Genomic DNA, 54,678 nt, shown 5'->3' with positions numbered 1-54,678 from the left:
TGGTTCGTTTTGCCAGGTCCGCGTGGCGAAAAGCAGCATCTTGCCATCGGGAAGGTTCGCCATGCGATCATGCATGATGTTCGTAATCACGGGCCAGAAATAGAAGACGCGCAACACGTTCTTCTCGCCCGCATCACCGGGATCGAAGCTGTAGGCCGACGGGAGAATCGGCCCGTCGAAGAGCGCGGCCGCCTGCGCAAAGGTTTGATAGTTCTGCAGGTCGACGCGCAGGCCCGGGCAATCGGCAGGATAAAGCATGCTCATGCGCTCACACAGGAGATCCCGAACCGTCTGCTCGTTGACGCTGCCCGCCCTCAACTGGCCGGTGCGGAACTGGCGCGCGATGTCGTCGGTCGCGTTGGTCAGCAGAGCCTGCGCGGTGAAGGCGACGCAACTTTCCAGAATGGCGAAAAGCACTAGGAAGAACGGAAAAGCAAGAAGCGCGAATTCGATCACGGTCGCACCGCTCCGCTCGTGCCAAAAACGGCGCGGCGATACCCGGCCGCCTCTCGTCCCCGCCCTAACGCAGTGCATGCCAAAACCCTCTCCTGAAGCAGCGAGCATGACACACCGGCAGTTGCCGTCGCGTTTTCCGCGCCGTTAAAATCTTCGGCAGCGCCTTAACCATCCATGAAGGATAACTATTGCGAGCGCATCTCCGCCTCGGACATGCGCTCGGCGTCGGTTTTGTAGGCGCTCTCGCAATAGGGGGTGCAGGAAAGGGTCTGAACATCGGAACGGCGATAGACACGAACCGAATCCACCGCCTGGCGCGAGACCACCACCTGCTCGTCGATGATGGGCCTCCCATCCACATCGAGCACGACGATGTTGGTGACGCCGAAGCCCCTGCCGGTAAGTACGATCGTCGTGGAATCCTGGACCACAGCATCCGCGATATCCGGATTGCCGATCACCACCGTGTCGGCCGGACGCGCAAGCTTGATGATCTTGGCCTGGTTCATCACCACGCCGATGCGCCCGTCGGCATGGGCCACAGGGGCAGGCGCGGCTGCCAGAAGGGCCATGAAAAGCAAACCCCACCCGTAAAGAAGCCTCACGCCGCCACTCCCGTCCCCGAATTTTCCTCACCGAAATATGAACGGGATTGGTGAAGCAAGGGTTAAGTCCGCAACACGTGCTCCAGGAGCGCGGAATAAGACATAAAATTTGAATTAAATTTCCATAATTATAGATTTTCTAACTCTGTTATTCTCATTCAAAAAGTAAATCATTCAGTAACATTGTTTGTTAAGAGCCCTGAAAGTGCCGCGGCGTAACTGTCTCACATCCGATCGACAGAAGAGAAAAAGTCGGCGGGGTGCTGTAAAAATCGGAGCTGAAGGAGTTCTCTCATGTCCAAGATTTTCGCTCGCTTCCGTAAGGACGAGAAGGGTGTTACCGCGATCGAATACGGCCTGATGGCCGCCCTGATCGCCGTCGGCGTGATCGCCGGCGCCACCGCGCTGAGCAATGGATTCAGTGGTGCGCTGACCGGCCTTGGCGGACAGATGACCAACCCTGGTGGCGGCACCACTCCGTAATCGCCTTCGTTCTTGGAAAGAAGAAGATAAAGCCGTCTGCACGGGCAGGCGGCTTTCTCGTAGTGCAGCGATCAAATGATATCCGATCATCTTCACCGGTGCTCGGTTTTCAGCGCCGCTAAGATTGGCCGCAGAGGATCGGAACCGCATTCCAGCGGGGCCGATACCAAGACCATCGGCGAGCGGTTGATAATTTCTCTCTTGTCGTTCGGGAGCAGAACAATGCTCGAAGCGGCGATCTTGGTTGTCTTTCCCTTCTGCATGGTCTTCGCAGCCGTGTCGGACATGGTGTCGATGACCATCGCGAATCGTGTCTCAATCCTGCTCGTGCTCGCTTTCGCGGTGCTGGCGCCGCTTACCGGCATACCGTGGTCCGAGATCGGCATGCATTTCGCGGCGGGAGCCGTGGTGCTCGCCGTCACCTTCGCGATCTTCGCCACCGGCGCCATGGGCGGCGGTGATGCCAAGCTGATGTCGGCGAGCGCCGTCTGGTTCGGCTTCAGCCTTGGGCTTGCGAATTACCTGCTGGTTGTCGCCCTGCTTGGCGGATTGCTCACAATCGCCCTTCTCATGTTCCGCAACTCCGGCTTGGCACTGTTGGTCGCCAACAACCTGCTGCTGCGCCATTTCGCAGACGAGAAGGCGGGCATACCCTATGGGGTGGCGCTGGGCCTGGGCGGGCTCGTGACATTCGGTCAGACGCCGCTGATGCAGTGGGCGATGGCGCGACTGGCCACCGGCTGAGATGCAAGCCGCGGCGGAACATCGCCACGGCTCATTTCACCCGTCTTTCTCAGCACTCGCCGCGGCGGATGATGCGATAGTCTGATGACTGCGCCTCGCAGGCATTGCCGAAGGTGCGCATGCGGTTGCCGCGTACGGCACAGACCGGCTCGTACTGTTGGGTGCAGAATTGCGGCCGGTCGGATTGCGGCGGGCGCCCGCCCGATTGGCGGCACTCGCCGGGATGGATCGGCCTGTATCCGTCGGCCTCCGCCATGCAGGCGTTCGGGAAGGTGCGCTCGCGCCCGCTCCTTACGGCACAGACGGGGCGATACTCGCGGGTGCAGGCCTGCGGCGGACGCGTGTCCCGGCATTCGCCGGGGTGGATGGGCCTGAACCCTTCCGACTGGGCGATGCACGCATTGGAGAAGGTGCGGCGGCGGTCGCCACGCGCGGCGCAAACGGGCTGATAGTGCTGTGTGCAGATGCGCGGCCCTTCAGGCGGCCTTGGGCGCGGCTCCTCGTCGACGACGACGGTACAGCTCCAAAGGATGAGGCCGGCAAAGGCCAAGGCGCCCAGCCCGGCGAGATTTTTCAGGAACTTCACGGTGGACCCTCCTCTCCAGATGCGACAGCGCCGAAACCCCGTGCCCGCCTGTCGCGTTCCCTCCTTACCTGATTTGACGAAGGAGGTCTCGGTCCGGGAAGCAGGTCGCAGCCCTGCCAGTCTTCCCCTGCCACAGGCCGATGGAGCGCCGCGTCTTGAAGCCGGCAAGGCCGTCGGCACCGCCCACATCATGGCCCTGGCGCTCCAGCGCGCGCTGCATGGCGGCTATATCGGACCGGCGCATGGAATCGACCTCGCCCCAGCGCGCGGCAAACCCGCTGCCGCCATACATGATCTGGTCCGCGGCATGGCCGACGAAAAGGGCGTAGAGATCGCTCTCGTTGTAGTCCTTGAGGCGATAGAAATTCGGCGTGACGACGAAGGCCGGCCCGAAACGCCCGGCAGGCATCATCAGATAGCCCTCCTCGCGCAATTCATGGGCCGGAAAGGGTTTCCCGTTCACACGCGTGATCCCCATGGCCGCCCAGTCGGCGATGCGGCGCCCCCGGTCCGGCCCTTCGAGCGTGCAGGAGACGCTCTCGGGAACAGCAACCTCGAAACCCCAGTCGCGCCCTTGCAGCCAGCCATGACCGGCGAGGTAGTTTGCGATGGACGCGAGCGCATCAGGCACGGAGTTCCAGATATCGGCCCGACCGTCGCCGTCGAAATCGACAGCGTATTTCAGATAGGAAGACGGCATGAACTGCGGCTGGCCCATGGCACCCGCCCACGATGACCGCATCATCTCGGGCCTGACGCGGCGTTTCTCGACCATCTCGAGTGCCGCCAGCAATTCCTTCCGGAACATCTCCTTGCGGGTTGCCAGGAACGCCTTGGTGCCGAGCACCTCGAAGGCGTTGTAAGGGATCTTCGCGCTGCCGAAACCCGATTCGCGGCCCCAGATGGCGAGCACGATGCCGGACGGCACGCCGAAGCGCCTCTCGATGGCGGAAAGCGTGGCGGCATGCGCTTTCGCCCGGCTGCGGCCGCCGGAGACCACACCGTCGACATGGGCGAAATAGGCCGCGGGCGCGCGGAACTCCGCCTGGTGCTGCTCCGTCGAACGCGGCGCGCTCTCGCCGGGCAGAACGAGGTCCGGCAGCTTCAGGTTGGGCGATATCCCTTCGAAGGCCGCATTGAAGGTAGCCTCCGATATCCCGCGCGAACGAGCCTCCGGCCAGAGGTCGCGTGCCAGCCACTGGTTGAAAAGATCGGCGGTATTCTGTGCCGCAGCATGGGCCGGAGCCACAAGCGAGAGCAGGACGATTGAGAACACGGCAATGAAGGATGACCTCCGTTCAGCGGAATTTCTCATGATCATCCCCTCAAAACGCCGTGCGCGATTTCAATGCGGCCGCGAGCGTACCCTCGTCCAGATAATCAAGCTCGCCGCCGACGGGCACGCCATGCGCCAGCCGCGTGACCTTCACCTCCAGGCCCGCAAGCTGATCGGTGATGTAATGGGCCGTCGCCTGGCCCTCGACCGTCGCATTGACGGCTAGGATGATCTCGGCGACTCCGCCTTCGGCGACGCGTCTCGCCAGCCCCTTGATGTTGAGGTCATCCGGCCCGATGCCGTCGAGCGGCGAAAGCGTACCGCCGAGTACGTGGTAGCGCGCGTTCATGGCGGCAGCCCGCTCCAGAGCCCACAAATCGGACACGTCCTCGACCACGATCAGCGTGCCCGCCTCGCGGCGCGGATCGGTGCAGATGGTGCAGGGGTCGGCGGTATCCACATTGCCGCAGACCGAGCAGACACGAACCTTGTCGAGCGCTTCCGCCATGGCGGCGGTAAGCGGCGCGAAAAGCTGCTCCTTTTTCTTGATGAGGTGGAGTGCGGCCCGCCTGGCCGAGCGGGGCCCAAGCCCAGGCAGCTTGGCCAGGAGCTGTATCAGGCGTTCGATCTCAGGGCCGGCGATGCGTTTGGACATTGGCGACACGGTGAATCATCGTTGGCGAGCAATAGCATCGCTCTTTGGTGAAATCAGGTCCCGCGCTGCTTTCCGCACGAGGAGCTTCAGCAGGCAGTATAAGCCGGCGTCCAGCGACGGCAACGTGATCAAGACAGCCGCCACAGCAGGATGAAGAGCAATAGAGCGATCATCCAAAGCGCAAGGCGGCCGAAGCGCGTGTGCCGCGCGCCCGCCCGGCCGATCGCTTCGGCCGTCTCGATATCCAGGCGAACGCCCTTCTCCACGACGGCATCCACCTCACGGACGAGGCGCTCGGCGCGGGCGGCAAGCTCCGGCGCCTGGCGCGCCAGCATCATCAGCGCATTCACGCCCTCCCGCGCATCCATAAGCAGCCCTTGTGGCCCGAGATTCTTCTTGATCCAGTCGGAGACGACGGGCTCCGATGCCCGCCACATGTTGAAATGCGGATCGAGCGTACGGGACACTCCTTCGACCACTACCATCGTCTTCTGCAGAAGCAGGAGCTCGGGCCTCGTCTGCATGTCGAAGAGTTCAGTCACTTCGAAGAGCAGCGTCAGGAGCCGCGCCATCGATATGGTCTCCGCGGGTTGACCGTGGATGGGCTCTCCGATGGCGCGTAGCGCCTGGGCGAAAGCGGCGACGTCGTGATGGCCGGGCACATAGCCTGCCTCGAAGTGAACCTCGGCCACGCGGCGGAAATCGCGTGTGATGAAGCCATAGAGGATTTCCGCGAGGAAGCGCCGCTCCTTCCGGCCAATGCGCCCCACAATGCCGAAATCGACGGCGACGATCGTGCCGTCCGCCTCAACGAACAGGTTGCCGGGATGCATGTCGGCGTGGAAGAAGCCGTCGCGCAGCGTGTGGCGCAGAAAGGACTGGATCAGCATCGTGGCAAGCTGTTCCAGGTCGTGGCCCGCGGCCCGCAACCCCTCGATGTCGGACATCTTTATGCCGTCGATCCATTCGAGCGTGAGCACGTCCCGGCCGGTGCGCTGCCAGTCCACCCAGGGCACGCGAAAGCCGGGATCATCCTTCGTGTTCTCGTGGATTTCGGAGATGGCCGCTGCCTCCAGCCTGAGGTCCATCTCGATTTTTGTGGTCTGGGCCAGCGTCTGCGTCACCTGTACCGGCCTCAGGCGGCGAGCCGACGCGATCAAGCGCTCCTGCAGGTGAGCGGCCATGAAAAAGGACTCGAGATCATTATAGAAGCGCCGGCGCACGCCCGGCCTGATCACCTTCACGGCGACCTTCTGGATCTCTCCTTCTCGCAGGATCTTGGCCGGATGCACCTGCGCGATGGAGGCTGCCGCCACCGGCGCGCCGAAATCACGGAAGAGCTTTTCCACCGGGGCGCCCAGCGAAGCCTCGACCGCCGCGTGCGCCTGCTCCTGCGGAAAGGTCTCCATCCGGTCCTGCAGGGTGGCCAGATCGCGTGCCATCTGGTTGCCCACCACATCCGGCCGGGTCGCCAGAAACTGACCGAGCTTCACATAGGAAGGACCCAGCCGGTCGACCGCAATCGCCAAGCGCTCCGGCCGGTCGCGCTCGGTGGAGCGGGGGCGCGAGAAGAGTTTCGCAATGCGCCAGCCCAGCAGCGGCATTCCCGTGAGCTGGTCCCCCGGAAGAGCGGCCACCACGCCCTCCCGCACCAGAATCCAACCCGCACGGAAAAGGCGGACATATGCGCCGAAGGTGCTCATACGCCGTCAGATTTTCCAGCCGGAGTGCAGCGCGGCGATGCCGCCCGAATAGTTCCGCCAGGTCACGCGGGAAAAGCCCGCGCGTCTGATCATGGCCGCGAAGTTCTCCTGGTTGGGGAACTTGCGGATGGATTCGACCAGGTAGCGATAAGGCTCGCCGTCGCCGGTCACCACCTGGCCGATGCGCGGGATCATATGGAAGGACCAGGCCTCGTAGGCCTTCTCGAGCACCGGCATCTCCACGTCGGAAAACTCCAGGCAGAGAAAACGCCCGCCCGGCCTCAGCACGCGGAAGGCTTCCGCCAGCGCCCTGTCGATATGCGGAACGTTGCGGATGCCGAACGCAATCGCATAGGCGTCGAAGGAGGCGTCCGGAAAGGGAAGTTCCTCGGCGTTGGCCTCCACGAAGGTGAGGTTGCCCCCAAGCCCGCGCTTCTCCGCCCGCTCGCGGCCGACGCCGAGCATCGAGCCGTTGATGTCGAGCACGGTGACCTGCGCCTGGCCACTGGAGGCATCTACGATTCGGAAGGCAACGTCGCCGGTGCCGCCTGCCACGTCGAGCGCCCTGTAGCCCGGCCGCTTCGGTGGGGAAAGCCATGCGACCATGCCTTCCTTCCATAGTCGGTGCAGCCCGCCCGACATGAGATCGTTCATCAGATCGTAGCGTCCCGCGACGCGGTGGAACACCTCGTTGACGAGACCTTGCTTCTCCCCTTCGCCGACCTTCTTGAAGCCGAAGGCCGTCTCCATCCCGCCGGAGGCCGTAGTGCGCTGTTCAGACATGTCCACTCGCTCATCAAACCGGCGCGACCATACCCGATGGGCCGGCGCAGTGCCATGCCGATTGGAGCGACCTAGAGCCGCGCGGAACCAGGGCAAGAAAAAAGGCGAGGCACGAAGCCTCGCCTTACGGATGTTGGAAGATCGAAGCGTCAGGCAGTCGGCTGCTTCGTCTTGCGAAGATAGGGCAGGATCGTGTCGAAGGCCCCGAAGCGCTTGACGGCATCCTCGTTGGAAACCGCGGCGGTGATGATCACGTCCTCGCCCTGCTTCCAGTTGGCAGGGGTCGCCACCTGGTGCTTCGCGGTGAGCTGGATCGAATCGATCGCCCGCAGGATCTCGTCGAAGTTGCGACCGGTGGTCATCGGATAGGTGAGAACCAGCTTGATCTTCTTGTCCGGCCCGATGACATAGACGGAACGCACCGTGGCGTTGTCGGCGGGGGTGCGGCCCTCGGCGGAATCACCTGCTTCGGCGGGAAGCATATCGTACAGCTTCGCCACCTTCAGGTCCTTGTCGCCGATCAGCGGATAGTCGACCTGGAACCCGGTCGCCTTCTCGATGTCCGCTTTCCAGCGATCATGATCCGCGACGGGATCGACGGAAATGCCGATGATCTTGGCATTGCGCTTCTTGAATTCACCTTCGAGACCCGCCATCGCGCCAAGCTCGGTCGTGCAGACGGGGGTGAAGTTCTTGGGGTGGCTGAAGAGCACGGCCCAGCCGTCACCGATCCACTCGTGGAAATGGATGGTGCCATGCGTGGTTTCGGCAGTGAAATCCGGTGCTGTGTCGTTGATGCGAAGGCCCATGGCGTGTCTCCCTGAAAAAAAGCCCTGCCTGTAGGATAGGTCGGCGGCGCGCGAGTATTGAGCATCACAGAGGGCGTGAAAAGCCGATAAACGGAAAATCATGCCAACAAGGGAGCGGAGACCGGAACGCCCTGCTCCCCCCGGCTGATCCAATCATCCTTCTTGCTAGGATACGCCCGTGACCTCCCTCAGTCCTCGTCCTCGCTCTGGGTCGCACGGAAGGGGTGGCTCTCGTAGACGCCGAGAATCCGCACCTCGCGCGAGAAGAAGCGCAGCTCCTCGAGCGCCAGTGCAAGGTTTCGGTCGTCCGGATGCCCCTCGACATCTGCATAGAAGAGGCTGGAGAAGAATTTGCCGCCGAGTTGATAGCTCTCCAGCTTGGTCATGTTGACGCCATTGGTGGCGAAGCCGCCCATCGCCTTGTAGAGCGCGGCCGGCACGTTGCGGACGCGGAAGATGAAAGTGGTGATCATGGGCTGGTCGGGCGAGCGGCGCTCCGCCCAGCTTTTCTCCTTGGAAAGAACGACGAAGCGGGTGACGTTGTTGTCGGTGTCCTCCACGTTCTCCGCGACGATGTCCAGCCCGTAGAGATCCGCCGCCAGCCGTGGCGCAAGCGCAGCGTTGGAGCGCACCTTCTCCTCCGCCACCGCGCGTGCCGCGCCCGCCGTATCGCCCGCCACCATGGGTTTCCAGCGGTGCTTGCGGATCACCCTGCGGCACTGACCGAGCGCATGGATGTGGCTGTAGACGGCCTTGATCTCCGACAACTCCACGCCCGGCAGCACCATGAGCTGGAAGTGGATGGGCAGGAAATACTCGCCCACGATGTGGAGGCGTGATTCGGGCAGGAGGTGGTGGATGTCGGCCACACGCCCGGCGATCGTGTTCTCGATCGGGATCATTGCCAGGTCGGCCTTGCCGGTCTCGACCGCGTTGAAGGCGTCCTCGAAGGTCGGGCAGGGCAGCGGCTCCATGTGCGGGAACATGTCGCGGCAGGCTGTATCGGAATTGGCCCCCGGCTCCCCCTGGAAGGAGATCCTGTTGGTCATGCTCGCCACCATGTCAGCTCCTGGTCCCTGCGGAAAGAATCCGGCGGGCCCGGTCGAGATCAGCAGGCGTGTCGACCCCGAGCGGCACGGAGCGGACGATCTCGGCATCGATACGCATGCCGGCTTCGAGCGCGCGGAGCTGTTCCAGCCTCTCACGCGTCTCCAGCGTCCCCGGCGGCAGCGCCACGAACCGCTCCAGCGCGCGGCGGCGATAGGCATAGATGCCGACATGGTGATGGAGCGGCCCCTCGCCCCAAGGCGCGGTGGTGCGGGTAAAATAAAGCGCTCGCAACCGCAGGGAGTTGGCAGAGGTCGCGATCGGCGTGCCCACGATCTTCACCACATTCGGGTTGGTCTTCTCCTCCTCGTCGAAAATCTCGACGCCGAGCGTGGCGATATCCACCTCCCGGTCCTCCAGCGGACGCATGACCGCCCGAATGTCCTCCGGCGGAATGGTGGGCAGGTCGCCCTGGAGGTTGATCACCACCTCCGCGCCCCCCTGCGGGTCGACGGCCTCGAGGGCCTCGAAGATGCGGTCGGAGCCCGATTGGTGATCGGCCCGCGTTATCACCGCTTCCACGCCCTCGGCCCGGACCGCGGCGGCGATCTCCTGCGTATCGGTCGCGACGACCACGCGACCGACCCCGCTTTCCCGCGCTCTTGCCGCTACCTGGACGATCATGGGCTTGCCGGCGATGTCGGCGAGCGGCTTTCCCGGCAGGCGCGTGGAGGCCATTCGGGCGGGGATGAGGATGATGGCGGTCATGGAAGGCGGCTGTCGGGTAGGGTTTCGAAAGTGGCAAAAGGTCTCAGTTGCAGACAGTCTTATATGTGTTGCTTTGGCAGAGCAAAAGACCTAGTTTCCGCGCGATTTTAAAGGCATCAGCCGAACGCGGGAACGGGAGCGCCGTGCGGGGTGGCTCCGCGTCCGCGGAGGACACGGAGAAGGGAGCCTCAGGGCGAATGGATTCTTTTGAACTCAACAAGATTATCGGCGCTTTCCTCGGCGTTGTCTTCATCGTCTTCTCCGTAAGCCTCATATCCGACGCGATCTTCTCCTCGCCCGCGCCGGAAACGCCGGGCTACGCGATCGCCGTGCCCGAAGGCGGCACGGAGGGTGGCGGAGAAGCCGAACCGACCGTCGAGTCGGTTCTGCCGCTCCTCGCCTCTGCCGATCCCGCGGCAGGCGAAAACGTCTTCAAGCGATGCCAAGCCTGCCACACCGACCAGGCAGACGGGCCCAACAAGGTCGGCCCCAACCTGTGGGGGGTCGTCGACCGGCCGATTGCGAGCCATGAGGGCTTCAGCTATTCCGGCGCGATGAAGGAGTTCTCCGAGGGCGGGCAGAAGCACTGGACCTACGAAAATCTCGATCATTTCCTGCTCAGCCCCAAAGGCCTGGTGCCCGGAACGGCGATGTCCTTCGCCGGCCTGAAGAACGTGCAGGATCGCGCCAATGTGATCGCCTATCTGAGAACGACCGCCGATCAGCCCGTTCCACTGCCGGAGGCAGCTCCAACGGAATCGGAAGGCAGCGCGGCGGCTCCGGCCGAGGGCGGAGCACAAGCCGCGCCGGCGGAGGACGGCGGTGCACCTGCTGAAGAGGCGGCGCCCGCTGAGGGTGCGGTTCCCGCAGAGGGGGCCGCTCCTGCGGAGAATACCTCTCCAGCGGAAGGTGCACCTGCACCGGCCGAAAGCGCGCCTGCCGAGGGCACCACGGCACCTGCTCAGCCCGACGGCGGTTCAGCCACCGGAGAGAGCGACGCGGCGCCTGAAGATGGCGCCGGGGAAACACAGCCCGCGCCCGCGCAATAGAAATCAATGCGCAGGAAGATCATGAAAAAGCCGGCATCGCCGGCTTTTTTGTCTTTCTAACAGCTCGCCGATTGTCATTGGGCTCGGATGAACTACCTTCGGCGGGAAAGAAAAGAATGATGGGAGACGTGCCATATGCTGGCCAGTATCATCGGGCAGGGGAAGAAGGCAGCCGTCGCCGTCACGGCGATGTTTCTCGTGATTGGCGGCGCGGGCGCGCAAGAATGGCGCACGAGCAGTTCACTGATCAATCCCGAAGCCGAGACCAAGCCGTTCGAGGGCTACAGCTACGTCAATCCCGAGGCGCCCAAGGGAGGCACCCTCAACTCGGCCGCCTTCGGCACGTTCGACAGCTTCAATCCCTTCATCGTGCGTGGTACGCCGGCTGCCGGCCTCACCTATTTCGGCGGCGTCCTCTGGGAAACGCTGATGCAGCAATCGCCGGAAGATCCGGGCACCAGCCATCCGCTGATCGCAGAAGCGTTCAAATATCCGGATGACTACTCCTTGGCCACCTACCGCCTCAATCCGCAGGCGCGCTGGCATGACGGCACGCCCATAACGGCGGAGGATGTCGTCTGGTCCTTCAATACGCTCAAGGAGATCAGCCCTCAGCACAATCGCTATTTCGCCAGCGTGGAAGAGGCCGTCGCGCTCTCCGACCACGAGGTGGAATTTCGCTTCGACCAGGCCGGCAACCGTGAACTTCCCCACATCATGGGCGACCTGCCCGTCCTGCCGAAGCACTGGTGGGAGGGAACCGACGCCCAGGGCAGGAAACGCGACATCAAAAGCCCCACGCTGGAGCCGCCGCTCGGCAGCGGGCCTTACCGCATCGCGCGGTTCCAGCCAGGCTCGGAGATCATCTGGGAGCGCGTCGAGGACTATTGGGCGGCGGACCTGCCGGTCAATATCGGGCGGAACAATTTTGACCGTCTGCGCTACACCTATTTCCAGGACGACAATGCGGAATTCCTGGCCTTCACCAAGGGGGGCTTCGAGGATGTGCGCCGCGAACTCAGCACGCGCCGGTGGGTGCAGGATTATGATTTCCCTGCACTCGAGGAAGGCGACGTCATCAAGCACGAGTTCACTGACACGTCGATCGAACCGATGCAGGCCTTCGTCTTCAACATGCGCGAGCCGCGATTCCAGGATCGCAGGGTACGCGAGGCCCTGACGCTGGCCTATAATTTCCAGGAGCAGAACCGGACCCAGTTCTTCGGCCTCAACAAGCGGTTCGGCAGCTATTTTGAGAAGTCCGACGAACTCGCCTCCAGCGGCCTGCCCCAGGGACGGGAGCTCAAAGTCCTGGAGGAGTTCCGCGATCAGCTTCCGCCGGAAGTCTTCACCGAGGAATTCAAGCTGCCGGTCTTCGATGCGCCGCAGGCCGAACGGCAGTATTTGCGCGAGGCCGTCCGCCTCTTCGACGAGGCCGGCTGGGAGATCAGGAACGGTCGCATGGTCAACAAGGAAACGGGCGAGCAATTCCGCATCGAGTTCCTCGGCGCCTCGCCGACCTCCGAGGTCATCACCGGCGCCATCATTCCCAATCTGCGGCGTATCGGCATCGACGCGACCCTGCGAATCATCGACACGTCCCAGTATATCCAGCGGGTGCAGAACTTCGATTTCGATGCGATCACCTACCGTTTCGCGCAGTCGGAATCGCCGGGCAACGAACAGCGCGACTATTGGGGCTCGGAAGCCGCCGATCTGCCCGGCTCGCAGAACGTGGCCGGCATCAAGGACCCGGTGGTCGACGCGCTGATCCAGAAAATCATCTACGCCAAGGACCGGGAAGACCTGACTGCAACCGTCAGGGCGCTCGACCGCGTGCTCCTGTGGAACTACTACACCGTTCCGCAATATTACCAGCCGACGCTCCGCTACGCGTACTGGAACAAGTTCGGTATTCCCAAAAAGCAGCCCGACTATGCGGGGGTGGACATCTTCTCCTGGTGGATCGATCCGGAGCGCGAAGCTGCGCTCGCAGCCAAGTACAGGAGCCAAAACTGACGACCGCCGACTTTTCCGCCCTGTCGCGCCGCCGGTTTCTGGAATTTTCCGGCGCGGCCCTCGCCACTCCGCTTCTCGGCCGCAGGGCCTTTGCCGCTATCCCGACGGGCAAGTCGCTGCATGGGCTATCGGCATTCGGAGATCTCAAATATCCGGCCGGCTTCGAGCACTTCGACTATGCCAGTCTCGATGCACCGAAGGGCGGAACCATCACGTTCCAACCCGGCTACTGGTTCTTCAACCAGAATGTCCAGACCTTCAACACGCTGAACAGCTATGTGCGCACGGGCGACGCACCACCACGCATGGAGCTGTGCTTCGACGCCTTGATGATGAGCGCCTGGGACGAGCCGGACAGCGTTTACGGCCTCGTGGCCGAAAGCGTCGCGATATCGGAGGACCGCAACAGCTTCACCTTCAAGCTGCGTCCGGAAGCCCGTTTCCACGACGGCTCGCCGATCACGGCGGAGGACGTGGCCTTCAGCTACACGCTCCTGAAGGAGAAGGGCCATCCGGATTTCGTTCTCACGCTTTCCGAAATGACAGCGGCGGAAGCAGTGGGTTCTCGTGAATTCCGCATCGTCTTCTCGGGCAAGCAATCCGACCGCACGATTCTGGACGTGGTGCTCTATCCGATTTTTTCGAAAGCCTCACTGGAGGGAAAGCCCTTCGACAGTTCCAGGCTCGAGCCTCTGCTGGGCTCGGGGCCTTACAAGGTGGGGCGTTTCTCTGCCGGGCGTTATATTGAATACGAGCGTGTGGAGGACGATTGGGCGCGTGACCTGCCGGCGCGCCGCGGCCTCTATCATTTCGATCGCATCCGCATCGAATTCTACAGCGACCGCAACGCGGCGTTCGAAGCCTTCAAGAAAGGCGTGACGGTCTTTCGCGAGGAGTTCACTTCGCGGGTATGGGCTACGGGATACGATTTCCCCGCGATCCAGGATGGACGCGTCGTCAAGCGTGAATTCCCGAGCGAGCTGCGCCCCTATTTCTATTGCAAGGCGCTCAACCAGCGCCGGGAGCGCTTCCGCGATCCACGCGTGCGCGAGGCGGTCAATCTCTGCTTCGATTTCGAGTGGATCAACAAGAACCTGTTCTACGGACTCTACGATCGCTCCCAGTCTCCTTTCGAAAAGTCTCCCTACAAAGCGGAAGGGCTCCCGAGTGAGAGCGAACTCGCCCTGCTCGAGCCCTTGCGTGGGAAAGTGCCCGATGCCGTTTTCGGCGAAGCCGTCATGCAGCCGGTGTCGGACGGATCCGGTCGTGATCGAAAAATGCTGCGCCGCGCCCAGGAACTGATGCAAGCCGCCGGCTGGCGGAAACAAAATGGCGTGCTCACCAACGCCGACGGCGAGCCGTTCACGCTTGAATACCTCGTCAACGACCAGGTCTTTCTCAGCGTGGAGCCGAGCTTCCTGGGCAATCTGCGCGCCATCGGGATCGATGCCCGGATGCGCCATGTCGATCCTACGCAATATCAGCTGCGGCTCGTCAGCTTCGATTTCGATATGACGGAGATTGCCTTCTCCCTAGGGGCGACGCCCACCTACGACACCCTGGTTCAGTTCTTCCATTCGAGCACGGCCTCCGTGGAGGGCGCGCACAACTATCCCGGCATGGCGGACGCAACCGTCGATTCGCTCATCGAAACCGCAGGCAAGGCCCAGACCCGCGAAGCCTTCACCACGGCCATGCGGGCGCTGGATCGGGTCTTGCGCGCAAGGCGAGACTGGATTCCAAATTGGTATTCGGCGAATCACAGGGTCGCCTATTGGGACATGTTCGGCTTCAAGGAACCGAAACCTGATTATTTCTTCCCCGTCGAAGCGCTGTGGTGGTACGACGAGGAAAAGGCAAAAGCGATTGGGAAAGCATAGAAGCGGCGTGACTGTCATTCTTCCTACCGCATCACCGAACGGGGCAATCGGCTGATGGGCGCCTATATCCTGCGCCGTCTGCTTTTGATGATCCCGACCCTGTTCGGCATCATGGCTATCTCCTTCATCGTCGTGCAGTTCGCTCCGGGCGGTCCGGTCGAGCAGGTGATCGCCCAGGTGACCGGCCAGGGAGGGGGCGCGGACGCCCGCATCGGCGGCGGAGGCGGGGACACGGGCGGCCAGAGCTTCGAGGCCGCTGGCGGGACTTCGCGCTATCGCGGCGCGCAGGGGCTCGATCCCGAATTCATCGCCGAACTCGAGAGGCAGTTCGGCTTCGACAGGCCGCCGCTCGAGCGTTTCGGACTGATGCTGTGGAACTATATCCGCTTCGATTTCGGGGAAAGCTACTTCCGCGACATCTCCGTGGTGGACCTCATTCTGGAAAAAATGCCGGTCTCCGTCTCCCTCGGCATCTGGATCACGCTCCTGTCCTACGGCATCTCGATCCCGCTCGGCATCCGGAAGGCGGTGAAGGACGGCACGCCCTTCGATGTCTGGACCAGCGGCGTGGTCATTGTCGCCTATGCCATCCCGAGCTTCCTGTTCGCGATCCTTCTGATGGTGCTTTTTGCGGGAGGCTCCTTCTTCGACTGGTTTCCGCTGCGCGGCCTCACATCGGACAACTGGGCCTCTCTTTCCTGGCCCGAGAGGATCCTCGACTATTTCTGGCACCTCGCCCTTCCGCTGACCGCGCTGGTGCTTTCCGCCTTCGCCACGACCACCCTTTTGACGAAGAACTCCTTCCTCGACGAGATCCGGAAACAATATGTGGTCACGGCCCGGGCGAAGGGCCTCTCGGAGGGACAGGTCCTCTACGGCCATGTCTTCCGCAACGCGATGTTGCTTATCATCGCCGGTTTCCCTGGTGCCTTCATCTCCTCTTTCTTCACCGGCTCGTTGCTCATCGAGAGCATCTTCTCGCTCGACGGGCTCGGGCTTCTCGGCTTCCGCTCCGTGATCGACCGCGATTATCCCGTCGTGTTCGCGACCCTCTACATCTTCTCCCTGCTGGGGCTCGTCATCAGCCTGATCTCTGATCTCACCTATACGCTCATCGATCCGCGCATCGACTTCGAGCGGAGGGACGTCTAAATGTCGGACCTTCAGTCGAAGGGGCAGGTGGAACAAGTGCGCGAGCGTGTTTCGCGGCCGTGGCTCTCGCCCATCAACCAGCGGCGGTGGCAGAGCTTCAAAGCGAACCGGCGCGGCTACTGGTCGCTCTGGATTTTCCTCGTCCTCTTCATCCTGTCGCTCTTTGCCGAATTCATCGCCAATGACCGGCCGCTGATCGCCTCCTATCAGGGCGAAATCCTGTTTCCCGTCCTGGTGGACTATCCGGAAGAGAAGTTCGGCGGGTTTCTCGCCGTCACGGACTATCGCGACCCCTTCATCCAGGACGAGATCAACGGCAACGGCTGGATGATCTGGCCGCCGATCCGCTATTCCTATCGCACCGTCAACAGCGAGATTCCGGAGGCCGCGCCCGCGAAGCCCTCCTGGCTCTACACCAATGAGGTTCGCTGCCAACGCTATCCGCAGGGTGTCGACGATCCCAACTGCACGCTCGGCAATTGGAACTGGCTCGGCACGGACGACCAGGCGCGCGACGTGCTCGCCCGTGTGATCTACGGCTTCCGCATCTCCGTTCTCTTCGGCCTCATCCTCACTGCGCTTTCCGCCCTCATCGGCGTCTCGGCGGGGGCCGTGCAGGGCTATTTCGGCGGCTGGACAGACCTTCTCTTCCAGCGCTTCATCGAGATATGGTCGTCGATCCCCGTCCTCTACCTGATCCTGATCATCGCCGCCGTGCTGCCGCCGGGCTTCTGGATCCTGCTCGGCATCATGCTGCTCTTCTCATGGGTGGCCTTTGTCGGCGTGGTGCGAGCGGAATTCCTGCGTGCGCGCAATTTCGAGTATGTGAGTGCGGCGCGGGCGCTGGGCGTGGGCAATCGTACCATCATGTTCCGTCATCTGCTTCCCAATGCGATGGTAGCGACACTTACCTTCCTGCCCTTCATCCTCAACGGCTCTATCACCACGCTCACCTCGCTCGATTTCCTGGGCTTCGGCCTGCCGCCGGGCTCTCCCTCGCTGGGCGAGCTCCTGCGCCAGGGCCAGCGCAACCTGAATGCCCCCTGGCTCGGCATCACCGGTTTCTTCAGCCTCTCGATCATGCTCTCCCTGCTGATCTTCGTGGGTGAGGCGGTGCGGGACGCCTTCGACCCGCGGAAGACGTTCAAATGAGCGACGCGCTTCTTTCCATCCGCGATCTCTCCGTCGCCTTCACGCAAGGGAGCGGGGAAACGCTCGCCGTCGATCACGTCTCCTTCGACATCCAGGAGCGCGAGACAGTCGCGCTCGTCGGCGAATCTGGTTCCGGCAAGTCCGTGACGGCGCTTTCCGTCCTGCGGCTCCTTCCTTATCCCGCCGCAAGCCATCCCTCCGGAGAAATCCTCTATGGGGGCCGCGACCTGCTTGCGGCGGACGACAAGGTCCTGAGAGAGGTGCGCGGTGACGACATCAGCATGATCTTCCAGGAGCCGATGACCTCGCTCAACCCGCTGCACACGATCGAGCGGCAGGTGGGGGAGGTGCTCAAGCTGCACAGGGGCATGAGCGACAAGGCGGCGCGCGAGCGCACGCTGGAGCTCTTGAACCAGGTGGGAATCCGCGAGCCGGAGAAGCGGCTCGACGCATTCCCGCACCAGCTCTCCGGCGGCCAACGCCAGCGCGTGATGATCGCCATGGCCCTTGCCAACGAGCCGAAGCTGCTCATCGCCGACGAGCCGACCACCGCTCTCGACGTGACCGTACAGGCGCAGATCCTCGAGCTTCTCGGCAGGCTCAAGCGCGACCAGAACCTCTCGATGCTCTTCATCACCCATGACCTCGGCATCGTGCGCAAGGTGGCGGACCGGGTGTACGTGATGACCGGCGGCAAGATCGTTGAGAGTGGGCCGACGGAGCGGATTTTCACGGATCCCCAGCACGAGTACACGCGCCACCTGCTCGCCGCCGAACCGAAGGGCGAACCGCCGAAGGCGGACCGCTCGGCCGAGAAGGTGATGGAGGGGGATCAAATCAAGGTCTGGTTCCCGATCAAGAGGGGCTTCCTCCGGCGCACCGTGGACTATGTGAAGGGCGTGGACGGAGTGGACGTTGCGGTAAGGGCCGGGCAGACGCTGGGGGTGGTGGGCGAATCCGGCTCCGGCAAGACCACGCTCGGGCTGGCCCTTTCGCGCATGATCGCTTCCCAAGGTGAAATCCGCTTCGGGGGCGAGCGGATCGACGGGCGGTCCTTCCGCGAGATGCGGCCGCTGAGGCGGGAAATGCAGATCGTCTTCCAGGACCCCTTCGGCAGCTTGAGCCCCCGGATGTCGGTGGCGGAGATCATCCAGGAGGGCCTCAGGATCCACGAGCCCCGGCTCTCCCCGGAGGAGCGCGACCGGATGGTGGTCGACGTGCTCAAAGAAGTCGGGCTCGATCCGGAGGCGCGCTTCCGATACCCGCACGAATTCTCCGGCGGGCAGAGGCAGCGCATCGCGATCGCCCGGGCGATGGTGCTCAAGCCGCGCTTCGTAATGCTGGACGAGCCCACCTCCGCGCTCGACATGAGCGTGCAGGCGCAGGTGGTGGACCTTTTGCGCGACCTGCAGAAACGGCATGACCTCGCCTATCTCTTCATCAGCCATGATCTCAAGGTGATCCGTGCGCTGGCCAACGAGGTGATCGTGATGCGCAACGGCAAGGTGGTGGAGGCGGGCACGGCAGACCAGATCTTCCACGAGCCGAAGACAGAGTACACGCGCGCGCTGATCGCTGCCGCCTTTGAGATCCAGGCAGCACCCACGGGCGTGGTGAGCGAATAATCCGGGGAGGAACCATGCGTGAAAAGCCGGCCGCCGGCCGCATCCTGCTTTCCATCACGGGCATGTACCCGCAACGCTGGTACGAGATGCTTTCCAAGGCACGCTCCGTGGTGCTGGAACCGGAAGGCGAGGAAGACCCGACCATCGAGTATGCGGTGGTGTGGAAACAGAAGCGCGGCGTCCTGAAGCGGCTGCCCAACCTGAAAGTGATCTTTTCCGCCGGCGCGGGGGTCGACCACCTGCTTGCCGACGCCGAATTGCCGGACGTGCCGATCGTGCGCGTGGTGGCGGAGAATCTCGCGCAACACATGGTCGAATATATCTCGTGGCGGGTGCTCGACCATCACCGTCAGGGGATCACATATCGTGCGCAGCAGGCGCAGAAGATCTGGCACGAGCCGCCACAGCCCCCGGCGAACGAAGTGAGTGTGGGCATCATGGGCCTCGGCGAGCTCGGCGGTGCCGCGGCGAAAGCGCTTCTTGCGCTGGGCTTCAAGGTGAACGGGTGGAGCCGGCGTGAAAAGCGCGTGGAAGGTGTCTCCACCTTTCATGGGCGGGATGGGCTGACGCCTTTCCTCAACGCGACCGACATCCTCGTGGTGCTGCTGCCGCTCACGTCCGTCACCGAGGGCGTGGTGGATTTCTCGGTGCTCGAGCGGCTGAGGCGGGACGGGCGGCTCGGAGGTCCGTGCCTCGTCAACGCCGGGCGCGGGCGCCTGCAGAAGGAGGCGGACATCCTGCGGGCGCTCGACGAGGGCGTGCTCAAGGAAGCGAGCCTCGACGTGTTCGAGCAGGAGCCGCTTGACCCGAAGAGTCCGCTCTGGACGCATCCCCGCGTCTTCGTGACACCCCACGCGGCAGCGACCTCCGATGCCACGCATCTGGTGCCGCTGATGCTTGAGCAGATCGAAGCCTTCGAGCGCGGCGAGCCGCTGAAGAACGTCGTCGACCGCGCCGCGGGCTATTGAGGAATTCATTCTCCCGTTGAGGAGAAGTGTCAGCCGTGCTCCATCGCTCTCGCGTCTGGAAGGCTCTCGCGGGGTGCTTCCTCAGTCCCCCATCTTCAGCGCCTGGATGAACGCCTCCTGCGGGATTTCCACCTTGCCGAACTGGCGCATGCGCTTCTTCCCTTCCTTCTGCTTCTCAAGAAGCTTGCGCTTGCGGGTGACGTCGCCGCCATAGCACTTGGCCGTCACGTCCTTGCGCAACGCGCGGATCGTCTCGCGGGCGATGATGCGGCCGCCGATTGCCGCCTGGATCGGGATTTGGAACATGTGCTGAGGGATGAGGTCCTTCAGCTTCTCGCACATGGCACGGCCGCGGCGCTCGGCCTGGGAGCGGTGGACGAGCATGGAGAGTGCATCGACCGGTTCGGCATTGACAAGGATCTGCATCTTCACGAGGTCGCCCTCGCGATAGTCGGTGATCTGATAATCGAAGCTCGCGTAGCCGCGGCTGATGGACTTCAGCTTGTCGTAGAAATCGAACACCACCTCGTTCAAGGGCAGATCATAGACCAGCATGGCGCGCGAGCCGGCATAGGAGAGATCGGCCTGGATGCCGCGGCGCTCCTGGCAGAGCTTGAGGATGGCACCCAGATGCTCGTCCGGCGTGAGGATGGTGGCGCGAATCCACGGTTCTTCGATCGAGGCGATCTTGACCGGGTCCGGCATGTCGGCGGGGTTGTGGAGCTCGACCGTCGTGCCGTCGGTCAGGTTCATGCGGTAGACGACCGAGGGCGCGGTGGCGATCAGGTCGAGGTCGAACTCGCGGGAGAGGCGCTCCTGGATGATCTCGAGATGCAGAAGGCCCAGGAAACCGCAGCGGAAACCGAAGCCGAGCGCGGCCGAGGTCTCCATCTCGTAGGAGAAGCTGGCGTCATTCAGACGCAGCCTGCCGACGGCGGCGCGCAGGTCCTCGAAATCGGCTGCATCCACGGGGAAAAGCCCGCAAAAGACCACCGGCTGAGCCGGCTTGAAGCCGGGAAGGGCCTTGGCCGTGGAGCGCTTGTCCTCGGTGATCGTGTCGCCCACGCGGGTATCGGCCACCTCCTTGATGGAGGCGGTGATGAAGCCGATCTCGCCGGGGCCGAGGGAATCCACCAGCACCATCTTGGGCGTCATGACGCCGACGCGCTCGACGGGGTATTTGGCGCCGGTGCCCATCATGCGGATGGTCTGGCCCTTCTTCATGACGCCGTCGATGACGCGCACGAGCACGATGACGCCGAGATAGGCGTCATACCAGGAATCGACGAGCAGCGCCTTGAGAGGCGCGTCGGCAGTGCCCTCGCGCGGCGGAGGGAGGCGCTTGACGATCGCCTCCAGCACCTCGTCCACGCCGAGGCCGGTCTTGGCGGAGATCATCAGGGCGTCCGACGCGTCGAGGCCGATCACATCCTCGATCTGCGCTTTGACGCGCTCGGGCTCGGCGGCGGGGAGGTCGACCTTGTTGAGGACGGGCACGATCTCATGGTTGTTGTCGAGCGCCTGGTAGACATTGGCGAGCGTCTGCGCTTCCACCCCCTGGGAGGCGTCGACGACGAGCAGGGAGCCCTCGCAGGCGGCGAGCGAACGCGAGACCTCGTAGGCGAAGTCGACATGGCCCGGCGTGTCGATGAGGTTCAGGACGTAGTGCTGGCCGTCCTTCGCGTCATATTCGAGGCGAACCGTGTTCGCCTTGATGGTGATGCCGCGCTCGCGCTCGATATCCATGGAATCGAGCACCTGCTCCTTCATCTCACGCTCCTCCAGGCTGCCGGTCATCTGGATGAGCCGGTCGGCGAGCGTGGACTTGCCATGGTCGATATGGGCGACGATGGAGAAGTTGCGGATTCTGGAAAGGGGCGTGTTCGTCATGGGCGGCATGTAGCAGCGGTGATGGGGATCGGCAAGCGGAGTGCGATGCCGGAAGGCGTGTGGGCGAAAGGGCGGCGGAGGCGCAATTGGCCTCTGGTTAACCGGCCCTTTACGCTGCGAGCAATCTGCCCCGTAAAGCCCTTCCAGAAAAAATCGAACATTTACGAACTCTTAGAACCGGGCCGGCCACGGTGCGTCGCGCAGGCGGAGGGACTTTGACGGTGTTGGAATTGTTCGGCTTCGAACCAAGTGGCGGGGCGGTCGGGCCGGCATCGATTCCCCTGATATTCGGCCTCGCAGCGGCGGCGCTGATCGGCGTGCTGCTTTTCCTTCGGCACGCCAGGCAGGACGCGCGGGCCAAGGCGGAGAGCACACGAGATCCCTCCCAGACCATCGCAAAGGCGGTGCGGGGCTTGAGGCTGCGCTACATCATCGTGATGGCCGCGCTGATCGTGCCGGGCACGCTCTTCATGCTGGGCTCGCACTATGCCAATGCCCGCTTCTCGAACGTGACACAGCTCGCCGTGATCGTGGCCGAGGCGGCCGACACGGCCGAGCACGCCGCCCGCACCACGATCCTGATGTCGAGCAGGGTTGGCAGCGGCATGCCGAGAGCGGACATCGCGCTCGCGGCGGGTGCCGAGCGGCTGGAGAGTGTGATCACGCGAATGGCGGCACTGTGGGAACAACTCGACCCGGGGCTGAGGGATTGGCTGATGTCGGGCCGCGCTGGCCTGCGCGAGGAGCCGGTGAAGCTTCTGCGGGAGTTTCAGGGCGCGCTCCGGCACGCGGCGACGGCCGCCCCTGAGCAGTGGGAGGCGGCGGCGCTGCATCTGGACGACATGATCACCTTCCGCGTGCAGCCCGACCTTGCCCAGCTCGCTGGCGCGCTGCGCGAGTTCAACCAGCAACTGGCGCATCAAGTGAAGTTCGCCATCAACGTGGTCGGCGTGGCGCTCGCCTCCTTCGCGGCGGCGATCCTGCTCTTCATCTTCCTGCCCATGGACCGTTCGATCCGGCATGCGCTCAAACGGCTGAAGACCGCGCTCGAGGGCGCGAAGGCTGCCGACAGAGCCAAATCGGAGTTCCTGGCCAATATGAGCCACGAGATCCGCACGCCGATGAACGGGGTGCTGGGCATGGCGGAACTGATGGCCAACACCAATCTCGACCAGCGCCAGCGCACCTATAACGACGTGATCGTGAAATCCGGCAACGCGCTGTTGTCCATCATCAACGACATTCTCGACTACTCGAAGATCGAGGCCGGCCACGCACAGCTAGATCCCGTTCCCTTCAACCTGGCGGAGGCGATAGAGGACGTGGCGACGCTGGTTTCCCCCCACGCCTCGGAGAAGGATCTGGAGCTCATCGTCAGAGTTGATCCGAAGCTGCCCGAATGGGTGGTGGGCGACGGCGGCCGGGTGCGGCAAATCCTTACCAACCTCGCGGGGAACGCGATCAAGTTTACCGAGCACGGGCATGTATTGATGGAGGTGCTGCCGGATCGAGACATGGTGCTGTTCCAAATCTCCGATACGGGCATCGGCATCCCGGAGGACAAGCTGGCGAGCGTGTTCGAGAAATTCAGCCAGGTCGACGGATCATCGACCCGGCGGCACGAGGGCACGGGCCTGGGGCTTGCCATCGCCTCGAGGCTTGTCACCCTGATGGGCGGATCGATCGGGGTCGAGAGCAAGCTCGGCAAGGGTTCCGTCTTCCGCTGCCGCATTCCGCTGCCTGCACGCGAAGACCAGCGCGCGGAGCGGACGGTGCCGGCACCTGCGAAGGGAGCGCGCATCCTCATTGTCGACGACAACGAGATCAACCGGCGCATTCTGACCGAGCAGATGCATAACTGGGGGTTCCGTTCCGCGGCGGTGGAAAGCGGCGAGCGCGCGCTCGCCTTCCTTGACCGGGCGGTACGCTTCGGCGCGCCGGTGGATCTCGTGATCCTCGACTACCAGATGCCGGAAATGAACGGGGCGAAGCTTCTGCGGCGCATGCGCGCAACGCCTCACGGGGCGGCGACGGCTGCGATCCTGCTCACCTCGGTGGACGATTCGACGGCGATGCTGGATTTCAGATCGTCCGGCGCCCAGGCAGTGCTGACGAAACCCGCCCGCTCGGCACAGTTGCGCAGGGCGATCATCGATGCGCTGGCCGATGGGAGGCGGGCGGAGGAAAGTTCTCTCCACCTCGTCGACGAGGAACAGCACGTGGTGGCGGCTCCGGAACATGGGGCCATGCCGCTCGCGGGCCTGCAGGAGCAGCGCCTGGACGTGCTGGTGGCCGAGGACAACGAGGTGAACCAGCTTCTTTTCCGGCAGATCCTGGAAAATTCCCGACGCCGCTTCGCGATCGCCGAAACCGGCCGTGAGGCCGTGGCGCTGTGGCGCGGCCGCCGGCCCGGCATCATTCTCATGGATGTATCCATGCCTGAAATGAACGGTCTCGAAGCCACCGTGGCGATCAGGCGTGCGGAAAAGGAGCAGGACCTGCCGCGCACCCCGATCATCGGCCTGACGGCTCACGCGCTGGAGGGAGACCGCGAACGCTGCTTCGCGGCCGGGATGGACGACTACCTGACCAAACCCGTGTCACCCGCCCGCCTGGGCGTGAAGATCGAGGAATGGCTGCCACGGGTAGATGCAGAGCCCTCCGAGGCATGAGGACGGATACCGCATCGCGGCGCAAATCCGGACGATGCCAAACTATGCTGCCTTGCGGATCCCCTGCTCGATCCGTCGGGCGAGCTTGCCTTCTTTCTCAAAAAGCCCCTCCGCCTGGCGCAGGCAGGCCTTGCGCAATGCCTTTTCCTCAGCGGCCAGGAGTTCCCGAAAGGCGCGGATGGCCTCGGGCGCAGCGATGCCTTCCTCTTCCCGCTGGAGGAAGGTCAGCATGACGTCAATGTCGTTGAGCTCGCCCAGCCTGTCCGCCAGGGCGTCGGCCTTGCGGCGCCTTCCGGTACCCACCGGCTGCAGCTTCTTCAGGAGATCCATATGCATGCGATGGTTCTTCATCGCCTTGCGCAATTCGTGGAAGTCATCCGCCTTGCCATGTTTGCGCGCTCGCCTGAGGGCTTTGCGCGCCTTCGTCACGACATCCTCCGCCCCGCGCGCGAGGAGCCGCGCCGCGGCGCGCGGCTCCCGCAGCAAGGCGAGGGACGCCAGAGCCTGCCTGCCTTCCGCAAGAGCGGCGAGCGCAGCCGGGAAGGCGACCTCCTGATGTTCCCGGACGATGCGGTCGCGACGTGAGACCAGATAGTCCCGAATGGCGGCGACATGGACAGCCGCCTGCGAATCGGACGCGGCGGCCAGGAAGCGGTCGGCTGTTTCGACCAGCGTATCGGCATCCCGCATCGGCGCCAACTCCCGTGCCAGATCCCGATAGCGGGTATTTTCCCGGTCATGGAACGCGGGATCCGCGCGGCGCACCAGTTTGATCAGCCCCCGCAACCTCTTCAGCCGCTTGCGAGCATCGTGAAGGGTTTCCTGACGGTCCTTCGGCGCGTTTGCAAGCCGGGTGGCTACGGCGTCGATCTCCTCAGCGGCAATGCGCCGGATTTCTGAATCGAGCGGCCGATCCTTTTCTATGCGATAGCTCATCGATCGGTTTCCGGCAGACCATGCAGTGCGAGTGAAGCATTGTAATAGGCGGGGTGACCCGTGACCTCCCGCCCCAGCCACGGTGGCAGGTCGGGTTCGGCGACCTCCGCAGCTGTCTCCAATTCGGCGAGCACGAGACCGGCGAGGGCGCCGCAGAACTCGTCCACCTCATAAATATGTCCGCCATGGGATACCAAATGGCGGACCTTTTCGACAACGGAGCCGAGCGAAAAGCGTTCCATCTCCCGGGCATCCTCCGGCTGAATAGGATATTCGAACTCGTCGCGCTCGCGGGCGGCGGAGCCGAGCTTCAGCGTGAGGATGGCCCTGCCTTCTTTCAGCCGCACTCGCAGGGAACGATCCTCCGCGGCGACGAGATAGAATTGCCGAATCGCGGCCGCCTCTTCTGCAGCCGCTCTCCAGCCATCATTGGACACGAGAAATTTGCGCTCGCTTTCCTTGGCCATGTCTCCCCTCCTGCGGGAATACAAGCCTGACCCGAGGTCGCGCGCAAGTGCGTTGACGTTGATCAATCACTTGATTAAAGGCGTTGTCGATGAATACAGTTTTCAGCAGTTACGATTTTGGAAGACCGGCGCGGCTGAGCGGCGCGGAGCGAACACGCGAGGCGTTGATCCGGGCAGGACTCAAACTTTTCGGTGAACAGGGCTTCGAGGCCACCTCGACGCGTTCCGTCGCCGCGGAGGCGAACGCGAACATCGGTTCCATCGCTTATCACTTCGGCGGCAAGGAAGGCCTGCAGACGGCCTGTGCGGAGTATATCGTCGAGACGCTAAGCGACGTTGCCGAACGCACGCTTGGAGACTTCGCCGGCCAGCAGGAGGTTTCCGCCTCGCCGGAGGAGGCACGCGCCATGCTCTGCCAGGTGGTGCGGACCATGGCAGGGTTCGTGGTCGCCGCACCGGAGGCGGGCGAGTTCGTTCAATTCCTGCTGCGTGAACTGACACATCCGACGGGGGTGCTCGACATCGTCTATGCGGGCGTGTTCGAGCCTACGCATGAAAGGCTGTGCAAGCTCTGGGAAGCGGCGACCGGCGAGTCCGCCGACAGCGAAGAGACCAAGATCGCGGTTTTCACCATCATCGGTCAGGTGATCTATTTCCGCGTCGCGCGGGAAGCGGTGCTGCGGCGCATGGGCTGGAGCGACATCGGGCGGCGCGAAGCCAATGCCGTGATCGAGCAGGCGACGCGGAATCTGAAGGCAGTCCTGGATGCCAGGAAACGGAAGAGCTGAGCACCCATCGTTCCACGGAACCGACGATCCGATCCAGCTTTCGCTTGTCATAGATTCGGACCGAGAGCCGCTCCCGCCTTTTCCCTGAAAAACCGGACATCCTCCGTTCGCCACACCCGAGAGAGCGCAGCTATCCTTGACGCCTCGCATGGCGCACCATAGTTTAGAATAATTCTAAACTAACTGGACCGTCCTCGTCATGTTCAGCCGTCTTTTCGGATTCAATCGCCGCTCCTTCTCTTCGCTCTCCGAACAGGAGGTGCTGGCGCTCGCGATTTCGTCCGAGGAGGACGATGCGCGCATCTACCGCGCCTACGCGGACGGGCTTGCAGGGGAATACCCGCATTCCGCGGCAATGTTCGAGGAGATGGCGGCAGAGGAGGACCGGCATCGTGGCGCGCTGATCGACCTGCATCGCAGGCGCTTCGGCAACCGCATCCCGCTCATCCGGCGCGAGCATGTGCGCGGCTATTACCAGCGCCGTCCCGATTGGCTGGTGCGGCCGCTGGGGCTGGGGCATGTGCGCGCCCAGGCCGCGATCATGGAAGCGGAGGCGCAGCGCTTCTATACCGAAGCCGCCAAGCGCACCCAGGACACCGACACGCGGCAGCTGTTGGGCGATCTGGCGGCGGCGGAGCAGAAGCACGAGACGCTGGCCGGGCAGCTGGAGCAGAAGCATCTCGATACCGACGCGCGCGAAGCGGAGGACCGGGCGGAACGACGGCAGTTCATCCTGACCTATGTACAGCCGGGGCTCGCGGGGCTGATGGACGGCTCGGTCTCGACGCTTGCACCGATTTTCGCGGCCGCCTTCGCCACGGGCGATACTTGGCAGACCTTCCTCGTGGGCCTCGCCGCCTCGATCGGTGCGGGCATCTCCATGGGATTCACGGAAGTCGCCTCCGACGACGGCGTGATCTCAGGCCGGGGTTCGCCGGTGAAGCGCGGCGTCACCACAGGCGTGATGACGGCGCTCGGCGGGCTGGGACACGCCCTGCCCTATCTGATCCCGCATTTCTGGACCGCGACGATCATCGCCTTCATCGTGGTGTTCATGGAACTCTGGGCGATCGCCTTCATCCAGAACCGTTATATGGACACGCCTTGGAGCCGCGCCACATTCCAAGTGGTGCTGGGCGGTGCGCTCGTCTTTGCCGCCGGCATGCTGATCGGCAACGCCTAGAGCCGTCCCTACGGCGATACTTCGGCCGCCATCAAAGCATCGAACCGATAGGTCGAGCTACAATGGCTAACGCCAGAAAGGCTGTGAACACTCGCGATGCACATCCTGCCGCGTGAGCCCGACATCGGCAAGAAGATGGTCGTCGAGCTCGGCGAGATGGCGCCGCTGGCGGTAGCGTTCGTAAAGGCGGGCTGCGCGGGCAAGCCTCGCAACGAAAAATTGCGTGATCGGCCGGCCGCGCCGCGACGGCTTCCTTCCCTCGGCGGCTGTGGTCTGCATGGCTTGCTCCCTTTCGGGCAAGCAATAGCAGTGGCCGCTCAAGAATGGTTCGTTTAGGATCGAAGTATGAAAGCAGGAACGGATCTGGCCCAGATCGGCAGCCTCGTCGGTGACCCCGCCCGCGCCAACATGTTGGCCGCGCTGATGGGCGGGACGGCGCTCACGGCCAGCGAACTGGCGCTGGAAGCGGGTGTGACTCTGCCCACCGCAAGCGCGCATCTGGCGAAGCTCACCGGCGGCGGGCTGACGAGGATGGCGCAACAGGGCCGGCACCGCTACTACGCGCTGGCCGACCAGAGTGTAGCGGCCATGCTGGAAAGCATCACGGGCGTTGCGGCGGCGTTCGGGCCGAAGCGTGTGCTGCCCGGACCGCGCGACAAGGCCATGCGCGAGGCGCGCGTTTGCTACGATCATCTGGCGGGCGAGATGGGCGTCACCATGCTCGACAGCTTCATCAGGAAGGGTCTCGTCCTGATCCGGGGAGAAGGCGTCGAACTCAGCGAGGAGGGCGCAGCCTATTTTGCCGCCGTCGGAATCGACCTCGACAAATTGAAAAGAAGTCGGAGACCGGTGTGCCGGACCTGCCTGGACTGGAGTGTGCGCCGGGCGCATCTGGCAGGCGGGTTGGGGGCGGCCGTACTTGACCGCATCCTGGCGCTTGACTGGGCGCGGCGCGAAGCGGAGAGCCGCATCGTGCGGTTCACTCCGATGGGGAAGCGCAAATTCCAACTGTTCATCAGGTAACTCCCCGCCCGCGATCGGCAACGGGCGGGGAGAATGTGCATATGGCCGACGGCGAAAGCTGAGCGCGACGCCCTCGCATTCGCTCGCGCTTCCGCTCTATCCGTCGTTCGCATGTGGCACCGGGTGATCCCACCCGCTGTAGGTCCTCAGTGGGCCGCCGCGCTGAGGTTGACGCGGCTTTCCGCGAGTTGCGTGAGCTTCTCGTCCGTCGCCTTCTCCTCGGCGAGGTTGCGCTTCAGGATGTCCGCGCAGTCGTTGTGGCCAAGCTCCTGCGCCCAGGTCACAAGCGTGCCGTAGCGCGTAATCTCGTAGTGCTCGACGGCCTGCGCGGCAGCGATGAGTGCCGCATCGAGCACCTGCGGGTCTTCCACCTCGCCGGCGATCTCGTTCGATTCCTCGATGATGCCGTCGATCGCCGGGCAATCAACGCCCTTGGGCTGCATGTCCATCTTTTGGAACACCTGCTCCAGATTCTGCACGTGGCCCTCGGTCTCCTTCAGGTGCTTTTCGAAACCCTGTTTGAGCTGCTGATTGCTGGCCTTTTCCATCATCTTCGGCAGGGCCTTGGTGATCTGCTTCTCGGCGTAGTAGATGTCCTGCAGCGTGTGGACGAACAGATCATCCATGCTCTTGATGTCTTTCGAAAACAGACCCATCGTTTCGTTCCTTTTTCTTTCTCTCGCGTTGCAACCGCACGGGGCTGTTCCCTCCCGCCGGTTTCGTTCACTAACGCCGACCGAGGCGGCTCTGTTCCATCGACAGCGGAGAGCGGGCGGCGCGCGCGATGTGACTTTTCGGACACAGAAAGAGGATCAATGACGGGCGCCACAGCGGCGCCAAGATCGCTCCCATTTTCCGCCATGGAGCAGTGGTCTCTGGGCTCACGACAAAGGGACATTCACCCGGCATTCATCCATTTTCGGTATGATGCGCTTCGGAGGGATGTCGAGAGCCAGGATACGGGGACCATGGGGTTCATCAAGTTGATCGTTGCCTGCGTGAAGGCCGTCCGCAACTTCTTAGCACCGCGCTATCATCCCGAGCGCCACTACATGCGCGGACCCGGCCCCGCCTGCAAGCGCCGCGAGGGCGGCAGCCGCTCGGCGCATGCCTGATTTCAGGGGCAGGGTTTGAGGACGACCTGGGTGCCGGACACCGCGCCGAGCGTGCGGCACGTACCGGCGGCGCAGAGCGTCCACGCACTGGGTGTCGCCCCCGAAGCCGCGAGGCGAAGCTCGGGAAGCGGTGGAAGCACCGGAACATAGATCCACCAGCCGTGTTCGAACCGTGCGTCGGGCGGCGGTTCCATGCCGGCCCCGGAGCCTTTGATGCGCGCCTCGACGATGGCAAAGCCTTCGGGTGACACCCGCCAGGTCTCGCGCCACTCCACCTTCTCCACGGAATGAGTCCAGGAGAGAGTGAAGAGGCTGGCGGCGACCATCGCGGTCTTGCCACCGGCAAGGATACAGAGGCTCATTCCACGGCGCCGTCCGGTTCGGGGCGGGATGGCTTCGGCCGGTCGCCCGCGCGCCCCGTGAGGAAGAGGATGCCGAGGAAAAGAGCGGAAAGCACGAAGCCGATCTCGTCCGTTATGGGAAGGGCGGCAACCAGCGTGAAGGCCGCAGCGGCGGCGAGCAGGCGCTCCCACCAGGCGAGCGGCCGGCGCAGGAAGCCTATGACGGCGCCGCCCCACAGCCCGATGGCGAGGCCGACCTTCAGCACGATGTAGGCGACGGCGGCTGGATAGCCGATCGCCTGGGCGAGTGGACCGCCATCCTGCAGCATGAGTGCGGGCGTGTAGACGGCCATGAAGGGGATGACGAAGCCGGCGGTGGCGACCTTTATGGCTTCCAGCGAGATCTTCAGGCCGCTTTCGCGGGCGATCGGGCTTGCGGCGAAGCAGGCGAGCGCCACGGGTGGCGTGAGGTCTGCCAGGATGCCGAAATAGAAGACGAACATGTGGCTGACGATGAGCGGCACGCCGAGCGCGAGCAGCGCCGGGCCGGCGATGGACGAGGTGATGATGTAGTTGGGAATGGTCGGGATGCCCATGCCGAGGATGATGCAGGTGATCATCGTGAGGACAAGTGACAGGAAGAGGCTCGACTGCCCCACCGAGACGATGAACTGGCCGAAGGTGTTGGCAGCGCCCGTGAGGGTCATCGTGCCGATGACGACGCCGACGATAGCGCAGGCGACACCCACCGGGAGAGCGGTCTTGGCACCTTCGGCAAGTGAAGCGCGGCAATTGGCGAGCGTTTCCCGGCCGCCCTTCACGAACAGGTTGGCAAGGACGAGGATGAGCCCGGCGATCAGGATGACATTGACGCCGAAGCGGAAGAAGCTCGCGGCCACGAGGCCGAGTCCCACCCAGAAGACGACCCGCAGCACATAGGAAGGCAGGCCCAGCGCCACCGACCCGCCGAGCACGAGCAGGACCGTGAGTCCCAGGCCGATCGTGCCGGCAAAGAGCGGCGTGTAGCCGGAGAAGAGGAGGTAGACGAGGGCGGCCAGCGGCAGGATGAGATACCAGCCGTTGCGCAAGGCTGCGGCCGCCGAAGGGAGCTCGGATTTCGGCAGGCCGTGCAGGCCGCGCTTGCCCGCTTCCAGATGCACCATCCAGAACGCGGACGCAAAATAGAGGAAGGCGGGGATGATGGCGGCCTTGACCACCTCGTAGTATTCGATGCCCAGCGTCTCGGCCATGATGAAGGCAACGGCGCCCATGACCGGCGGCATGATCTGCCCGCCCATCGAGGAGGTGGCCTCCACACCGCCGGCGAAGGCCGCGCGATAGCCGAAGCGCTTCATGAGCGGGATCGTGAACTGGCCGGTTGTCACCACATTGGCCACGCCCGAGCCGGAGATGGTGCCCATCAGCCCTGAGGAGATGACCGACACCTTGGCCGCTCCGCCCCGCGCATGGCCGACAAGACCGAGCGAGACGTCGGTGAAGAGCCTGATCATCCCCGCGCGCTCGAGGAACGAGCCGAAGAGGATGAAAAGAAAGATGTAGGTGGCCGAGACGTAGATCGGGATGCCGTAGATGCCCTCCGTCCCATAAGCCATGTGCTCGATCACCTGCTCGAAATCATAGCCGCGGTGGTTGAGTGGCGAAGGCAGGTATTGTCCCAAGAGGCAATAAAGAAGGAAAAGTCCGGAGATGATGGGCAGGGAGGGGCCCATCAGCACATAGGATGCGATGAATATGGTGGCGAGCGCCACGACGCCGAAGACAATGTCCAGCGTGGTGGGGTAGCCCGCCCGCAGGATCAGCGGTTCGTACTCCACGAATTGGTAGAGCGCCACGGCCACGCCGGCGAGCGCCAGACCCCAGGCGAAGGCCTTCACCGCCGGGCCGGCGTCTTTCGCCGAGGCCACGACGGGGAAGACGAGCAACATCAGGAAGCCGACGTGGAAGGCACGCACGATCTGGCTCGGCAGGTTGATGAGATGGGCGGCCGTGCCGATCTGGAAGAGGGAGAAGGCAACGGCGATCCACATCAGGAGACGGCCTTCGAGCGTGCCCCTGAAATCGCCGTGCGTGGGATCGTAGAGCTTGGCCGAGACGGCGGGGGGTGAGGCGTTCTCGGCGTCGCTCATGGTGTTTCCCATTTGGCGTGATCCTGGAAGGCAACCTGCAGCCGGCTATCCTCCCCGTGGCGGGGGAGTCAGCGGATTTGCAGGCTCAGCATCGCCAGCCCCCGAACCTACAAGGGAAGGGTCGGCACAACCGCTGCTCATCCCTGCGCGCCTTACAGCAAGCCCTCTTCCTTGTAGTAGCGCTCCGCGCCCGGGTGAAGCGGGACGGGCAGGCCTTCGGTCGCCTTCTCGAGCGAGATACCCTTGGCAGCCGCATGCGCGGCGGTCATCGCGTCGAGATGCTCGAAAAGCTGCTTCGTCATCTCGTAGGCCAGGTCGTCCGACACATCCGAATGGGTGACCAGGATGTTGGTGACGGCGAGCGTGGGCACATCCTCCGTCTGCCCTTCATAGGTGCCGGCGGGAATAGTCGCAGCCTGGAAGGGCGCGCCGAGCTTCTCCGCCACCTCCGCCGGCACCGCGACCATGGTGATGGGGAGGGAGACCGCCAGGTCCTTGATGGAGGCCACGCCGAGGCCCGCCGACTGCAGCGTCGCATCGAGCTGGCGGTTCTTGATGAGCTCGACAGATTCGCCGAACGGCAGGTACTCGGTCTGGGACAAATCGTCATAGCTCATCCCGACGGCTTCGAAGATCTGCCGCGCGTTGAGCTCAGTACCGGATTTCGGCGCACCGACGGACAGGCTCTTGCCCTTCAGATCCTCGAGGCTCTGGATGCCCGATTCCTCGGAGGCGACGATCTGGATATAGTTCGGATAGATGGCTGCGATGGCCCTTAACTTCTCGAGCTTCTGCGGGAAGCCCGCTTCTTCGTTGCCTTCCCAAGCCGCTTTGACGGAATCGCCCAGCGAGAAGGCGATCTCGCCCCGTCCCTGTTGCAGAAGGTTCAGATTCTCCACCGATGCCTTTGTGGACTGCACCTGCGTGCGCACGCCCTCGATGTTGTCGGCATAGATTTTCGAGAGCGCCACGCCCAGCGGGTAATAGACGCCGGATGTACCGCCGGTCAGCACATTGACGAATTCCTGCGCACCGGTAGCTGGCGCGTGGAAGCCGAGACCCAGCGCAATGGCGCCGGCAGCCAGATATTTCTTCTTCAGGCCGAGCATTGTGTTCTCCTCCGATATCCTCACCTGCACCCCTGGCGACCAGGGACGACACCACCGGCGAATTCCGCACGGTGGTTTGCACGTACCATAGCGACAAGCACGGAAAGTGGAAACCGCCACCTTGATCCGACTTCCGGCCAAGGCGGAACGCGCTCGCATTCGCCAGCGCTCCATTCTCCAGAGGATTGAGGGGCAGGAATCTCTTTGAGGCGGAATCTATTCCCGTGGAAGGCTGGCGGTGGAGCGTAGATACCCCAATGTCGCTTCTGCGTCGCCGGGTTTTCCGAACAGGAATCCCTGCCCGTCTTTGCAGCCGAAGGCCGCCAGCCGCTCGGCTTGGGCTTCCTCCTCGATGCCCTCGGCGACGACGTCCATCCCGAGCCCCTCGCACATGGCGAGGATGGCTCGGATGATATGTTCCGATGGGCGATCCTCCAGAAGCGAGGCGACGAAGGCACGATCGATCTTCAGCTTGTCGAAGCGGAAGTCGCGCAGCCGCCCCAGGCTCGATTGCCCGGTGCCGAAATCGTCGAGCGAGACGCGGATGCCCATCCGCCGCAGGTCGTCGATGATCTCCCCGGCGGAGGCCGGATCGCTCATGAGGCCCGTTTCGGTGATCTCGATCTCGAGCCGGCGCGGGTCGAAGCCGGTCTGTCTCAGGATGGACAGGATCTGCAGGCTCGTATTGTGGTCGACGAGTTGCGAGGGTGACAGATTGAAGGAGAGGAACAGATGCTGCGGCCAATCACGGGCGGCCTGCGTCGCCTTGCTCAGGAGAACCTGGGAGAGCTGGCCGATGAAGCCGCTTTTCTCTGCGATGGGAACGAAGACGACAGGTGAGACGGGACCCAGGTCACGGTCCGTCCAGCGCGCCAGCGTCTCGAAACCGACGATCCGGCGCGTGGCGAGATCGACGATGGGCTGGAAATGCGGTTCGACCTCGCCGGCCGCCACGCTGCGCCTCAAGGCCTGCTCGATGCGGGTGGTGCGCTTGGCGGCCTGCTCTATCTCGCAGGTGTAGACAATGACGAGGCCGCGGCCGGCGCGCTTTGCATGATAGAGCGCCGTTTCCGCCTTGCTGAGAAGGAGTTCGGCCGTGTCTTCCTCCGAGTAGAAGAGCGAGCAGCCGGCCGATGCGGAAAGCCGCGCGGTGCGGTCTCCGACATCATAGGGCGCGGAAAGAATCTCGATCAGCATCCGCGCCTGCTCCTCTGCCGCGCCTTCGCTGAAGACCATGGGGTGGAGAATGGCGAACTCGTCGGGGCCGATGCGCGCGACGGTCGACTGCGCGTCGATCGCCGCGCGCAGGCGCATGGCCGCCTGCTGCAGGATCTCGTTGCCCGCCGGATAGCCGAACAGATCGTTGATCGGTTTGAAGCCGTCGAGATCGAGGACGCTGACGGCGAAGGGCGCGGGATCATCCGCCCGGTCGGCAATCAGCCGGGTGATCTTGTTGAAGAATCGTCGCTCGTTCCCCAACCCGGTGAGCGGGTCGGTGAGGACAAATTCCTCCTGACCATACCCCCTGGTCATCTGCCCCGCAGCCATCGCGGATCGCATTGATTATTCCCGCTTTTTCACGCCCGCGGGGAGAATGTCGCGTAATCCTTTACGAAGAGTGTCCATTGCGGCGATTCCGTGGCAACCTTGTGACGGCCCGCGCCTGCTTGACAGGCGAGCGCCGGCGGCGTCATGTGCCGGCGCAAAATCGCCGCCGAAACCTGCCGGAGTTCACCTATGCCGCTCAGCGTCGCCATCCAGATGGATCACATCTCCACGATCTCGATTGCCGGCGACACCAGCTTCGCGCTGGCCCTGGAAGCGCAGCGGCGCGGACATCATCTCTGGCACTACACGCCCGACCGCCTTTCCCAGCGCGGCGACCGGGCGTTTGCGACCGTGGAGGCGCTCGCTGTCCGCGACGAAGTAGGCCAGCACTTCTCGCTGGGCGCGCCCGAACGCGTGGACCTTTCCGGGATGGACGTGGTGTTGTTGCGCCAGGACCCGCCGTTCGACATGAACTACATCACCACGACGCATATTCTGGAGCGCATCCATCCGCGGACCCTGGTCGTCAACGATCCCGTCTGGGTGCGCAACAGCCCGGAAAAGATATTCGTGACCGAGTTTCCGGACCTGACGCCGGACACTCTGATCACCCGCGATCCCAAGGAGGTGGACGCTTTCCGCAAGGAGCACGGCGACATCATCGTCAAGCCGCTCTACGGCAATGGCGGGGCGGGAATCTTCCATCTCCAGGAAGCGGACCGGAATCTCGCCTCGCTTCTGGAACTCTTCATGCAAATGTTCCGCGAGCCCTTCATCGTGCAGCGCTATCTCAAGGAGGTGCGCGGCGGCGACAAGCGCATCCTGCTGATCGAGGGCGAGCCGGTGGGCGCCATAAACCGCGTGCCGGCGGAGCACGATTCGCGTTCCAACATGCACGTGGGCGGCCGCGCCGAACCGACGGAGATCACCGAGCGGGAGCGCGAGATCTGCGCGCGCATCGGCCCGGCGCTGAAGGAGCGCGGCTTCGTGCTCGTCGGCATCGACGTGATCGGCGGCTATCTGACGGAAATCAACGTAACATCGCCGACCGGGCTCCGCGAGGTGAAGCGCTTCGGCGGAGCGGACATCGCTTCGCTGTTCTGGGATGCGGTCGAGGCGCGGCGCGGCTGAGGCATGCGCGGTGGACTCCCGTCGCCATCGCAACCGGACTATAACCTGCGCGTCAGCAGGTTCATTGAACGTTTTCCGTTTGATCCGGCCGTTATGCCTTCATAAACCCGTGACGTGTGATACCCGCCCGAAAGGCAGCATGCCCCGGTGCGGATTCCGCTGCGGGGCTGGGCGGGGCGGTGACATGTGCCGCACGGGCTGCACTGCGCACAACAGGGGCAAACCGGACCAGCCATGTCGATCAGCATAGATGGCGCGTCACGGGCCTATTCCACCGAAGTGGATAGCGTGCCGGACGCCGAGTGGGACGAGATCATCGGCGGTTTCGCCGACGCCCACCACGAACAGACCGCATGCTATGCCTCCAGGCATTGGAAGGGGCGCGACAGCCATCTTCTCCTGCGCGCGGGCGGCAGGCCGGTCGCCGGCGCGCGGGCGACGGTCTTCAAGCTCCCCCTCCTCGGCCGCGGACTGGCCTTCGTGCGCTTCGGGCCTTTCTGGCGTGCCGCAGGAAGCGAAGCCGACCCGCGGATCTACCGCGCGGTGGTGGAGGCGCTGGTGCAGGAATATGCCGTTACGCGCGGCCACTGCCTGACGATCCTGCCCCGACCGAGCCCGGTCCACCAGGAGCAGGAATATGCCCTCCTGCGCGAGATGGGCTTCGTGCGCCGGCGCGGGATGCCGGATGCCGAGCGCTACTTCGTCGATCTCTCGCTTTTGGAAGAAGCGCAAATGAAGAGCTTCAGCCAGAACTGGCGCTACAATCTGCGCCGGGCGCTCGGCAACGCGCTGGAAGTCCGCCTTTCCGAGACGCCGCAGGAGGCCGAGGCCTTTGCGAGCCTCTACGAGGAGATGGTCTCGCGAAAGGGCTTCGACAGCGCGACCCCCGTCCATATGACGCGCGCGCTGATGGAGGGACTTCCGCCGGGGCTGCGGCCGAGGCTGGCGCTCGCCTTTCACGAGGGGGAGCTTCTTGCGGGCGCGACGATCGGCCTGTTCGGCGATACGGCCTATTACATGTTCGGGGCCACGTCCGCCGCCGCCCTGCCGCTCAATGCCGGCTACGCGCTGCAGTGGTGGGTGATCGGCTGGCTGAGGGAGCGGGGCGTCAGGTGGTACGATCTCGGCGGCGCCGCACACGAGCCGGGGCTGCGCCACTTCAAGAAGGGCATGGCGGGAAAGAGCGGCCGGATCGTCGTGATGGACGGCGAATATGACCGCTGGGCGAGCCCGATCGGGCGGCTGGCCGCGGACGCGGTGTTCGCTGCCCGCCACGCGCGGCGCAGGATGCGCTACGGCGCAGGCTACGGCCGCCTCGCCAAAGCCTGACCGCCGGTCGCCGGTAGAAGGGTATGTTTTTGTTCGCTTGATGTTCTTGATCTGGTCCAGAGCTTGTGCTTTCATGCCGCATTATCGGCCGGTGGGGGGCCGAAGGGGGCAGGTCGAATGGTTTCGCGTGTGCGTACGATCGCGTTCGAGGGGATAGAGGCTGTTCCCGTCGACGTGCAGGTGATGGTTGCGCCCGGCAAGGTGGGCATCCAGATTGTCGGGCTGGGAGACAAGGCGGTGACGGAAAGCCGCGAGCGCGTGCAGGCCGCGCTGCACGCTTCCGGCCTGTCCATGCCGCCCAAGAAGGTGACGGTCAACCTCGCGCCGGCGGATCTTCCGAAGGAGGGCAGCCACTACGATCTGCCCATCGCGCTCGGCCTGATGGCCGCGCTCGGCGCGATCCCGGCGGATGCGCTGGCGGGCTATGTCGTGCTGGGCGAGCTTGCGCTTGACGGCACGGTGGCGCGGGTGGCGGGCGTGCTGCCCGCCGCGATCGGAGCCAATTCCATGGGCAAGGGCCTGATCTGCCCGCATGATTGCGGGCCGGAAGCCGCCTGGGCGAGCAGCGAGCTCGACATCCTGGCGCCGCGCAGCCTGGTCGCGCTCGCCAACCATTTCCGCGGTACGCAGGTGATGGACCGGCCGGAGCCGGCAATGGGTCCGCCGCCGGGTGCCTTACCGGACCTTGCCGAGATCAAGGGGCAGGAAAGCGCCAAGCGGGCGCTGGAGGTGGCGGCCGCGGGCGGGCACAATCTCCTGATGGTCGGCCCGCCCGGCGCGGGCAAGTCGATGCTGGCGCAGCGGCTGCCCTCCATCCTGCCGCCGCTCTCCCCGCGCGAGCTCCTGGAGGTCTCCATGGTCGCCTCGATCGCCGGGGAGCTCGCCGACGGCCGACTTTCGGACCGGCGGCCCTTCCGTGCGCCACACCACTCCGCTTCCATGGCCGCACTGGTCGGCGGCGGCATGCGCGCGCGTCCGGGCGAGGTCTCGCTCGCCCATCACGGCGTGCTCTTCCTGGACGAATTGCCCGAATTCACGCCGCAGGTGCTCGATTCGCTGCGCCAGCCGCTGGAGACCGGCGAATGCGTGATCGCCCGGGCCAATCACCGCGTGAGTTACCCGGCCGAAATCCAGCTCGTCGCGGCGATGAATCCGTGCCGTTGCGGCATGGCCGGCGAGCCGGGGCATCGCTGCGCGCGGGGCCAGCGCTGCCAGGCGGACTACCAGGCGCGCGTTTCCGGCCCGCTGCTCGACCGCATCGATCTGCGCATCGAGGTGCCGGCGGTCACCGCGAGCGATCTCATCCGCCCCGGCAAGGCGGAGGCGAGCGCTGCCGTGGCGGAGCGGGTGGCCCGCGCCCGCGCCGTCCAGAACGCGCGCTACGCCGCGCTGGGCCTGCCGGCCTCCGCCACCAATGCGCGCTGCCCTGCGGCTGTCATAGAAGAGGTCGCCGTTCCCGATGCTGGCGGGCTGTCGCTGCTTCGGGATGCAAGCGAGAAGCTGGGACTTTCCGCCCGCGCCTATCACCGCGTTCTCAAGGTCGCCCGCACGCTCGCGGACTTGGAGGGAGTGGAGCAGGTGGGCCGCATTCATCTGGCCGAGGCGATCTCCTACCGGATGGCCGGGGAGCGCCTTTCGCAGGCCGCCTGAGAACAGTCGGGACAGGGATCTCAGAAATTCTTACCCGGCCTTCGGCAGCACCGCGTCCACCTCGGCGCGCAGCGGGATGGCGGGTTGTGCGCCGGGCTTGAGGCAGGCGAGCGCGCCGGCGACCGCCGCCAGGCGCAGGGCGGGTTCCAGGGCGAGCCCTTCCGACAGGCCGGCGGCCAGATATCCGCAGAACGTGTCGCCCGCACCGACCGTGTCGACTGGCGTGATGGGAAACGCCGGCACGTGGAAGAATTGTTCAGGCGTGGCCGCCATCACGCCGTCACCGCCCAGGGTGACGACGATGACGCGCCCCGTCCGGCCGGCAAAGGCGCGCATCCTCTCCTCGCGGTTTTCGCCCGCCAGAGCCAATCGCGTAACATAGAGATCGAATTCGGTCTCGTTGGCGATGACATAGTCGGCCATTGCAAGGAAGCGGGCGGCATCGGCGTGGAACGGCGCGGTGTTGAGCAGCGAGACGGCGCCCGCTGCGCGGGCGGTCTTCAGCGCAGCCTCCACCGCCGTCAGGGAGATCTCGTGCTGAAGGAGCACGAAATCGCCGCGGCCAAGGCCCGCCGAAGCCACGTCTGGTGCCGAAACTTCGGCATTCGCACCGGGGATGACGGCGATGACGTTCTCGCCGTCGCCGCCGACGAGGATCATCGCCGTGCCGGTGGGGGCCGCCGTTTTCTTCACCTGTGTGAGATCGACGCCGGCCTTGTCCAGCAGATTCAGCGCCTGGCCGGCGAAAGAGTCGGCTCCGACGGCTCCGATCATGCGGACGGAAGCGCCGGCGCGGCGGGCGGCGAGCGCCTGGTTCGCACCCTTGCCGCCGGGCGCGGTGGAGAAATCGGTGCCCGGCACGGTTTCGCCGGGTGCGGGCAGCCTCTCCACGCGGGCGATCAGGTCGAGATTGATGGAACCGATAATGGTGATCACGAAAGGCCTCCCCGGCGCGATTCGGGGAGGCTAACGGGTTTGCGCGGGAGCGCAAGGAGGCATTCCCTTCCAGGATGCGTGCATTCCTCCGACGCGTCCTTCGCCTTGTGGCGACCCCATATCGGCAGGCAGGTGGCCGATGGGGACAACCACAGCCACCAGCAGAGCGGCCAAGCCGTCTCGGGAGGGCGGAGGCGCGCGAAGGACTCCGTCCTTTCCGTCTGAACAAACGGCATGGCGTCGCGGCAAAGGGGCGTCCGTATCAGCCCTGCCGCTGGAGCTGCGCCGCCTCCCAGCCGAGGATCGCGCGCTTGCGCGTCAGCCCCCAGTGATAGCCCGTCAGCGCGCCGGATTTGCCGAGCGCGCGATGGCAGGGCACCACGAAGGAGAGCGGGTTCGCCCCGACCGCCGCACCAACGGCGCGCGAGGCGGCCGGGCAACCGATCTCGGCGGCGATATCGGAATAGGCGCGTGCCCGCCCCAACGGGATCTTCAACAGCGCCTCCCAGACGCGCACCTGGAAATCGGTGCCGATGAAGACGACGCGCAACGGCTCGTCGGAGCGCCAGCGGGACGGCTCGAAGACGCGGGCTGCATAGGGCGCGGTGGCGGAGATATCCTCCACATAGCGGGCGTTCGGCCAGCGTGAGCTCATGTCTTCGAAGGCGGCCTGCTCCTCGCCCGGATCGGCGAACGCAAGGCCGGCGAGGCCCCGATCGGTCACCATCACCAGCGCGATCCCGAAAGGCGAGATGTGGTAGCCGTAGCGGATGGTGAGGCCGGCGCCGCGCGATTTGTACTCGCCCGGCGATATCGCTTCGTGGGTGACGAAGAGGTCGTGCAGGCGGCCGGGACCGGACATGCCGAGCTCCAGTGAGGTCTCCAGCAGCGGCATGCCGCCGTCGAGCAGCCGCCGCGCATGGTCGAGCGTGACGGCCTGCAGGAAGGCCTTGGGCGAGAGTCCCGCCCAGCGGGTGAAGAGCTTCTGCAGCCCCGTGGGCGTTTCGTCGAGCTCGGCGGCGAGCGCCTCAAGCGAGGGCTGGTCGCGATAGTCGAGGCTGATCTTTTCGATCACGCGCCGGACGACCTCATAGTCGTTGCCGACTGGCGTGATGTCTCGTTCGAGGATGGCGAGTTCTGCATTCATGACACTTTCTCCTTGAGCGCAATATGCGTGGAGAAAGGGCGCGTCTCCACCCGATTCTTGCTCGTCTTCAGCGGGTTTTCGCCGTGGCCAGCGCCTGACCGAAGGCCTCGGCGAAGCTCTCGCGGTCGGCCGGGTTCAGAAAACTGCCGAGAAGGACGCGCTTCTGGCGCATTTCCACCGCCATGTCCGTGATGCCGATCTCGGCATGCCGCTGCACGCGGAAGCGCGTCCAGAAGGGATTGAAGCTGTGCTCCTCGGTCTTGCCTGAGAGCGGCACCTTGCGGATGAGGAGGTTGGTGCGGGAGAGCGAAATCTCCTCGCGCACCTTGGCGGCGCGGTAATTCACGCGGAAGGCGATGTAGAGCGCCAGCACGTCGAGGCCGAAGAAACCGACGATCGGCCAGGCCCCCATGCTGAGGAAGATGGCACCCACGGTCACCCACATGAGAAGCATGGCGCCCATGAGGACAGCAAAGCCCGCCCGGCCGAGAGACCGGTGCGGCACAAGAAGCGCCTTGAAGAAAGGCACGTCTGCGGCATTCTTTTCGTCCATCACTCGGATTATAGAGGCGGAATGCAAAAGCCCAAGTCCCAAAATGCCGCCGCGAAGGCGGCGGCGCGCTCACCCGCCAAGCCGGCCCGCAAGAAAAACCCCCGAAAGGCGCTGACGGCCTACAGTCCCGAGCAGGTGGAGGAGATCTTCCGCCGCCTTCGCGTGCAGCGGCCGGAGCCCAAGGGGGAACTCGAATCCGTGAACCCCTTCACGCTGCTTGTCGCCGTCGTATTGTCCGCGCAGGCGACGGATGTCGGCGTGAACAAGGCCACGAGGCCGCTCTTCGAGGTGGCCGACACGCCGGAAAAGATGCTGGCGTTGGGGGAGGAGAAGCTCGGGCGGTATATCCGCACCATCGGGCTATGGCGCAACAAGGCGAAGAACGTGATCGCGCTCTGCGAGGCGCTCATCCGCGATCACGGCGGAAAGGTGCCTGAGGACCGGGAGGCGCTCCAGAGCCTCCCGGGCGTGGGGCGGAAGACCGCCAATGTCGTGCTCAATGTCGCCTTCGGCCATCCGACCATGGCGGTCGACACGCACATCTTCCGGATCGCCAACCGCATCCTGCTCGCGCCGGGCAAGACACCCGACGAGGTCGAGCGCGCGCTGCTCGAGGTCGTCCCGCAGGACTACCTTCTCCATGCGCATCACTGGCTGATCCTGCATGGGCGCTACGTCTGCAAGGCGCGCAAGCCCGACTGCCCCGCCTGCGTCATCGCCGATCTCTGCAAGGCGCCGGAAAAGACGACCGACGTGCCGGCTCCGCTCGTGGCCTGGGGGACGATCGAGCCGGGCCGCGAGGCAGAAGAGGCTCAGCTATAGCGCGCCATGACGGCGGCGAAGATCGGGATCAGCGCGAAAACAGCGATCTCCGCGCGCAGAAAGCGGCGCATGGCGGCGATCTCGGCATCGGGCACGACATAGCCTTCCCCGGAAGCGGCCCGGCTCCACTTAAGGATGCGCATGGTCGGTTTGGCGGAAAGGATGCCGACCAGAACAAACGCCGCCATCTTGGCCCAGAAGGCGTGGTTGCCGACATAGTATTCCCAGCCCTTGAGCCCGAAGACCACGCGGCAGACGCCGACGACGATGATCGCCGCCGCCACCACGCCATACATTCGGTCGACATGGGTGAGAATCCTGAGATCGCGCCCGGAAAGCCCTTTGCGCATCAGGACGATTTCGCTGACGAGCACGGCCGCGAGCATGAACATGAGCAGGTGGTGCAGGATGGCGAGCAGAAGGTCTGTGAGCATGTGTCCCCCAATGCTTGAGCTTCGGGATGCCTGCGGGAATCGGCATGAGCCCACCGGAGTCTGCACCCTTTCGGTTGAGCGGCAAGCCGGGATTTGGCAATCTGCCAGCATGGCACTGCAACGCGCGCTCAACCCCATGCCCGAGGACATCAAGACGGCGCTCGAGATGCGCGGCCTCATGGACACCTATCAGGCGCGTCCACCCTATCAGCGCAACGACTACCTGGGTTGGATCGCCGGTGCCAAGCGGGCTGAGACGCGCCAGAAGCGGCTCGGCCAGATGCTCGACGAACTTGCACGCGGCGGCGTCTATATGCGCATGCGCTGGAAGGGATAGGCGGACCAGTGGCTGCCGCTGGAGAAATCGGAACCGTTCAGGCATGGATCCCCGGGACAAGCCCGGGGATGACGAGGTGGAGATGTCTCCGCCAATCGCCAGCGTTGGCGATTAGAGTATCCCGAAAAGTGGATGCCGGTTTTCGGAAGAGATCATGCTCAAGCAAAGTTGGATCATGATGCCGATCCGACGAAACGGGATCATGATCTAGCCGCTCCTCCTCTGTATTCGTCATCCCCGGGCTTGACCCGGGGGATGCATGCCTGAACTTTGAAGCCTCACCGACGCTCGAGAACGACCGGCGTTGAAGCGCTTCTCTCCTCCCTCGCCGCGATCATCTTGTGCAGATGCACCATCATGGCTGCGGCGAAGAGCGGCGTGAGCAGGTTGAGGAGCGGCACGGCCAAAAAAGCGGCGATCACGAAGCCCGCGAGGAACACCGTGCCGGCATTGCGCCGGCGCAGGGTCTTGGCATCCGCCTCGCTGCGGAAGCGCATGGCGGCGAACTCGAAGAATTCCCGGCTGAGCAGATAGGCGTTGACGACGAAGAAGGCGATCAGGTTCACGCCGGGCACGAGGAGCAGCATCAGCGCGATGATGTTGCCGAGGATGACGACGCCGAGAAACTTCAGCGAGAGCAGGACCGCCGGCACGAGCGGCACCGCCTTGCCCGGCGGGTCCTGCGGATAGCTCTCCTTCTCCACCGCTTCGGCCACGTCGTCGAGGAAAATGCCGGCGACGGCCGCCGTGATCGGCGCAATCAAAAGCGCGAGCGCCAGTGCCAGCCCCACGCCAGCGACGATTGCCGCAAGCAGCCCGAGCCACCCCGCCCAGGCGGGGAGGCCGGGCAGGAGCGCGTCGAGCCACGGCATCGCGTAGATCTCAAACAGCTCGCGCAGGCCGAACCAGAGGGCGGCGAGGATAAGAAGGGTAAGCCCCAATGTCTTGAAGAAGGCGCCGCGGAAGGCGGGCGAGAAGAGCTGGCTGGCGGCGGCGCGCGCGGCGTCGAGGATCATGGAAGCCCTTTCATCGGCTGCAAAGGCCTGTCGCCGCGAGATAGGATGCTTCACGAGGCCGCGCAAGCGGTGCGCCGCACTTGCAAATCCCTGCCGAGGCGGTAAACCGCTCAACACCCGCCCGCGTCCGGCCATCCTGGAGTTTTCCCATGAGCGAATACGACGTCCTCTGCATCGGCAATGCCATCGTGGACATCATTGCCCGGTGCGACGATTCCTTCCTGGTGGAGAACGGGATCATCAAGGGCGCGATGAACCTGATCGAGGTGGAGCGCTCAGCGCTGCTCTACGAACGCATGGGGCCGGCCATCGAGACCTCCGGCGGAAGCGCCGGCAACACGGCGGCCGGCGTGGCGGGCTTCGGCGGGCGCGCCGCCTTCTTCGGCAAGGTGTCGAACGACGGGCTGGGCGATATCTACCGGCACGACATCCGCGCGCAGGGCGTGGCCTTCGACACGGCGCCGCTGCAGGGCCATCCGCCCACGGCGCGCTCCATGATCTTCGTGACGCCCGACGGCGAGCGCTCGATGAACACCTATCTCGGCGCCTGCGTGGAGCTTGGACCGGAAGACGTGGAGGAGGAGAAGGCAGCGGAGGCCAAGGTCACCTATTTCGAGGGCTATCTCTGGGACCCGCCGCGCGCCAAGGAGGCGATCCGCAAGACGGCGGAGATCGCCCATGTAGCGGGACGCGAGGTCTCCATGACGCTCTCCGACCCCTTCTGCGTCGACCGCTACCGCGGCGAGTTCCTCGACCTCATGCGCTCGGGCACGGTCGACATCGTCTTCGCCAACGAGCACGAGGTGATGTCGCTCTACCAGACGGCGTCCCTGGAGACGGCCCTTTCGGCATTCCGCGAGGATTGCAGGCTGGGCATCGTCACGCGCTCGGAGCATGGATCGATCGCGGTGACGCGCGAGGAGACGGTCGCGATCAAGCCGGTGCCGGTCGAGAACCTGGTGGATACGACCGGTGCGGGCGATCTCTATGCGGGAGGCTTCCTCTTCGGCTACACGCAGGGGCGCAGCCTCGCCGATTGTGGCCGGCTGGGCTCGCTGGCGGCCTCGCTCTGCATTCAGCAGATCGGCCCGCGCCTGCAGATCAGCCTGAAGGAAGCCGCCGAGCAGGCGGGCCTGTTGTAGAAACGTCTAGACGATTAGACGATATCTTCCGGGCGGCGGCCCGGGCGCGGCTTATAGCGCGGGAAGGTCCAGCCGAATTTGAGCGCGCCCCCGCGCACGAGGAAGGCGGCCAGGAAGGCGATGAGCGCACCTGCCATCGTCGGCGCGCCGGAAAAATCCGCTGCCGTATAGACTGCCGACCCCGTAAGGGCGGCGGTGATATAGATCTCGGGTCTGAGCAGCACCGACGGCTCGCCCGCAAGCAGATCGCGCATGATGCCGCCCACGGTGCAGGTCATCATGCCTGTCACAAGCGCAACAGCCGGGGATCCGGTCGCGGCAAGGCCCTTGGCGGCGCCTATGACGCAATAAGCCGAAAGCCCGACCGCATCGAGCCAGAGCAAGAGCTTGTAACGCGATTCCACCAGATGGGCGGAAAAATAGACGACGACCGCCACCACCGTGCAGACGACGAGATAGGCGGGGTCCGCCACCCAGAAGACCGGAAGATCCAGCAGCAGGTCGCGCACCGTGCCGCCGCCCAGGCCGGTGACGCTGGCGAAGAACAGGAAGCCGATGACGTCGAGCTGCTTGCGGGAGGCGGCAAGCGCGCCCGTGGCCGCGAATACGGCCACGCCGGCATAATCGAACAGGAGAATCGGGTTCATCGGCAGCCTCCCGCTTTCGCGTAGCGCAAGGCTGCCGGAAAGGGAAGCTAGGGGGCGCTGTCGGGGCCTGTCGCAGCTTCCGCGCCGGCTCCGTTGCCTGCCTTCGGCCCGCCCTTGGCCACGCCGACCATGGCCGGGCGCAGGACGCGGTCACCGATCACGTAGCCTGACTGCACCACCTGCACGACCGTGTTGTTCGGCACCTCGGAATTCGGCACCTCGAACATTGCCTGATGGAAATGGGGGTCGAACTTCTCACCCTCCGGCTCGATGCGCTTTACGCCATGGCGCTCCAGGGCGGCAAGCATGGCACGTTCGGTCATCTCGACGCCTTCCACCAGCGCCTTGAAACCGGGATCGGCCTCCTCCGCGCGGGCTTCCTCGGAGACCGCCTGCAGCGCACGCTGCAGGTTGTCCGACACGGTGAGCATGTCGCGAGCGAAATTGGCGATGCCGTAGACCCGCGCATCGGTCACATCGCGCTGGGTGCGCTTGCGCAGATTCTCCATTTCGGCGGCGATGCGGAGCGCACGTTCCTTCAATTCCTCGTTCTCCTTGGCCAGGCGAAGGAGAACATCCTCTTCGGAGACAGGTGCGGCACCCTCGCCCTCGGCGAATGCGGCCGCTTCGGCGCCATTCTCCACGGCCCTCTCCTCGGCCTGGTCCTGATCGGGCGCGCGGTCGTCCTTCGGGTGTGTATTCATTGCCTATCCGTCGTCGATATTATCCTTGAAACCGGGCCGGATATCGAGGTTTGTGACCCTAAAATCAAGGGGTGCGGAAAAGAGGCCGGTCAGGACGGCAAGCCAGCCCCGCCCACGGGAACCGTGCGCACATGGCTGTCGAAGCCGGCGATCAGCGGCCGGGCCCTGGCTATGGCCGCCTGGACCTCCGGCAGCGAAAGAGAGGCTTTTTGGTTCTCCTCGCTGTCCCAGACCTCGGTGATCCAGATCGCATCGGCATCGTCCTCCGCTTTCGCGATCACATAACTGAGGCAGCCCGGCATCTCGCCGGTGGAGTCCAGCAGAATCCGGATCAGCGTCTCACGCTCGCCTGGCTGGGCGCGCATCTTTCCGATCAGTCCGAACATTCTCCCTCCGCTCAAGCTACCGCAGCAAACGTCCCACGAGCTGGGCCGTGTAGTCCACCATCGGCACGATGCGCGCGTAGTTGAGCCGCGTGGGTCCGATGATCCCGAGCGCGCCGATGACGCGTGATTCCTGGTCGCGATAGGGTGCCACGACGAGCGAGGAACCGGAAAGGGAAAAAAGCTTGTTCTCCGAGCCGATGAAGATGCGCACGCCCGGTCCTTCTTCCGCGAGTCCCAGGAGCTGGATCAGCGCCTCCTTGGTTTCCAGATCCTCGAACAGGTGGCGCAGGAGCTCGATATCGGCCTGGGCGGTCACATTTTCGAGCAGGTTCGCTCGGCCGCGGACGATGATGCGCGCCGGCGCGTCGCTCTCGGTGCCGGCCCAGATGGCAAGGCCCTGCTCGACGAGCGACTGGGACAGCGAATCGAGGGCTGCGCGGGTCTCCTCCTTGAGCCGCGCCATCTCGGTTTTCGCCTCCGCGAGCGTACGGCCGCGGATATGCGCGTTGAGGAAGTTGGAGGCTTCGATGAGCTGCGAGGTCGTCACGCCCGGCGGGACCTCGATGACGCGGTTCTCCACCTCGCCGTTCTGCGAAACCAGAATCGCAAGCGCTTTCTGCGGCTCGAGCTGTATGAACTCGATATGTTTGAGCGGGGCTTCGGTCTTGGCCGCGAGCACGAGGCCGGCGCCACGCGAAAGGCCGGAAAGCATCTGGCTCGCTTCCGTCAGCATATGGTCGAGCGACTGGCCGCGGCCGGAGGCCTTGATCTGCGCCTCGATCACGCGCCTTTCCTCCTCGGAGAGGTCCCCGATCTCCATGAAGGCGTCGACGAAGAAGCGCAGGCCCTGCTGCGTCGGCAGGCGGCCGGCGGAAATGTGCGGGGCATAGATGAGACCCAACTGCTCCAGGTCGCTCATCACATTGCGCACGGTGGCCGGCGAAAGCTGCGTCGGCAGCAGCCTGGAAAGGTTGCGCGAACCCACAGGCTCGCCATGCTGCAGATAGCTCTCCACGATCAAGCGGAAGATGTCGCGCGAGCGCGCATCGAGGGACTGGAACGTCTGGTCAGCCACAGGCTTGGTCATGCTCGTGCCTCCGTGCCGGAATATAAGCGGCGCAGCGGCGAACACAACTGCCGGCGCGCCCTCGCGCACGCGGTTTTCCTTTGCGTCGAGAGGCCTGGAAAGCTACAAGCCGGCACCAACACAAAAATCACCATCGGGAAGCTGGAGGCAGGAAGACATGCGACCATCAAGGCGGCAACCGGACGAGATGCGCGCTGTCAGCTTTGAGCGGGGCATTTCCAAGCATGCCGAGGGCTCCTGCCTCGTCAAGTTCGGCGATACGCAGGTGCTCTGCACGGCAAGCCTGGAAGAGAAGGTGCCTTCCTGGCTTCGCAATTCGGGCAAGGGCTGGGTGACCGCCGAATATGGCATGCTGCCGCGCTCGACGGGCGACCGCATGCGCCGCGAGGCCTCCAGCGGGAAACAGGGCGGGCGCACGCTGGAGATCCAGCGCCTCATCGGCCGCAGCCTGCGTTCGGTGGTGGACTTGCAGGCGCTGGGCGAGATGCAGATCACGGTCGATTGCGACGTGCTGCAGGCCGACGGCGGCACGCGCACGGCCGCGATCACCGGCGGTTTCGTGGCGCTCCATGATTGCCTTACCTGGATGCAGGCCCGGCAGATGGTTTCCGTCGAGCGCGTCCTGAAGGACCATGTGGCCGCAGTCTCCTGCGGCCTCTACGAGGGGACGCCCGTGCTCGACCTCGACTACGCGGAGGACTCGGCCGCCGAGACCGACGCCAATTTCGTCATGACCGGCAAAGGCGGCATCGTCGAGATCCAGGGGACGGCGGAAGGCGCTCCCTTTTCCGAAGAGCAGTTCCACGAGCTTCTGTCGCTCGCGAAGAAAGGCATCGCCCGGCTGGTGGAATTGCAGAAGATGGCGGTTCTTTAGCCTAGGACACGATGAAGCCCGCAGCCATTCTCGAAGCCGCCCTCTATGTGGACGATCTGGCCGAAGCCGAGCGCTTCTACGGCCAAGTGCTCGGGCTCGACCTCCTGGCGAAGGCGGAAGGACGGCACGTCTTCTTCCGCTGCGGGGACACGGTGCTGCTCCTGTTCGACCCGAAGGCGACGGAGGTGCCGCCGGAAGCGGGCGCCCGCCTGCCTGTGCCGCCGCACGGTGCCCACGGACCGGGCCACCTGTGCTTCTCCGCGGGCGCAGCGGAAATCGAGCTGTGGAAAAAGCACCTCGAAGATCACAACGTCGCCATCGAAGCCGATTTCGAATGGCCTCGGGGCGGCCGGTCCATCTATTTTCGCGATCCGTCCGGCAATTCGCTGGAATTCGCGGAGCCGCGCATATGGAGTTTCACGTGAGGCCGATCGAAAACAGGAAATTCGTGCTCGCCAGCCACAACAAGGGCAAGCTCGACGAGCTTGCCGATCTGCTGGCGCCCTTCGGCTATCAGGTACAATCGGCAGCCGAACTCGGCCTGCCCGAGCCGGAGGAGACCGGCACGGAATTCGAGGAGAATGCCTATATCAAGGCGCTCGCCGCCGCCAAGGCGACGGGCATGCCTGCCCTGTCGGACGATTCGGGCATGTGTGCAGACGCCTTGGGCGGCGCGCCGGGCGTCTACACCGCCGACTGGGCGACGCAGCCCGACGGCAGCCGTGATTTCGGCGCCGCCATGGATAAGGTGGAGAAGCTGCTGCGGGAAAAAGGCGCCCTCACGCCCGAGCGGCGGCGGGCGCGTTTCGTGGCCGTGCTCTGCCTTTGCTTTCCCGACGGAGAGGCGGAATTCTACCGCGGCGAGGCGGAAGGCCATCTCGTCTGGCCGCCACGTGGCACGCTGGGCTTCGGCTATGATCCGGTCTTCCAGCCGGACGGCCATCACAGGACCTTCGGGGAGATGACGGCGGAGGAAAAGCATGGCTGGAAGCCGGGAGACGCGCATGCGCTCTCGCACCGCGCCCGTGCCTTCAAGAAGTTCGCGCAGACAAGGCTAGGGGTTTCATGACCGCAGTGCTCGATGGGGGGCCTGGCTTCGGTGTCTATGTCCACTGGCCCTTCTGCGCGGCCAAATGCCCTTACTGCGACTTCAATAGCCATGTGCGCCACCAGCCGGTGGACCAGGAGCGCTTCGTCACCGCCTTCGCGCGCGAGCTGGCCACCATGCGCGCACGCACGGGGCCGCGTAGCGTCTCCAGCATTTTCCTAGGCGGTGGAACGCCGTCGCTGATGGAGCCGAAGACCGTCGGCGCCATCCTCGATGCCATTGCCGCCAACTGGCGCATGCCGGCGGGGATCGAGATCACGCTGGAAGCCAATCCCTCCTCGGTGGAGGCGGACCGGTTCCGCGGCTACCGCTCCGCCGGCGTCAACCGTGTCTCTCTGGGCGTGCAGGCGTTGAACGACAGGGATCTGCGCCTTCTCGGCCGGCTCCACAATGTGGAGGAGGCGCTGCGCGCCATCCGGCTGGCACGCGACATCTTCCCGCGCATGTCCTTCGACCTGATCTATGCCCGCCCGGGGCAGACGGCGGATGCCTGGGCGGCTGAACTTGAGGAGGCGATCGGCCACGCGGCCGACCATCTGTCTCTCTATCAGCTCACCATCGAGGAGGGCACGCCCTTCCACGCGCTGCGCGCGGCGGGAAAGCTCGTGGAGATCGATCCCGGCCTTGCGGCGGACCTTTACCAGGCGACGCAGGATGTGACGGCTGCGCAGGGACTCCCGGCCTATGAGATCTCCAACCATGCCAGGCCCGGCGCGGAGAGCCGCCATAACCTCATCTACTGGCGCTACGGCGAATATGTGGGCGTCGGACCCGGCGCCCATGGCCGCTTTGTCGAGGATGGCCGCCGGGTCGTGACGATCACCGAGAAGCATCCGGAAACCTGGGCGGCGCTCGTGGAATCCCGGGGCTCCGGCGTCACCGGCGGGGAGATGCTCACGCGCTCGGAGGAAGCGGACGAATTCCTGCTCATGGGGCTGAGGCTCGTCGAAGGAATCGACCTCGACCGCTACGAAAAGCTCGCAGGCCATCCACTCTCGCCGCAGCGCGTGGCGGTGCTTCGCGAGGAGGGCCTGCTGGAGCCCGTCGGGAACTCGCGCCTGCGCGCCACGCCGGCCGGCATGGTGGTGCTCGACGCGCTCGTGGCTGACCTGGCGCGATAGGCTCAGCTTCCTCCGGTGAAGCTCGCTGGTGCGGGGCTGATCAGCCGCGCAGCGCCGTCCGTCACTTCATAGACCGCATAGCCGCGCTCATTGGTGCCGTCGGGAAGGAAGCGGAACGTACCCGTCGTGCCCGCGAATCCGGACACGGTCTGCAGATACGCCGGGGTGAAGGCCGCGGCACCGCCCTGTCTGGCGAGCGCGGAGGCGAGGATGACCGAATCATAGGCCAGCGAGGCGGTCACGGAGGGCTCGGCGCCGAAGCGCTGCTGGTAGCGCCCCTTGAAGATGTTGAGGCGGGCGTGGTCGACATCGGCGAACCACCCGCCCTGAAGGGCGGGGTCCGAGAGATTGGCGCTGGTCCACTGGCCGTTGCCGAGGAGCCGCTTGCCTGAAAGATCGATGCCCATGCCCTTGAGCGCGGCGGCGATGACGCTCGGCGTGTTGCCGCCGTCGGGGATGAAGATCGCGTCGGCATCGCTGATCGACAGCGCCACCTCCTGCAAGGCGGCCATCATCGAGGCGTTGTCGTACCCGTACCGGCCTACGGCGACGACCTCACCGCCCGAGGCCTGCAGCACGCGCCGGGCCTCGGCCTCCGCGAGTTGGCCCGCGGGGCCGTTCGGAACGAGGGCGACGACCCTCCGCACGCCCTGCGAGGCGGCATAGGCGATGATGCGGCGGACGAGATCTCCCGGCAGGAACGAGTTGAGATAGGTGCCGGGCCCGGCCGCCGAGCGGTCGGAGGAGAAGGCGAGGGTGGGCGGATGAGCGGGGCCGAGAGCGACGGAGGCCGCTCGCACATTTGCTGCGAAAAGCGGTCCGAGGATCATTGCCGCGCCCTCGGATACGGCACTTGCGGCGGCCGCTGAAGCGCCCGGTTCCGTGCCGCCGGTGTCCTTCACCACGATCTGAAGCGTATCGAGCCCGGCATCCTCCAGCGCAAGCCGGGCAGCGTTCCTGATCTCCCCCGCAACGGTGCCGCCATTGCCCTCGGCGCTGAGCGGCACCAGGAGGGCGACGCGCGTTTCGCCCGAGCCGATGATTTCGCCCTGGGCCGGCACCGTATTCGCCGCCGGCCGGGCGGTCGCCGCCGGCTGCCGCGACGGCAGGCCGGAGGGGACCTGCTGCGTGGAACAGGCGGAAAGGAAAGCCGCAAGCGCTGCCACCGTGATCGTTCCTGCGCGACGTGCGCATGCCAGATGCATTTGTCGGTCTTCCTTCAATCAGCGGTTCGGGTCCGCGAATTTGCAACCCGCCAGACGACATGTCAAAGAGTTGGCCGGCAAGATATTGGATCGCCGCACGGGGAAGGCAACGTTGGAGGCGAAGGAAAAAGACGGGCGCAGCTCATTCATCCTCGGCGGGGCGAAGATTGCCGCGCCGCGGCTTGCGCCCGCGCTCTATCTAGTCGCCACGCCCATCGGCAACCTCTCCGACATCACGTTGCGCGCGCTGGAAACCCTCGCCGGGGCGGATGTGCTCGCCTGCGAAGACACGCGGGTGACGCGCGTGCTGCTAGAACGCTACGGCATTCGCAGACGGATGCTGGCCTACCACGAGCACAACGAGGCCGAAGCTACCGCGCGGCTGGTGGCGATCGTGGAGGAGGGCAGGAGCGTAGCGCTTGCGAGCGACGCCGGCACGCCGCTCGTGTCCGATCCCGGCTTCCGGCTTGTCCGGGCAGCGCAGGAAAGAGGGGTGCGCGTGGTGCCGATCCCCGGCCCTTCGGCGGTGCTGGCAGCGCTCTCGGTCTCCGGCCTGCCGACCGACGCCTTTATGTTTGCCGGCTTTCTTCCTTCCAAGGCGGGCCAGCGCCGGAGCAGGCTCGAGGCACTCGCTTCGGTGCCGGCAACCCTCGTCTTCTTCGAATCGCCGCGCCGGATCGCCGACAGCATGGCCGCGATGGGCGAGGTGCTCGGCCCGCGGCAGGCGGTCGTGGCGCGCGAGCTGACCAAGGCATTCGAGGAACTGCGCCGGGGCACGCTGCCCGAGCTTGCCGCTCACTATGCGGAGGCCGGCGCGCCGAAGGGCGAAATCGTGGTCTGCATCGCGCCGCCGGGTGAGGCGGCCCCCGCCGATGCCGATGAAATCGACCGGTTGCTGCTTGCGCTGTCGGCGGAAATGCCGGCGTCCAAGGCGGCGGGGGAGGCCGCCCGCATGACGGGCGGCAGGAAATCCGAACTCTATCAGCGCCTGCTTGCCCTGAAGGAGGGCGGCGATGGACGCTGACGCCCGCGCGAACCGGCGGCGAGCCTACAGGAAGGGCCATCGCGGCGAGCGGCTTGCCTCCCTGGCGCTGATGCTCAAGGGCTACCGCATCGTCGCGCGCCGCTTCCGCACGCCTGTGGGCGAGATCGACCTGATCGCCCGGCGCGGCAGCCTGGTCGCCATCGTCGAGGTGAAGGCGCGGCGGACGCTGACCGAGGCGATGGAGGCCGTCTCCTACACCGCACAGCGGCGCATCGACGCGGCGGCGGACCTGTGGCTCGCCCGCCAGCCGGATTATGCGCGGCTCAGCATCCGCTACGATCTGGTCGCGATCCTGCCGGGCCGCTGGCCCGTGCATGTGAAGAACATCTACGCCGCGCGCTGAAATCTAACGCCGCGTCACCCGCATGGGCAGCCCGCCCTGGGGCTGGGTGGTGAGCTTCTGCACCGGCCAGGGCTTGGTCTCCGGCAGGAGGTCGAAGCGATAGCGCGACATGAGCACGGCGAGCGCGATCACCGCCTCCTGCATGGCGAAGGTCGCGCCGATGCAGACGCGCGGGCCGGCGCCGAAGGGGAGATACTGGAAACGGTTGATCTGTTCGCGGTTCTCCGAATGGAAGCGCGAGGGCCTGTAGGCCTCCGGATCGTCCCAGAGCTTGCGGTGACGGTGCACCGTCCATGGCATCACAAGCACCTGCGCGCCCTTGGGGATCTTCAGGTCCTGATAAGCATCCGCCTCGATCGCCTCGCGGTTGATGGAGGGGGCCGGCGGATAGAGCCGCATCGCCTCCTCGAAAGCAGCGCGCGTGTATGGCATCTTGTCGAGCCATTTCACGGGATCGGGCTCGCTTGCGAGCACCGTATTGATCTCGACCTCGATGCGCTCGCGCTCGCCGGGGAGGTTGGCGAGGCAGTAGATCGTCCAGCCCAGCGCCCGTGCGGTGGTCTCGTGGCCCGCGCCGATGAAGGTGATGATGTTGTCCTCGATCTCCCCGCGCGTAAGCCCCTCCGGCCCTTCGGCGCGCAGGAGAAGGGTGAGGAAATCCTCGGGCGCGGCACCCTCGCGC

The 54,678-nt window shown here is 64.7% G+C and carries 57 protein-coding genes (2 of these 57 only partly in view); 26 read left to right on the top strand and 31 right to left on the bottom strand.

The features are described from left to right. Positions 1–456, bottom strand: partial view of a TadE/TadG family type IV pilus assembly protein gene (locus PVE73_RS25840; protein WP_277364971.1) — the 5' portion only. Its footprint begins 30 nt before the window's first position; the window shows 456 of its 486 coding nt (coding positions 1–456); the start codon lies at positions 454–456; the stop codon falls past the left edge of the window. Positions 457–641: 185 nt separating this feature from the next. Continuing rightward, complete coding sequence (locus PVE73_RS25835; protein ID WP_277367586.1) at positions 642–1,028, bottom strand: pilus assembly protein N-terminal domain-containing protein; 387 nt, start codon at positions 1,026–1,028, stop codon at positions 642–644. A 327-nt stretch (positions 1,029–1,355) separates the two neighbouring features. Between PVE73_RS25835 and PVE73_RS25830 the strand changes: the two genes are divergently transcribed. Continuing rightward, positions 1,356–1,544, top strand: coding sequence for a Flp family type IVb pilin (locus tag PVE73_RS25830; RefSeq protein WP_277364970.1), 189 nt, complete (start codon positions 1,356–1,358; stop codon positions 1,542–1,544). A 92-nt stretch (positions 1,545–1,636) separates the two neighbouring features. On the opposite strand, the gene PVE73_RS25825 is transcribed toward PVE73_RS25830, so the two are convergent. Beyond that, on the bottom strand, positions 1,637–1,846 hold the full coding sequence (locus tag PVE73_RS25825) for a hypothetical protein (protein ID WP_277367596.1): 210 nt from the start codon (positions 1,844–1,846) through the stop codon (positions 1,637–1,639). Between PVE73_RS25825 and PVE73_RS25820 the strand changes: the two genes are divergently transcribed. Further along, entirely contained in the window at positions 1,767–2,288 is a 522-nt protein-coding gene (locus tag PVE73_RS25820) for a prepilin peptidase (RefSeq protein ID WP_277364969.1), read from the top strand. The genes PVE73_RS25825 and PVE73_RS25820 overlap by 80 nt on opposite strands. 49 nt (positions 2,289–2,337) lie before the next feature. Here PVE73_RS25820 and PVE73_RS25815 read toward each other — a convergent pair whose 3' ends face one another. The 8 genes from PVE73_RS25815 to PVE73_RS25780 form a co-directional block, all read right to left on the bottom strand. Further along, complete coding sequence (locus PVE73_RS25815; RefSeq protein ID WP_277364968.1) at positions 2,338–2,874, bottom strand: Kazal-type serine protease inhibitor domain-containing protein; 537 nt, start codon at positions 2,872–2,874, stop codon at positions 2,338–2,340. A 64-nt stretch (positions 2,875–2,938) separates the two neighbouring features. Then, on the bottom strand, positions 2,939–4,189 hold the full coding sequence (locus PVE73_RS25810; RefSeq protein WP_277364967.1) for a lytic murein transglycosylase: 1,251 nt from the start codon (positions 4,187–4,189) through the stop codon (positions 2,939–2,941). Positions 4,190–4,199: 10 nt separating this feature from the next. Then, a complete protein-coding gene (gene recR, locus PVE73_RS25805) occupies positions 4,200–4,805 on the bottom strand; it encodes a recombination mediator RecR (RefSeq protein WP_277364966.1) in 606 nt (201 codons plus the stop codon). 128 nt (positions 4,806–4,933) lie between these two features. Further along, the gene (ubiB, locus tag PVE73_RS25800) at positions 4,934–6,508 is read right to left on the bottom strand and encodes a 2-polyprenylphenol 6-hydroxylase (RefSeq protein ID WP_277364965.1); all 1,575 of its coding nucleotides are present in this window, start codon (positions 6,506–6,508) and stop codon (positions 4,934–4,936) included. Positions 6,509–6,514: 6 nt separating this feature from the next. Then, positions 6,515–7,291, bottom strand: coding sequence for a bifunctional demethylmenaquinone methyltransferase/2-methoxy-6-polyprenyl-1,4-benzoquinol methylase UbiE (ubiE, locus tag PVE73_RS25795; protein ID WP_277364964.1), 777 nt, complete (start codon positions 7,289–7,291; stop codon positions 6,515–6,517). A gap of 149 nt (positions 7,292–7,440) precedes the next feature. Beyond that, complete coding sequence (locus tag PVE73_RS25790) at positions 7,441–8,100, bottom strand: peroxiredoxin (protein ID WP_277364963.1); 660 nt, start codon at positions 8,098–8,100, stop codon at positions 7,441–7,443. 188 nt (positions 8,101–8,288) lie between these two features. Further along, positions 8,289–9,158: a prephenate dehydratase gene (locus tag PVE73_RS25785; RefSeq protein ID WP_277367585.1), complete on the bottom strand. Its 870-nt coding sequence runs from the start codon at positions 9,156–9,158 to the stop codon at positions 8,289–8,291. A 4-nt stretch (positions 9,159–9,162) separates the two neighbouring features. Further along, complete coding sequence (locus PVE73_RS25780) at positions 9,163–9,915, bottom strand: 3-deoxy-manno-octulosonate cytidylyltransferase (protein ID WP_277364962.1); 753 nt, start codon at positions 9,913–9,915, stop codon at positions 9,163–9,165. A gap of 197 nt (positions 9,916–10,112) precedes the next feature. Here PVE73_RS25780 and PVE73_RS25775 point away from each other — a divergent pair, with 197 nt between their 5' ends. The 7 genes from PVE73_RS25775 (at position 10,113) to PVE73_RS25745 (ending at position 19,760) form a co-directional block, all read left to right on the top strand. Continuing rightward, complete coding sequence (locus PVE73_RS25775; RefSeq protein WP_277364961.1) at positions 10,113–10,964, top strand: c-type cytochrome; 852 nt, start codon at positions 10,113–10,115, stop codon at positions 10,962–10,964. Between the two features lie 189 nt (positions 10,965–11,153). Further along, positions 11,154–12,983: an extracellular solute-binding protein gene (locus PVE73_RS25770; protein WP_277367584.1), complete on the top strand. Its 1,830-nt coding sequence runs from the start codon at positions 11,154–11,156 to the stop codon at positions 12,981–12,983. Then, positions 12,980–14,863: an extracellular solute-binding protein gene (locus tag PVE73_RS25765; RefSeq protein ID WP_277367583.1), complete on the top strand. Its 1,884-nt coding sequence runs from the start codon at positions 12,980–12,982 to the stop codon at positions 14,861–14,863. Before PVE73_RS25770 ends, PVE73_RS25765 begins: the two co-directional genes overlap by 4 nt. Before the next feature lie 54 nt (positions 14,864–14,917). Next, positions 14,918–16,015, top strand: coding sequence for a microcin C ABC transporter permease YejB (locus PVE73_RS25760; protein ID WP_277364960.1), 1,098 nt, complete (start codon positions 14,918–14,920; stop codon positions 16,013–16,015). Then, on the top strand, positions 16,016–17,167 hold the full coding sequence (locus tag PVE73_RS25755; protein ID WP_277364959.1) for an ABC transporter permease: 1,152 nt from the start codon (positions 16,016–16,018) through the stop codon (positions 17,165–17,167). Next, a complete protein-coding gene (locus PVE73_RS25750) occupies positions 17,164–18,792 on the top strand; it encodes an ABC transporter ATP-binding protein (protein WP_277364958.1) in 1,629 nt (542 codons plus the stop codon). The genes PVE73_RS25755 and PVE73_RS25750 overlap by 4 nt, the downstream gene beginning before the upstream one ends. Before the next feature lie 14 nt (positions 18,793–18,806). Continuing rightward, the gene (locus PVE73_RS25745; RefSeq protein ID WP_277364957.1) at positions 18,807–19,760 is read left to right on the top strand and encodes a glyoxylate/hydroxypyruvate reductase A; all 954 of its coding nucleotides are present in this window, start codon (positions 18,807–18,809) and stop codon (positions 19,758–19,760) included. Positions 19,761–19,841: 81 nt separating this feature from the next. On the opposite strand, the gene lepA is transcribed toward PVE73_RS25745, so the two are convergent. Further along, positions 19,842–21,650, bottom strand: coding sequence for a translation elongation factor 4 (gene lepA, locus PVE73_RS25740; protein WP_277364956.1), 1,809 nt, complete (start codon positions 21,648–21,650; stop codon positions 19,842–19,844). Between the two features lie 221 nt (positions 21,651–21,871). Here lepA and PVE73_RS25735 point away from each other — a divergent pair, with 221 nt between their 5' ends. Beyond that, positions 21,872–24,322, top strand: coding sequence for a response regulator (locus tag PVE73_RS25735; RefSeq protein ID WP_277367582.1), 2,451 nt, complete (start codon positions 21,872–21,874; stop codon positions 24,320–24,322). A gap of 42 nt (positions 24,323–24,364) precedes the next feature. Here PVE73_RS25735 and PVE73_RS25730 read toward each other — a convergent pair whose 3' ends face one another. Continuing rightward, on the bottom strand, positions 24,365–25,258 hold the full coding sequence (locus PVE73_RS25730) for a CHAD domain-containing protein (RefSeq protein ID WP_277364955.1): 894 nt from the start codon (positions 25,256–25,258) through the stop codon (positions 24,365–24,367). Next, positions 25,255–25,725, bottom strand: coding sequence for a CYTH domain-containing protein (locus PVE73_RS25725; protein WP_277364954.1), 471 nt, complete (start codon positions 25,723–25,725; stop codon positions 25,255–25,257). The genes PVE73_RS25730 and PVE73_RS25725 overlap by 4 nt, the downstream gene beginning before the upstream one ends. An 89-nt stretch (positions 25,726–25,814) precedes the next feature. On the opposite strand from PVE73_RS25725, the gene PVE73_RS25720 reads away from it, so the two are divergent. After that, positions 25,815–26,513: a CerR family C-terminal domain-containing protein gene (locus tag PVE73_RS25720; protein ID WP_277364953.1), complete on the top strand. Its 699-nt coding sequence runs from the start codon at positions 25,815–25,817 to the stop codon at positions 26,511–26,513. A 199-nt stretch (positions 26,514–26,712) separates the two neighbouring features. Beyond that, positions 26,713–27,696, top strand: a complete 984-nt coding sequence (mbfA, locus tag PVE73_RS25715; RefSeq protein ID WP_277364952.1) for an iron exporter MbfA — start codon at positions 26,713–26,715, stop codon at positions 27,694–27,696. 66 nt (positions 27,697–27,762) lie between these two features. On the opposite strand, the gene PVE73_RS25710 is transcribed toward mbfA, so the two are convergent. Then, entirely contained in the window at positions 27,763–27,975 is a 213-nt protein-coding gene (locus PVE73_RS25710; RefSeq protein ID WP_277364951.1) for a DUF1127 domain-containing protein, read from the bottom strand. Positions 27,976–28,041: 66 nt separating this feature from the next. On the opposite strand from PVE73_RS25710, the gene PVE73_RS25705 reads away from it, so the two are divergent. Beyond that, on the top strand, positions 28,042–28,719 hold the full coding sequence (locus tag PVE73_RS25705) for a helix-turn-helix transcriptional regulator (RefSeq protein ID WP_277364950.1): 678 nt from the start codon (positions 28,042–28,044) through the stop codon (positions 28,717–28,719). A gap of 146 nt (positions 28,720–28,865) precedes the next feature. Here PVE73_RS25705 and PVE73_RS25700 read toward each other — a convergent pair whose 3' ends face one another. Beyond that, positions 28,866–29,375: a ferritin-like domain-containing protein gene (locus PVE73_RS25700; protein WP_277364949.1), complete on the bottom strand. Its 510-nt coding sequence runs from the start codon at positions 29,373–29,375 to the stop codon at positions 28,866–28,868. 312 nt (positions 29,376–29,687) lie between these two features. Here PVE73_RS25700 and PVE73_RS25695 point away from each other — a divergent pair, with 312 nt between their 5' ends. Continuing rightward, a complete protein-coding gene (locus PVE73_RS25695) occupies positions 29,688–29,834 on the top strand; it encodes a hypothetical protein (RefSeq protein ID WP_277364948.1) in 147 nt (48 codons plus the stop codon). Between the two features lie 2 nt (positions 29,835–29,836). Here PVE73_RS25695 and PVE73_RS25690 read toward each other — a convergent pair whose 3' ends face one another. The 4 genes from PVE73_RS25690 to PVE73_RS25675 all read right to left on the bottom strand — a co-directional run bounded on the left by PVE73_RS25690 (position 29,837) and on the right by PVE73_RS25675 (position 34,979). Next, positions 29,837–30,196 carry a DUF1850 domain-containing protein gene (locus PVE73_RS25690; RefSeq protein ID WP_277364947.1) on the bottom strand — a complete coding sequence of 120 codons (360 nt, stop codon included), beginning with the start codon at positions 30,194–30,196 and terminating at the stop codon, positions 29,837–29,839. Then, positions 30,193–32,322 carry a TRAP transporter permease gene (locus PVE73_RS25685; RefSeq protein ID WP_277364946.1) on the bottom strand — a complete coding sequence of 710 codons (2,130 nt, stop codon included), beginning with the start codon at positions 32,320–32,322 and terminating at the stop codon, positions 30,193–30,195. The genes PVE73_RS25690 and PVE73_RS25685 overlap by 4 nt, the downstream gene beginning before the upstream one ends. A gap of 152 nt (positions 32,323–32,474) precedes the next feature. Next, a complete protein-coding gene (locus PVE73_RS25680; protein ID WP_277364945.1) occupies positions 32,475–33,431 on the bottom strand; it encodes a TAXI family TRAP transporter solute-binding subunit in 957 nt (318 codons plus the stop codon). 216 nt (positions 33,432–33,647) lie between these two features. After that, on the bottom strand, positions 33,648–34,979 hold the full coding sequence (locus PVE73_RS25675) for an EAL domain-containing protein (RefSeq protein WP_277367581.1): 1,332 nt from the start codon (positions 34,977–34,979) through the stop codon (positions 33,648–33,650). 189 nt (positions 34,980–35,168) lie between these two features. Here PVE73_RS25675 and gshB point away from each other — a divergent pair, with 189 nt between their 5' ends. From gshB to PVE73_RS25660, 3 genes are all read left to right on the top strand, one after another. Further along, a complete protein-coding gene (gene gshB / locus PVE73_RS25670; RefSeq protein ID WP_277364944.1) occupies positions 35,169–36,110 on the top strand; it encodes a glutathione synthase in 942 nt (313 codons plus the stop codon). Between the two features lie 234 nt (positions 36,111–36,344). Then, positions 36,345–37,439: a GNAT family N-acetyltransferase gene (locus PVE73_RS25665; RefSeq protein ID WP_277364943.1), complete on the top strand. Its 1,095-nt coding sequence runs from the start codon at positions 36,345–36,347 to the stop codon at positions 37,437–37,439. 117 nt (positions 37,440–37,556) lie between these two features. Continuing rightward, positions 37,557–39,089: a YifB family Mg chelatase-like AAA ATPase gene (locus PVE73_RS25660; RefSeq protein WP_277364942.1), complete on the top strand. Its 1,533-nt coding sequence runs from the start codon at positions 37,557–37,559 to the stop codon at positions 39,087–39,089. Between the two features lie 30 nt (positions 39,090–39,119). Here the strand turns inward: PVE73_RS25660 and PVE73_RS25655 are convergent, their stop codons facing one another. From PVE73_RS25655 to PVE73_RS25645, 3 genes are all read right to left on the bottom strand, one after another. Then, positions 39,120–40,025 (bottom strand): ribokinase, encoded by a 906-nt coding sequence (locus PVE73_RS25655; protein WP_277364941.1) that lies wholly within the window; start codon positions 40,023–40,025, stop codon positions 39,120–39,122. A 262-nt stretch (positions 40,026–40,287) separates the two neighbouring features. Next, positions 40,288–41,172, bottom strand: a complete 885-nt coding sequence (locus tag PVE73_RS25650; RefSeq protein WP_277364940.1) for a bifunctional helix-turn-helix domain-containing protein/methylated-DNA--[protein]-cysteine S-methyltransferase — start codon at positions 41,170–41,172, stop codon at positions 40,288–40,290. Between the two features lie 67 nt (positions 41,173–41,239). Next, positions 41,240–41,725, bottom strand: coding sequence for a DUF2244 domain-containing protein (locus PVE73_RS25645; protein ID WP_277364939.1), 486 nt, complete (start codon positions 41,723–41,725; stop codon positions 41,240–41,242). Between the two features lie 21 nt (positions 41,726–41,746). Here PVE73_RS25645 and nth point away from each other — a divergent pair, with 21 nt between their 5' ends. Beyond that, the gene (nth, locus tag PVE73_RS25640; RefSeq protein WP_277364938.1) at positions 41,747–42,547 is read left to right on the top strand and encodes an endonuclease III; all 801 of its coding nucleotides are present in this window, start codon (positions 41,747–41,749) and stop codon (positions 42,545–42,547) included. On the opposite strand, the gene PVE73_RS25635 is transcribed toward nth, so the two are convergent. Beyond that, positions 42,538–42,981: a DUF2214 family protein gene (locus PVE73_RS25635; RefSeq protein ID WP_277364937.1), complete on the bottom strand. Its 444-nt coding sequence runs from the start codon at positions 42,979–42,981 to the stop codon at positions 42,538–42,540. The two genes, nth and PVE73_RS25635, sit on opposite strands and share 10 nt — an antisense overlap. Before the next feature lie 109 nt (positions 42,982–43,090). Here PVE73_RS25635 and PVE73_RS25630 point away from each other — a divergent pair, with 109 nt between their 5' ends. Beyond that, positions 43,091–43,318 carry a YdeI/OmpD-associated family protein gene (locus tag PVE73_RS25630; protein WP_277364936.1) on the top strand — a complete coding sequence of 76 codons (228 nt, stop codon included), beginning with the start codon at positions 43,091–43,093 and terminating at the stop codon, positions 43,316–43,318. Positions 43,319–43,596: 278 nt separating this feature from the next. Here the strand turns inward: PVE73_RS25630 and PVE73_RS25625 are convergent, their stop codons facing one another. Then, positions 43,597–44,334, bottom strand: a complete 738-nt coding sequence (locus tag PVE73_RS25625) for a sulfate transporter family protein (RefSeq protein WP_277364935.1) — start codon at positions 44,332–44,334, stop codon at positions 43,597–43,599. Positions 44,335–44,483: 149 nt separating this feature from the next. Between PVE73_RS25625 and PVE73_RS25620 the strand changes: the two genes are divergently transcribed. Continuing rightward, positions 44,484–45,476 carry an adenosine kinase gene (locus PVE73_RS25620; protein WP_277364934.1) on the top strand — a complete coding sequence of 331 codons (993 nt, stop codon included), beginning with the start codon at positions 44,484–44,486 and terminating at the stop codon, positions 45,474–45,476. Between the two features lie 14 nt (positions 45,477–45,490). Here the strand turns inward: PVE73_RS25620 and PVE73_RS25615 are convergent, their stop codons facing one another. The 4 genes from PVE73_RS25615 to hrcA form a co-directional block, all read right to left on the bottom strand. After that, a complete protein-coding gene (locus PVE73_RS25615; RefSeq protein ID WP_277364933.1) occupies positions 45,491–46,123 on the bottom strand; it encodes a trimeric intracellular cation channel family protein in 633 nt (210 codons plus the stop codon). 47 nt (positions 46,124–46,170) lie between these two features. Next, entirely contained in the window at positions 46,171–46,827 is a 657-nt protein-coding gene (grpE, locus tag PVE73_RS25610; protein WP_277364932.1) for a nucleotide exchange factor GrpE, read from the bottom strand. Between the two features lie 89 nt (positions 46,828–46,916). Continuing rightward, positions 46,917–47,213: an antibiotic biosynthesis monooxygenase family protein gene (locus PVE73_RS25605; protein WP_277364931.1), complete on the bottom strand. Its 297-nt coding sequence runs from the start codon at positions 47,211–47,213 to the stop codon at positions 46,917–46,919. A gap of 16 nt (positions 47,214–47,229) precedes the next feature. Continuing rightward, on the bottom strand, positions 47,230–48,300 hold the full coding sequence (gene hrcA / locus PVE73_RS25600) for a heat-inducible transcriptional repressor HrcA (RefSeq protein WP_277364930.1): 1,071 nt from the start codon (positions 48,298–48,300) through the stop codon (positions 47,230–47,232). A 157-nt stretch (positions 48,301–48,457) separates the two neighbouring features. On the opposite strand from hrcA, the gene rph reads away from it, so the two are divergent. The 4 genes from rph to hemW are packed head-to-tail and all read left to right on the top strand — an operon-like array spanning position 48,458 to position 51,403. Beyond that, positions 48,458–49,174: a ribonuclease PH gene (gene rph / locus PVE73_RS25595; RefSeq protein ID WP_277364929.1), complete on the top strand. Its 717-nt coding sequence runs from the start codon at positions 48,458–48,460 to the stop codon at positions 49,172–49,174. A gap of 11 nt (positions 49,175–49,185) precedes the next feature. Beyond that, positions 49,186–49,599, top strand: a complete 414-nt coding sequence (locus tag PVE73_RS25590; protein ID WP_277364928.1) for a VOC family protein — start codon at positions 49,186–49,188, stop codon at positions 49,597–49,599. After that, positions 49,584–50,243: an RdgB/HAM1 family non-canonical purine NTP pyrophosphatase gene (rdgB, locus tag PVE73_RS25585; RefSeq protein ID WP_277364927.1), complete on the top strand. Its 660-nt coding sequence runs from the start codon at positions 49,584–49,586 to the stop codon at positions 50,241–50,243. The genes PVE73_RS25590 and rdgB overlap by 16 nt, the downstream gene beginning before the upstream one ends. Next, positions 50,240–51,403: a radical SAM family heme chaperone HemW gene (gene hemW, locus PVE73_RS25580; RefSeq protein ID WP_277364926.1), complete on the top strand. Its 1,164-nt coding sequence runs from the start codon at positions 50,240–50,242 to the stop codon at positions 51,401–51,403. Before rdgB ends, hemW begins: the two co-directional genes overlap by 4 nt. A gap of 2 nt (positions 51,404–51,405) precedes the next feature. Here hemW and PVE73_RS25575 read toward each other — a convergent pair whose 3' ends face one another. Next, the gene (locus PVE73_RS25575; RefSeq protein ID WP_277364925.1) at positions 51,406–52,608 is read right to left on the bottom strand and encodes a penicillin-binding protein activator; all 1,203 of its coding nucleotides are present in this window, start codon (positions 52,606–52,608) and stop codon (positions 51,406–51,408) included. A gap of 112 nt (positions 52,609–52,720) precedes the next feature. Here PVE73_RS25575 and rsmI point away from each other — a divergent pair, with 112 nt between their 5' ends. Both rsmI and PVE73_RS25565 read left to right on the top strand, forming a co-directional pair. Continuing rightward, positions 52,721–53,632 carry a 16S rRNA (cytidine(1402)-2'-O)-methyltransferase gene (rsmI, locus tag PVE73_RS25570; RefSeq protein WP_277364924.1) on the top strand — a complete coding sequence of 304 codons (912 nt, stop codon included), beginning with the start codon at positions 52,721–52,723 and terminating at the stop codon, positions 53,630–53,632. Next, complete coding sequence (locus tag PVE73_RS25565) at positions 53,622–53,996, top strand: YraN family protein (protein WP_277364923.1); 375 nt, start codon at positions 53,622–53,624, stop codon at positions 53,994–53,996. The genes rsmI and PVE73_RS25565 overlap by 11 nt, the downstream gene beginning before the upstream one ends. Positions 53,997–53,999: 3 nt before the next feature. On the opposite strand, the gene PVE73_RS25560 is transcribed toward PVE73_RS25565, so the two are convergent. After that, on the bottom strand, positions 54,000–54,678 hold the 3' end of the coding sequence (locus PVE73_RS25560; protein ID WP_277364922.1) for a cytochrome P450. It continues 695 nt past the right edge of the window; the window shows 679 of its 1,374 coding nt (coding positions 696–1,374); its start codon lies off the right edge, out of view; the stop codon is at positions 54,000–54,002.

The organism is Chelativorans sp. AA-79 (assembly GCF_029457495.1).
In the GTDB taxonomy this organism is placed as follows: domain Bacteria; phylum Pseudomonadota; class Alphaproteobacteria; order Rhizobiales; family Rhizobiaceae; genus Chelativorans.
This window is presented reverse-complemented; position numbering and strand designations above follow the sequence as displayed.

Excerpts from the sequence above, each read along its gene's own strand:
- PVE73_RS25835 (WP_277367586.1), bottom strand. The coding sequence starts at position 1,028 with ATGGCCCTTCTGGCAGCCGCGCCTGCCCCTGTGGCCCATGCCGACGGG.
- PVE73_RS25830 (WP_277364970.1), top strand. The coding sequence starts at position 1,356 with ATGTCCAAGATTTTCGCTCGCTTCCGTAAGGACGAGAAGGGTGTTACC.
- PVE73_RS25820 (WP_277364969.1), top strand. The coding sequence starts at position 1,767 with ATGCTCGAAGCGGCGATCTTGGTTGTCTTTCCCTTCTGCATGGTCTTC.
- PVE73_RS25825 (WP_277367596.1), bottom strand. The coding sequence starts at position 1,846 with ATGGTCATCGACACCATGTCCGACACGGCTGCGAAGACCATGCAGAAG.
- PVE73_RS25810 (WP_277364967.1), bottom strand. The coding sequence starts at position 4,189 with ATGAGAAATTCCGCTGAACGGAGGTCATCCTTCATTGCCGTGTTCTCA.
- recR (WP_277364966.1), bottom strand. The coding sequence starts at position 4,805 with ATGTCCAAACGCATCGCCGGCCCTGAGATCGAACGCCTGATACAGCTC.
- ubiB (WP_277364965.1), bottom strand. The coding sequence starts at position 6,508 with ATGAGCACCTTCGGCGCATATGTCCGCCTTTTCCGTGCGGGTTGGATT.
- ubiE (WP_277364964.1), bottom strand. The coding sequence starts at position 7,291 with ATGTCTGAACAGCGCACTACGGCCTCCGGCGGGATGGAGACGGCCTTC.
- PVE73_RS25790 (WP_277364963.1), bottom strand. The coding sequence starts at position 8,100 with ATGGGCCTTCGCATCAACGACACAGCACCGGATTTCACTGCCGAAACC.
- PVE73_RS25780 (WP_277364962.1), bottom strand. The coding sequence starts at position 9,915 with ATGACCGCCATCATCCTCATCCCCGCCCGAATGGCCTCCACGCGCCTG.
- PVE73_RS25775 (WP_277364961.1), top strand. The coding sequence starts at position 10,113 with ATGGATTCTTTTGAACTCAACAAGATTATCGGCGCTTTCCTCGGCGTT.
- PVE73_RS25770 (WP_277367584.1), top strand. The coding sequence starts at position 11,154 with ATGTTTCTCGTGATTGGCGGCGCGGGCGCGCAAGAATGGCGCACGAGC.
- PVE73_RS25760 (WP_277364960.1), top strand. The coding sequence starts at position 14,918 with ATGGGCGCCTATATCCTGCGCCGTCTGCTTTTGATGATCCCGACCCTG.
- PVE73_RS25755 (WP_277364959.1), top strand. The coding sequence starts at position 16,016 with ATGTCGGACCTTCAGTCGAAGGGGCAGGTGGAACAAGTGCGCGAGCGT.
- PVE73_RS25750 (WP_277364958.1), top strand. The coding sequence starts at position 17,164 with ATGAGCGACGCGCTTCTTTCCATCCGCGATCTCTCCGTCGCCTTCACG.
- PVE73_RS25745 (WP_277364957.1), top strand. The coding sequence starts at position 18,807 with ATGCGTGAAAAGCCGGCCGCCGGCCGCATCCTGCTTTCCATCACGGGC.
- lepA (WP_277364956.1), bottom strand. The coding sequence starts at position 21,650 with ATGACGAACACGCCCCTTTCCAGAATCCGCAACTTCTCCATCGTCGCC.
- PVE73_RS25730 (WP_277364955.1), bottom strand. The coding sequence starts at position 25,258 with ATGAGCTATCGCATAGAAAAGGATCGGCCGCTCGATTCAGAAATCCGG.
- PVE73_RS25725 (WP_277364954.1), bottom strand. The coding sequence starts at position 25,725 with ATGGCCAAGGAAAGCGAGCGCAAATTTCTCGTGTCCAATGATGGCTGG.
- PVE73_RS25720 (WP_277364953.1), top strand. The coding sequence starts at position 25,815 with ATGAATACAGTTTTCAGCAGTTACGATTTTGGAAGACCGGCGCGGCTG.
- mbfA (WP_277364952.1), top strand. The coding sequence starts at position 26,713 with ATGTTCAGCCGTCTTTTCGGATTCAATCGCCGCTCCTTCTCTTCGCTC.
- PVE73_RS25710 (WP_277364951.1), bottom strand. The coding sequence starts at position 27,975 with ATGCAGACCACAGCCGCCGAGGGAAGGAAGCCGTCGCGGCGCGGCCGG.
- PVE73_RS25705 (WP_277364950.1), top strand. The coding sequence starts at position 28,042 with ATGAAAGCAGGAACGGATCTGGCCCAGATCGGCAGCCTCGTCGGTGAC.
- PVE73_RS25700 (WP_277364949.1), bottom strand. The coding sequence starts at position 29,375 with ATGGGTCTGTTTTCGAAAGACATCAAGAGCATGGATGATCTGTTCGTC.
- PVE73_RS25695 (WP_277364948.1), top strand. The coding sequence starts at position 29,688 with ATGGGGTTCATCAAGTTGATCGTTGCCTGCGTGAAGGCCGTCCGCAAC.
- PVE73_RS25690 (WP_277364947.1), bottom strand. The coding sequence starts at position 30,196 with ATGAGCCTCTGTATCCTTGCCGGTGGCAAGACCGCGATGGTCGCCGCC.
- PVE73_RS25685 (WP_277364946.1), bottom strand. The coding sequence starts at position 32,322 with ATGAGCGACGCCGAGAACGCCTCACCCCCCGCCGTCTCGGCCAAGCTC.
- PVE73_RS25680 (WP_277364945.1), bottom strand. The coding sequence starts at position 33,431 with ATGCTCGGCCTGAAGAAGAAATATCTGGCTGCCGGCGCCATTGCGCTG.
- PVE73_RS25675 (WP_277367581.1), bottom strand. The coding sequence starts at position 34,979 with ATGGCTGCGGGGCAGATGACCAGGGGGTATGGTCAGGAGGAATTTGTC.
- gshB (WP_277364944.1), top strand. The coding sequence starts at position 35,169 with ATGCCGCTCAGCGTCGCCATCCAGATGGATCACATCTCCACGATCTCG.
- PVE73_RS25665 (WP_277364943.1), top strand. The coding sequence starts at position 36,345 with ATGTCGATCAGCATAGATGGCGCGTCACGGGCCTATTCCACCGAAGTG.
- PVE73_RS25660 (WP_277364942.1), top strand. The coding sequence starts at position 37,557 with ATGGTTTCGCGTGTGCGTACGATCGCGTTCGAGGGGATAGAGGCTGTT.
- PVE73_RS25650 (WP_277364940.1), bottom strand. The coding sequence starts at position 41,172 with ATGAATGCAGAACTCGCCATCCTCGAACGAGACATCACGCCAGTCGGC.
- PVE73_RS25645 (WP_277364939.1), bottom strand. The coding sequence starts at position 41,725 with ATGGACGAAAAGAATGCCGCAGACGTGCCTTTCTTCAAGGCGCTTCTT.
- nth (WP_277364938.1), top strand. The coding sequence starts at position 41,747 with ATGCAAAAGCCCAAGTCCCAAAATGCCGCCGCGAAGGCGGCGGCGCGC.
- PVE73_RS25635 (WP_277364937.1), bottom strand. The coding sequence starts at position 42,981 with ATGCTCACAGACCTTCTGCTCGCCATCCTGCACCACCTGCTCATGTTC.
- PVE73_RS25630 (WP_277364936.1), top strand. The coding sequence starts at position 43,091 with ATGGCACTGCAACGCGCGCTCAACCCCATGCCCGAGGACATCAAGACG.
- PVE73_RS25625 (WP_277364935.1), bottom strand. The coding sequence starts at position 44,334 with ATGATCCTCGACGCCGCGCGCGCCGCCGCCAGCCAGCTCTTCTCGCCC.
- PVE73_RS25620 (WP_277364934.1), top strand. The coding sequence starts at position 44,484 with ATGAGCGAATACGACGTCCTCTGCATCGGCAATGCCATCGTGGACATC.
- PVE73_RS25615 (WP_277364933.1), bottom strand. The coding sequence starts at position 46,123 with ATGAACCCGATTCTCCTGTTCGATTATGCCGGCGTGGCCGTATTCGCG.
- grpE (WP_277364932.1), bottom strand. The coding sequence starts at position 46,827 with ATGAATACACACCCGAAGGACGACCGCGCGCCCGATCAGGACCAGGCC.
- PVE73_RS25605 (WP_277364931.1), bottom strand. The coding sequence starts at position 47,213 with ATGTTCGGACTGATCGGAAAGATGCGCGCCCAGCCAGGCGAGCGTGAG.
- hrcA (WP_277364930.1), bottom strand. The coding sequence starts at position 48,300 with ATGACCAAGCCTGTGGCTGACCAGACGTTCCAGTCCCTCGATGCGCGC.
- rph (WP_277364929.1), top strand. The coding sequence starts at position 48,458 with ATGCGACCATCAAGGCGGCAACCGGACGAGATGCGCGCTGTCAGCTTT.
- PVE73_RS25590 (WP_277364928.1), top strand. The coding sequence starts at position 49,186 with ATGAAGCCCGCAGCCATTCTCGAAGCCGCCCTCTATGTGGACGATCTG.
- rdgB (WP_277364927.1), top strand. The coding sequence starts at position 49,584 with ATGGAGTTTCACGTGAGGCCGATCGAAAACAGGAAATTCGTGCTCGCC.
- hemW (WP_277364926.1), top strand. The coding sequence starts at position 50,240 with ATGACCGCAGTGCTCGATGGGGGGCCTGGCTTCGGTGTCTATGTCCAC.
- PVE73_RS25575 (WP_277364925.1), bottom strand. The coding sequence starts at position 52,608 with ATGCATCTGGCATGCGCACGTCGCGCAGGAACGATCACGGTGGCAGCG.
- PVE73_RS25565 (WP_277364923.1), top strand. The coding sequence starts at position 53,622 with ATGGACGCTGACGCCCGCGCGAACCGGCGGCGAGCCTACAGGAAGGGC.